Genomic DNA, 57,671 nt, shown 5'->3' on the forward strand with positions numbered 1-57,671 from the left:
TATCATCGCCAGATAGCCGTGGATGTGCCACTTGCTGCCCGGCTTCTCGAGCGCCTGATACGCCCGCACCGGACTTTTCTGGCTCGCACGGCCGATGGCAAATTCCATCGTCATGATCGGCAGACCGAGGATGAGCAGGAACAGCACATAGCACACGACGAACGCGCCGCCGCCGTACTGACCGACCATCCACGGGAACTTCCATACGTTGCCCACGCCGATGGCACAGCCTGCGGAAAGCAGGATGAAGCCGAGGCGCGAGCCGAGTCTTTCTCTTGGCATTGTTTATTTTTCCCCTTTTTTTCTGTGCCGCGTATTGAGCAAACTGCAATATCGGCACGACTTACATACTATAATCAAGCGTCATGATTGTTCTTCGACGCGTGATTTCTCTAATTTTCGGATTTCTTTCCGTTTTTTACGCAGCTCGCGGAAGAAATTCCGCAGAATGTCCGCGCATTCCTGCTCCAGCACGCCGCTCACCAGCGCAGGCTGATGATTGTACGGCAGTGCGAACAGGTTTATCAGCGAGCCGCACGAGCCGGCCTTCGGGTCGGGTGCACCGTAGTACACGGTTTTCATGCGCGAGTTGATGAGCGCACCTGCGCACATCGGGCACGGCTCGAGCGTAACGTACAGGTCGCAGCGGTGCAGCCGCCAACCGCCCAGCTTTTTACACGCCTTCTCGATGGCCTCGATTTCTGCATGGTGCAGTGCGTTTTTCTTTGTTTCCCGTCGGTTGCGTCCGCGTCCGACAATTTTGCCGTCGCAGACAACCACCGCGCCGACCGGCACTTCGCCTTCGTCCGCCGCCTTTTGCGCCAGCTTGAGCGCGGCCTTCATATATTTTTCCTGTTCGGTCATAAATTCCTCAGATTTTCCCGAGCAGACGCGCTTTCGCCTGCTCAAATTCTTCCCGCGTAACAAAGCCGCGGTCGCACAGTCCGGCGAGGATATCAAGCTGCTCGACCGGCGTCGGTGTGCGGTCGCTCAGCGCCACCTCGTCAAATTCCTTTTCCGGAATGAGCGCGCCAAACGCCGCAAGGCTGTCCGGCGAAAACCGCAGGTCCACGCGCCGGTTTTCCCACTGCACCCGAAGCTGCACATAGCGTTCATCGTGCTGCACCTGCTCGGTGCGGACCGGTTCGGACTGCACCGCCGCCTCGATGGCGCGTCCATGCGGATTGAACGAAAACGGATGTTCCCAGCCTGCCCAGTATGCCGCCGAGCGGTCAACGGTCACGCCGCCGCCGGATACGCGCGTTTCCGTGCGCATGCCGCCGCACAGACGGTAAAACCGGATTGCCTGCACCGGCAGTTCGCCGCTGTACAGGTTGTCCTTGCCCGTGTAAAGGTTTCTGTCGCGCCGGAAAAAGCACAGCGTATCGCCTTCGCGCCAGACCTCCAGCTTGCCCTTTGACAGCAGTTCACCGCCGTCCGCCACCCTCACCAGAAAGGACTTTTCGGGCGGGTTCTTCGGCTCTCCGGCACTGCGGCAGTCCAGTCCCCATTCCTGCAGCACCGCAAGGTTTTCCGCACGGTACGACACGGAAAGCGCCGCCTTTGTGCCGCGCACATCGGTCAGCGTCAGCGCGATCGGACGCACCTTATACACGCGGAGCAGACCCTGTATTTCGTCCGGCTCGCTTGACACCGGCTCAGCGCCGAGTGCATAGCTGTGCTTGTCCAGCGTGAGCGGCAGCTGTTCGCTGCCCTCGTCGGTCGGCATCAGCGTCCACGCCTCCGGCTCGGAAAATAAGTAATAGCGTCCCGCCGGTACGAACGGTGCGTCCTCTCGAATGGTTGCAACTACGTTTTTACTCATCAAGATTCACCTGCCCCACAATAAAGCCAATCTTAAGGCAACACCGCACAATTAAAGCGGCGGTGCTTTGCGGAAATTTTGTGTCCTGACTTTGTTGCAGTTTCACGGTAATACATCAAGTATTACCGCAAAACTGTGCCTCGTCAGTACGCAAAATTTACTCGCAAATCACTCTTGTTCAATTATGCGGTATTGCCTTAAAAATTTCAATTTACCTGCAAATTGCATACAATCGGACGCTTTTGCGTCCGTAAAAAGTCGGGACATGCGCCTGACTTTTTACACCTATAAAGCGTCAGTGCGCTTTCATTTGTCTTTGCCGCGACAGATTCATCGTGCCGTCCTGCATTTTCGACAGGTTTTCCAGACAGTTGCCGGTACCGTACGCCACGCACGAAACCGCTTCGTCCGCAACGCGCGTCGGAATGCCGGTCTTGGAGGCGATCAGCTTGTCAAAGCCCCAGATCAGCGAACCGCCGCCTGTCATGGTGATGCCGTTGGCGGAAATGTCGCCGGTCAGCTCGGGAGGTGTGCGCTCGAGCACCCAGTGCACCGCCTCGACAATCGCTGAGGAGACCTCCTCGAGTGCATCGAGAATCTCACTCGAGCTTACGGTAAACGTGCGCGGCAGACCGGTCATCAGACAGCGTCCCCTGACCTCCATGATCGCTTCCTCGCTGCGCGGATACACACAGCCGACCGTGCGCTTGATCTCCTCTGCCGTGCGGTCGCCGATCAGCGCATTGTGCTTACGGCGGACGTACTTGACAATGGCCTCGTCGAATTTATCGCCCGCGACCTTGATGGACGTGGATTCGACGATGCCGCCGAGCGAAATAACCGCCACATCGGTCGTGCCGCCGCCAATATCGACCACCAGATTGCCGTTGGCCCTGTTGATGTTGATGCCCGCGCCGATGGCCGCCGCGACCGGCTCCTCGACCAGAAAAACGCGCTTTGCGCCCGCCTGCGTGCCCGCATCAATGACGGCACGCTCCTCCACCTCGGTGATGATGGACGGCACGCAAATGACCACATTCGGCTTGAACAGGTGGATGCCCTGCACCTTTGCGATGAATTCCTTGATCATGCGCTCGGTCATCTCGTAATCCGAAATAACGCCCTCGCGCAGCGGACGGATGGCGACAATGTTGCCCGGTGTACGGCCAAGCATGCTCTGCGCTTCCTCGCCCACGGCAAGGATTTTGCCGGAAACCTTGTCCACCGCCACAACGGACGGCTCGTTAAGTACAACGCCCTTGCCCTTTACATAGACCAGCACGGTTGCTGTGCCGAGGTCGATGCCGATATCGCTCGAAAAAAGCGACATCTTTTTCGCGATTCTTTGCAGAAAAGAAGCCATATTTCATTCCTTTCTCCGCGCTCTGTTCGCGTGGATTGACAGTATTACCATTATACAGATTTTGTGCGCCATTTGCAAGACTCCGGGGCAAATACCGAAAATTCGACAGAGAAAACGGCATCACTCCGGCAGCGTGTCCTTATACTGCTGGAATCTTACATCGTTTTCCACCTGTTCTTTATAGGCTGCATACGCCTCCGCCAGCGTGTCATATTTCGTTCCTGTGATATAATCCTTAAAGGTGCTGTAACTGTAGATATGGTCCGCAATCGCAACATATTTTTGGCCGTTGTTGCTCCGGGCCGCGGTGGTCGTTTCAGAGATGTAATAGCCGCCGTTCGCCGAGCTGACAATGACCGGTATCTGCTTGCCCGCACCGACGGCCTTTGTAGCGACATCGACCGATGTCCAGAACAAATAGCGGTCGCTCTTGTTCGTGGAACTGCCGAGAAACGCCCATGTGCCATTTTTCAGCAGGCTGTCGCTTCTCATCTCCTTCTCCACCAAGGGCACCATAGTGGAATTGGGGCACTTCGAGTCGATCTCAAAATTCGAATTATTCTTCAGTGTCTTCAAAATACCGGTCCGATCGAGTATGCCGTGCAGATTCTCGTTCCAGTCGATCGTGCTGCCCGCTGTGCTCTTGCCTTTCCAGTCAAACACGATCACAGCCGCTGCTCTGTCGTAGTACACCTCGCATTCCCCGCCCGCGGTAGGGATTCCTTTCCAGTTCGCGGTATCTCCTTGCGCCTTAGAATGGGTAACGCCTGCAATTGTAATGGGATCTCTCGACTGCCAGTCATCCTGCTTTTGCTTCAGCCTGACCGTCTTGCTCATGTTTTCGCTGTCCTGCTCCGTAACCGCAGTCAGCACATCAATATACGCCGCCCGCACCTCGATGAGGTCGGATGCCTCCAGACTTCTCTCGATATACTGTATCAGCGCCGGTATCATAAATGCCGCAAGGATCGCCAGAATGACCAGCACAACGATCAATTCCACCAGCGTAAATCCCTTGCGGGTATTTTTCTCTTTCTTCTGCATTTTATCAGCACCTTTTACCGAGTATCGGCAACTCCGGAAAAATATGAACTTTTCGCTAAAAGCTCCGGAAAGCTATATACCGTCTATGTTTTTTCGTTTTGTCCATTGCTTTTCAAAATGAACGTTTCATCTATTTTGAACGTTTCATTCCGTTCATTATAACATGCCTTTGCCGTATTCTTCAAGCGCTATGCCAATCTGCTGATTAGAAAAAATGAATCTTTTCCGGCCCTGGCAGTATGGGCACGAATCATCTCCCACTTTTCGTTCTGCAATCGAATACCTGTATTCTCCGTTACATTATCAGTGCTTCGCTGTGAAGGCGCCCCAAGACATCTTCATAGTTTCCTCCAATAGCTTCATAGCACTCTCACATTGTCAAACTTTAGTCCTCCTGTCAATTTTATTCCACTAATTCATGAACCTCTGCTAATCAATTATATACATACCTTAAAATTGTTTTTATAACTTCATCAATCACAATCGGCTTTGACAAATGTGCGTTCATTCCTGCATCCAGTGATGCCTGAACATCTTCTGTAAATGAATTAGCTGTCATTGCTATAATAGGAATGTTTTTTCCATCCGGTCTGTCATTCATTGCCCTGATTGCTTTTGTCGCTTCATAACCATTCATTTCAGGCATCATGACATCCATCAGGATTACATCAAATGTGCCTTTCGGATGATTTCTGAAAATCTCAACAGCATTCTTTCCATCCACAGCTCTTTCTACATTCATCCCGAGCTCTTCCAACTGCACGGCAGCAATCTCTGCATTCAGTTCATTATCCTCTGCAAGAAGGACATTCACACCTGTAAGATTTACCTTTTCAGAACAACCTGTGTCTGACTTATTACATTCCTGATCTGTAATTTCCAACGGAATATCCACAGTAAATGTGGTTCCCTCATGCTTTTTACTCTGCACGGAAATGGTTCCACCCATCATATCCACATACTTCTTTACGATAGCCATCCCCAGTCCAACTCCGTGGTACTGCGTTCTCACATCGGAATCTTCCTGTGCAAATTCCTCAAAAACTTCTTTTGTAAATTCCTCACTCATGCCAATACCAGTATCCGAAATTCGGTAACGCATATTTATATATCCATCCCCGCCCTTTTCCTGACACCGGGCTTCAAATGTAATCGTCCCTCCATCCGGAGTGTATTTTACGGCATTGCTCAGAATATTGACCAGCACATCGCGCAGGCGTGCAGGATCCGCAAGTACATTCGGAATCTTTGCATCTTCACGCTGAATCTTAAAGTTGATATCCCTGTTCGTAAGAAAGCCTTTTGTAATATCCAATACAGAATCTGTAATGTTTTTCAAATCCGCCGGTACCGGATTGTATTTCATTTTTCCACTTTCGATGCGGGTCAGATCTAATACATCATTGATCAGCGACAGTAAATGCTCTGAGCTTTTGTCAATCTTTTTCAGACAATTTTTCACTTCGTCTGACGGATTGTTTTTCATCGCAATACCGGTAAATCCGATGATGGCATTCATCGGCGTCCTCATATCATGGGACATATGTGACAGAAATGCTGTTTTTGCCTTGTTTGCAGCCTGCGCATGCTCTGCCAGTTCCGCCATTTCCTCAGCTTTCTTCTGGGCCGCCTTCTGAGCTTTTTTTCTTGCATTGAGATGCACCATTGTCACAGCCATAGTAGTCAGCAGCCATCCAAAAATAAGAAGAACCGAAACAGTCACAACAGGATGCAGACGGATCCAGTCAACAAATGTCAGCTCTGTTGCTTTGTGTGTAGTATACTGTGCTGCAAGATCTTCAATAAGATATTGTGGCATGGCATACATTGCTTTCGTCAGAATACCGGCCAGCGCATGGTTCTCAGTTGATGAAATTACCATGCGGTAGGTGAATGTAGGCTGTTCCAGCAGAGTATATGTCATGGTGCCCGTAGTGTCACTATTCACAAACGCCTGTGCCATGTAATAGTAGACGAAGGCAGCATCTGCTTTACCCTTACGGACAGCTTCCATCATTTCCTGTCGGGTACTGCACATCAGCTTTTCTGCACCGGGTGCCATTGCATCTTCAATTGACTTTGATGCTGTCTGGTCAACAGTAGCAACAACATTAATTTTTCCATCAAAGTCACGCCGTGTCACCCTTGCCAACTGCATCGTAATGAAAGGTGCAGTAATCCCCCATTTTTTCGTTTCAGCATAGTTATCTGTTTCCAGGCGTGCATCGATGCTCATATCTGTGGTTTCCGTATTTTTCTGATAAGCAATATACTCATCTCTGGTGGCAGGTGTAAGAAACTCATAGGAAATCCCGGCATAGTCTGCAATTTTCCGGAAGTAATCCGGGATAATACCCTTCATCTCACCATTTTCATTATAAGAATATGGATAACGGGTCGGATCACACAGAACATGAAGCGGGTTGTCCTTGGAATACTGTGAAATAATACTTTTTTCTTTCTCCGTATATTCCAGATTCTTAGTTTCGATGCTTTCATAATTTTTATTATAAAGTGTCGTTTTCCAGTCACCCTCAACTGCATTCATCTGATCGATTGCATAATTGATCTCATTCAGCAATTCTGTATTACCTTTTTTAACAATGACATAGAAATCGCTGCTGCCAAATTTATCCACGATTCGCTCATGGTTTGTTTTTCTCAGAGAACTGGTAACAATCGCATCAACTTTTTCGCTCTGAAGGGCTTCCTTCATTTCTGCGGTCGTATCAAAATAAGATGGAACATATGTAAATCCTTTGTTGTCTGCAAAATCCGCAAACTCTTCATTCCGGGTATTTCCGTTCAAAAGCGCCACACGCATACCGTTGTAAGTGCTGTAATTGCCGTCCACAATCGTGCTGTTGTCACTGAGGACGGTCAGCATCCCATAATTGGTTCCGATGGGACGTGAAAAATCAAACTTTTCTTCTCTTTCCGGTGTTTTGCGGGCAGATGTTACCATGTCGATCTCGCCATCTTCAAGCATCTGCTGCATATCATCCCAGCTCTGATCGTATCCGACATATTCGTAATCTACATCCCAATAACGGGCCATCAGGCGAAGAAAATCATAGCCATAACCGCTGCGGTTGCCCTTTTCGTCCATCTCGTGATAGCCGTCCATGGCAAAGAAACCGACTTTGACGGTTTCATGCTGCGAACTGTCCTCGGCTGCATATGCAGTCTGGGGAGAAAATATCATACACACGCATACAAAAGCCAGTAATACTGCCACATATTTCTTTGCTCTCGAAATCATATTAAATCTCCTGTCATCTTCTGTTGATAAGCCATTCCTCAAAAAAAACACTGTCAGACAGACAGTGCACCTCATTTTATGCAACTGGCTGGCATTTTAAAGGCCCTGCGGCTTTGCATCCCATATCTGTTTTTCAAATCCAATATTTGATGTATTCTTTTCTGCCATAGTCTTAACCTCACATGATGTTATTCTTAAAATTTACTGTCCCAAAAACGTACTAAACGACGATAAGTATTATGTATTGGTCATATCTCGTTCTATATCCATAAATTTCTTCGCATCTGCAAGCAGATCTCTATTAGAGAGGAAATCTTATAAACCTCTTATAAACCTCTTATTAGTCATTATACACAAAACAAGCATTCAAAGCAATGATTCCGAAGGAGATTTATAGCATATTATGGTAATTGCTCTATATATTTTTAAAGATATTGTCTCCGAGAGAAATCCTGCCAGCAAAGTAACAGCCGCAATCTTACATAATATATTTTCTCTATACATTTCTTCTCATCGAAAAATTTGCTCCACGCCCTTACTACATCAATTATTTACAAATAAATAAGAGGCTGCATTTTCTCTTATTATAAGAAAATGCAGCCTCTTAAATTCAATATTTTTATTAGTCGTTTTTACACACTAAATTGGTGAGTCGTCCATTTTATCGTTCATTCGGTGAAAAATTTTTCCGGAGTTCGGAGTAGTATCGGCTAACCTAAGACGGGCTTTCAGCGCGCTGTACCGTCTGCCCTTCTGGTTGTTATTTACCATATACGCTACCACATCCTGACTGCCGACGATAACCAGCAGGCGCTTCGCGCGTGTGATCGCGGTGTAGAGAATGTTGCGCGTGAGCAGCTTGCGCGGCAGACCGTCCGACAGAGCGAGCACCACCGCGTCAAACTCGCTGCCCTGCGATTTATGTACGGTAACGGCATACGCCAGCTCCAGCTCGTTCAGCATATCGAAGGTGTAGGTCGCAATGCGGTCGTCAAAGCGAATCACCATGCACTCCTGCTGCGGAAAAATGCGGATGATCTCGCCGACGTCGCCGTTGAACACGCCGGTTCCCTGCTCGTCGTCGCCTTGCTTTTCCCACACGATGTCGTAGTTGTTTCGCACCTGCATCACGCGGTCGCCCTCGCGGAAAATGGTGTCTCCGAAGCGCTTTTCCAGCTTGCTTTCACTTGGTGGATTGAGTGCCTCCTGCAGACGGCGGTTGAGCGGAATGGTTCCGCTGCCGTGCCGCTTGGCAGGCGAAAGCACCTGTATCTGTGCAGGAGTGAAGCCGTAATGCTTGGGCAGTCTCTGAGCGCAAAGCTGTGCCACCGTTTCGATAACAGACGCCGGATCCGCCCGTTTCATGATGAAAAAGTCGCCGTCCGCGCCGGATGGCCTTGGCATTTCACCTGCGTTGACCGCGTGCGCGTTCATGACAATATCCGACTGCTGTGCCTGACGGAAAATCTCGGTCAGCTGAATGGTCGGCACCCGATGCGAGGTGATCAGGTCGCGCAGGAAGTTGCCCGGGCCTACCGGCGGCAGCTGGTCCGCATCACCGACGAGCACGAGCCGCGCACCGTGCGGCAGCGCATTGATGAGCGCCTGCATGAGCGTGATGTCCACCATGGACACCTCGTCCAGAATGACCGCGTCGCACTCGAGCGGATTGGTCACACTGCGGGCAAACACCGTGCGTCCGCCGCCCGCAAAGCCTGCCTCGAGCAGCCGGTGAATGGTTTTCGCCTCCATGCCGGTCAGGTCGGAAAGACGTTTTGCCGCGCGGCCGGTCGGCGCGGCGAGCAGCGTGTCCAGTCCCAGTGCCTCAAACACCTGCAGGATGCCGCGCACCGTGGTCGTTTTGCCAGTGCCCGGGCCGCCGGTCAGGATAACCAGACCATTGCGTGCAGCCGTTGAAATCGCAAGCTGCTGTTTCTCGGAAAAAGTGAACTCACTGCTTTCCAAAAGCGCGGAAAGCAGCTCATCCACGTCAAAATCGTACTCATAATTGCGCTCTGCCATGTAGCCGAGCATTTCGGCGAGATAGGCCTCCGCGTCGTGCATATCGCGCAGATAGACCGCGTCGCGGCCCGCGATGTGCTCACGCACCAGCCGCCCCTTCTCCTCCAGACGGGCAATGCCGTGTAGCGCCCGATCCTCGTCCACGACCACGTCATCGTCGCTCAGCAGCATGCATACCGCGTACAGCAATTTTTCGACCGGAATGAACGTGTGGCCGTTGTTCAGGTTGAAGGTCAGCGTATACAGAATGCCCGCGTCCACGCGCTCATCGCTCAGCAGCGACAGCCCAAGCTCCATCGCCAGACCGTCCGCCAGCTTGAAATCCACATCATAGTATGGGTCACACAGCAGATACGGGTTCTCGCACAGCGCGTCGATGGCGCTGTCGTGCAGGCGCTTGTACAGCAGCGGCGTGAGCGCGACCGGCAGACCGTGTTCGCTCAGGAAGTCCATCAGCAGACGCATTTCGCTCTGTTCGGTGAACTGACGGCCGATCTCCTTCGCCTTGCGGTCGGTAATGCCGCGCAGCTCCGACAGACGCTCCGGCTCGTGCATAAGAATGTCAAACGTGTCCTCACCGAACTTTTCCGCAATTTTTGCCGCCAGCCGCGGACCGATTCCGCGAATCAGGCCCGAACCAAGGTACTCCGCGATGCCGCGCACCGAGGTCGGCAGCCGGCGCTCAAACGCCTCGGTCGCAAACTGCTCGCCGTAGGTCGGGTGCGTCACCCAGCAGCCGGTCAGAATGACCTCCTCACCCAGTCCAATGTTGGGAAACGTGCCGGTCGCCGTGACCTCGGCTCCGTTTTCCGCAGCAAGGCGCAGCACGGCATAGCCGTTTTCGTCGTTGTAGTAAACGATCTGCTGCACCGTGCCGCGCACGATCAAATATTCTCTTTCGTCCAACGTCCCACCGTCCCAACTTGTCATTCCAGATAGGTTATGTCCTGCCGTGCCGCCATATACTTGGCGATGTTCTGTCCCTGTCCGCTGCCGATTTCGACAAATGTGATCAGCAGACCGGGAAAATACTGCCGCCGCACGCGCAGTGCCGCGCGGATCAGATGTTCACTGACGGCATCGCAGCCGTCGCCGTACAGCGTCAGCTCCGCCGAGCCGTGCAGCCGCAGCAGCCGCGCAGAGACGATCTCGTACACCGTGTGCAGCACGGTGTAAAATCCCACCGCGGCAAATACCGCCAGAACCGATTGCAGAAAAACAGACATGAGCGTTCCCTCCTGCTATCAGCCTATGCACGGAGGGAATACTTTGTTAGTATATAGTATAGCACAATTGTTCGGATAAGTAAACCGAGCAGAAAATCCGGGAATAATTGAAAATTGAGAATGGAGAATGAACGTGATGATAGAACGATAACCAAATTTCATTTTCCATTCTCAATTCTCCATTTCTGAAAAAGAGACGCTTTCGCGTCTCTTTTTCAGGTTTCGTGTTCTTTGCACCACTCATTCAGCGTTTCCCGATCGGTGCCCTGCATGGAACAGGCGGTTCCGCAATCCCGTTCATTGGGCGGCAGCGAGATACCCTCGCTCATCTTTTCCTGTTCCCTCGCGGACACTGCCGGTTTGCTGCGGCGCAGCCACTCGAACGCCTTCGCGGCGGCCCGGAGCTGATAGCGGTTTTCGTGATTTTCCGACATAATTGCATCCCTCCTTCGCATAGTATGCGCAGGAAAGAGGATTTTACGCACAAAAAAGCTCCCATGCCAAAGCATGGGAGCTTGTAAATTGCGTTATGCTATTGCTTAACTGAAATTAAGCGTTGATAGCGGTTACGACGCCGGAACCTACGGTGCGACCACCCTCACGGATAGCGAAACGCAGGCCTTCCTCGATAGCGATCGGGGTGATCAGCTCAACGTCCATCTCAACGTTGTCGCCCGGCATGCACATCTCAGTGCCTTCCGGCAGAGTGATAACGCCAGTTACGTCGGTGGTACGGAAGTAGAACTGCGGACGGTAGTTGTTGAAGAACGGAGTATGACGGCCGCCCTCTTCCTTCTTCAGAACGTATACCTGACCGTGGAACTTGGTGTGCGGGTGAATGGAGCCCGGCTTAGCCAGAACCTGGCCGCGCTCAACCTCGTTCTTCTGGATGCCGCGGAGCAGAGCACCGATGTTGTCGCCTGCTTCAGCGTAGTCGAGCAGCTTGCGGAACATCTCGATACCGGTTACAACGGTCTTGCGCGGAGCGTCCATCAGACCAACGATCTCAACTTCCTCGCCCATCTTCAGCTGGCCACGCTCTACACGACCGGTAGCAACGGTACCACGACCGGTGATGGAGAATACGTCCTCGACCGGCATGATGAACGGCTTGTCAGCAGCACGGTCCGGAGTCGGGATATAGGTGTCAACAGCTTCCATCAGGTCGCGGATGCACTTGTACTCCGGAGCGTTCGGATCGGTGGAGTCAGAGGTCAGAACGTTCAGAGCGGAGCCACGGATTACCGGAACGTCGTCGCCCGGGAAATCGTAAGAGGACAGCAGCTCACGGATCTCCATCTCAACCAGGTCGAGCAGCTCCTCGTCGTCTACCTGATCAGCCTTGTTCATGAAGACAACGATATACGGAACGCCTACCTGACGGGACAGCAGGATGTGCTCGCGGGTCTGCGGCATCGGGCCGTCAGCAGCGGATACAACCAGGATAGCACCGTCCATCTGAGCAGCGCCGGTGATCATGTTCTTAACGTAGTCGGCATGGCCCGGGCAGTCAACGTGAGCGTAGTGACGCTTAGCGGTGTGATACTCAACGTGTGCGGTGTTGATGGTAATGCCGCGCTCCTTCTCCTCCGGAGCCTTGTCGATTGCGTCGTATGCCTGATACTCAGCATCGCCCTCGAGAGCCAGAACCTTGGTGATTGCAGCGGTCAGAGTGGTCTTGCCGTGGTCAACGTGGCCGATGGTGCCAATGTTAACGTGCGGCAGAGAACGGTCAAATTTTTCCTTTGCCATTGTGGATATCCTCCTCGTAAAATGAATTAAAAGTCATGTTGCATTTATTTTACTGCATTTCGAGAAAAAATGCAATAGGCTGCAGCAGATTTTAGTCGTTGTTTTTGGTACGGTTGTCGATGATCTTCTCCTGAATGCTCTTCGGCACTTCAGTGTAGTGGCTCGGCTGCATGGTGTACTGGCCACGGCCCTGAGTGCGGGAACGCAGAGCAGTTGCGTAACCGAACATCTCGCTCAGCGGAACGCCGGCAGAGATAGCCTGTACGCCGCCGCGCGGCTCCATGCCCTGGATCTGACCACGACGGGAGTTCAGGTCGCCGATAACGTCGCCCATATACTCCTCCGGTACCATTACGTCAACCTGCATGATCGGCTCCATCAGAACCGGATCAGCCTTCTTCATAGCTTCCTTGAACGCCATAGAACCAGCGATCTTGAACGCCATCTCAGAGGAGTCGACTTCGTGGTAAGAGCCATCATACAGGGTTACCTTAACGTCAACAACCGGGTAGCCTGCGAGGATACCAGACTGCATAGCGCCCTGGATACCCTGATTAACAGGCTCGATATATTCCTTCGGGATAGCACCGCCAACGATCTTGTTGATGAACTCGTAGCCCTTGCCGGACTCGTTCGGCTCAACGATGATCTTAACATGGCCGTACTGGCCCTTACCACCGGACTGACGAGCGTACTTCTGATCAACATCAGCGGAGCGGCGGATGGTCTCCTTGTAAGCAACCTGAGGAGAACCTACGTTAGCCTCTACCTTGAACTCGCGCAGCAGACGGTCAACGATGATCTCCAGATGAAGCTCACCCATACCAGCGATAATGGTCTGGCCGGTCTCTTCATCGGTGTAGGTCTTGAAGGTCGGGTCCTCTTCTGCCAGCTTAGCCAGCGCGATGCCCATCTTCTCCTGACCAGCCTTGGTCTTCGGCTCGATCGCAACACGGATAACCGGGTCCGGGAACTCCATAGACTCGAGGATGATCGGGTGCTTCTCATCACACAGCGTATCGCCGGTGGTGGTGTTCTTAAAGCCGATGCCCGCAGCGATATCGCCGGAATATACGCAGTCGATATCCTGACGGTGGTTAGCGTGCATCTGCAGAATACGGCCCAGACGCTCGCGCTGATCCTTGGTAGCATTCAGTACGGAGGAACCAGCGGTGATGGTGCCGGAGTATACGCGGAAGAACGTCAGACGGCCAACGAACGGGTCGGTAGCGATCTTGAACGCCAGCGCGGAGAACGGCGCATCATCAGAAGACGGACGGGAATCCTCCTCGTCGGTCTGCGGGTTTACACCCTTGATGTCCGGGATGTCGGTCGGAGCCGGCATGTATTCGATAACAGCGTCCAGCAGCGGCTGTACGCCCTTGTTGCGGTATGCGGTGCCGCAGAGTACCGGAACGATCTCGTTGGCGATACAGCCCTTGCGGATTGCAGCCTTAACTTCCGGAATGGTCAGCTCTTCGCCCTCGAGGTACTTCATCATGAGGTCCTCGTCCAGCTCAGCAACGTGCTCCCACAGTTCGTCGTGGTACTGCTGAGCCTTCTCCATCATGTCAGCCGGAATATCCTCATCGCGGATATCCTTGCCGAGGTCGTCATAGTAAACCTCAGCGCGCATGGTGATCAGGTCGATGATACCCTTGAAGGTATCCTCAGAGCCGATCGGCAGCTGAACCGGAACAGCGTTGCACTTCAGACGGTCCTTCATCATGCCGACTACGTTGTAGAAGTCAGCACCCATGATGTCCATCTTGTTTACGAACGCCATACGCGGAACCTTGTACTTGTCAGCCTGATGCCAAACGGTCTCAGACTGCGGCTCTACGCCGCCCTTTGCACAGAATACGGTTACGGAACCGTCCAGTACACGCAGGGAGCGCTCTACCTCTACGGTAAAGTCAACGTGGCCCGGGGTGTCGATGATGTTGATACGATGCTCCGGGAACTGATGAGTAGAGCCGGACCAGTGGCAGGTGGTAGCAGCGGAGGTGATGGTGATACCACGCTCCTGCTCCTGCTCCATCCAGTCCATGGTAGCGGTACCGTCGTGGGTATCGCCGATCTTATGGTTTACACCGGTGTAATACAGAATACGCTCGGTGGTAGTGGTCTTACCGGCGTCGATGTGCGCCATGATGCCGATATTTCTGGTTCTTTCCAGGGAATATTCTCTAGGCATATTGCTCTCCTTTCAAAGCGTTATGCGGAAACCGACAGATTAATAGCGGTAGTGTGCGAACGCCTTGTTCGCCTCTGCCATCTTGTGGGTATCCTCGCGCTTCTTAACAGCACCGCCCAGATTGTTGCAAGCGTCCAGGATCTCGCCTGCCAGACGCTCACGCATGGTCTTTTCAGAACGAGCGCGGGAGTACTTGGTGATCCAACGCAGGCCCAGGGTCTGACGACGCTCCGGGCGAACTTCCATCGGCACCTGGTAGGTAGCGCCGCCTACACGGCGAGCCTTAACTTCCAGGGTCGGCATGATGTTTTCCATAGCCTCGGTGAAAACCTCCAGCGGTTCACGACCGGTCTTTTCACGAACGATATCGAAAGCACCATAAACAACCTTCTGCGAAACGCCCTTCTTGCCGTCGAGCATGATAGAGTTTACCAGCTTGGTGACGAGCTTGGAATTATAAAGCGGATCGGGCAGAACGTCTCTCTTGGGGACATTACCTCTTCTTGGCACTTTACTTCCCTCCTTCAAAAATATTTGATTTCATAGGTACTTCGGCGGATCTTTGACCGCCGTTGTTCATGCCTGTCCGAGGTAAAGGCCCGATTTATCCAATCGGAACTAAAATGCCTCAGACAAAGCATAGCTGCTTTGCTGAAAAATAACTTTCTCGCAAAACCTTGTGGGTTGGCTCCTTTGGCGGAGTAATTATCGCTTGTACACTTTGTAATGCACGCGCGTTTTGAGCAAGTATGGTCGTGTGAGACAAGGCGCAGCCACACGCCGCGTACAAAGGTACGCAAGTGCGGATGCAACGCAGTATCACGCGATCAGACGCCGCTCAAAAGATTACTTGCCTGCCTTCGGGCGCTTCGCGCCATACTTGGAACGAGCCTGACGACGGTTAGCAACACCCTGGGTATCCAGAGTACCACGGATGATGTGGTAACGAACACCAGGAAGGTCCTTTACACGACCGCCGCGAACCATAACTACAGAGTGCTCCTGCAGGTTGTGGCCTTCACCGGGGATGTAAGCGGAAACTTCCATCTGGTTGGTCAGCTTTACACGAGCTACCTTACGAAGAGCAGAGTTCGGCTTCTTCGGGGTCATGGTCTTAACCGTGGTGCAAACGCCGCGCTTCTGCGGAGCGGACTGATCGGTAGCCTTCTTCTTCTGAGAGTTGTAGCCTACCTGAAGAGCCGGTGCCGTAGACTTGGTAACGACTGCCTCACGACCCTTACGGACGAGTTGGTTAAAAGTTGGCATTTTATTTCCTCCTTCTTTCAAAGATATTTATGAAAAGCGCGTTTTGCGCAATTCAACAAAGAAAAATCAGTGCAGAACAACGACTACTGCCGCGCCGACATCAATGCCGACCGCATCGCCGAGCTCCGTCATTGTGGTGACCTCGGTAACTTCCATACCGTGTTCACTGCAAAGCTCATAAATCGGTCCGACGATTCGTTTTTCTGCGTCCAGCGCAACAAAGACCTGTGCGGCTGCGCCGTCCCGAATCGCTTTTTTCGACTGCTTTACACCGATCACCTTGTGCGCCGTGTGAAGTTCTGAAAGCATAATATTCCTCCTATACGGCATACTCCCATAGTATACGGGTTTGTCCCCTTGTTGTCAAGTGTTTTCTCGAAATTTTTTATTTTTTACGAGATTTTTCTTTTCCAGACAAATTTGACACCTGCCAAAAGGAGTTTCCGCAGGATACATTCAATGATTACGCTATACCGTAGGGTGCGACGACCTCGGCGCACCGTTTCTAACGATTGGTACACGTTATCCCGTAGGGGCGAGCAGTGCTCGCCCACGCATCCGTTTAACCATAGCGCAGGAGGCCAATGGCCTCCCCCTACGGGGTAACATTATGCAAACGGTTTACCAATAAATATGTGCCTGTCGTTATCGGTTTGCGGGCGAACAATGTTCGCCCCTACGGGGCAGATTGTACAGACCGGATAGATACGGTATCCATTCAGCATAAAATTGAAACGGAGAAACATCGTAAACCGTCACGGTAATTCTCCATTCTCAATTTTCCATTCGGCACAAGCAAAAACAGGAGAACACCTTACAGTGTTCCCCTGTTTTACTTAATCTATACAGCGTTTTCGGCTTTCTGCAAATCAGTCGAGATTTACAGTCTGCTCGTAGTGACCGGTGCAGTAATCGGACACACCCGAGCCGGCCGGAATCAGCTTGCCGATGATTACGTTCTCCTTCAGGCCCATCAGCGGATCGACCTTGCCCTTGATTGCGGCGTCGGTCAGCACGCGGGTGGTCTCCTGGAAGGATGCAGCGGACATCCAGGAATCGGTTGCGAGGGATGCCTTGGTGATACCCATGAGGGTCGGCTCCGCAACAGCCAGACGGAGACCTTCCTCGCCGGCGTCGATGCGTGCCTGCACCTTGTTGTTGTAATCCTCGAACTCGAGCCAGTCCATAACAGAACCCGGCAGAACCTCAGCGTCGCCTGCGTCCTCAACGCGAACCTTGCGCATCATCTGACGAACGATAACCTCAATATGCTTATCGTTGATATCTACGCCCTGCTGACGGTAAACCTTCTGAACTTCCTTGATCTCGTAGTCGTGAACGGCGCGAGGATCGAGGATACGCAGAATGTCATGCGGGTTGAGCGAGCCTTCGTTCAGCTGGAAGCCCTGCGGGATCTCCTGACCGTCGGTTACGCGGATACCGGAGGACGAAGCCAGCTGGTAGGAACGCATATCGCCGGTCTGCGGGTTGACGATGTTAACGGTCTTGACGGTGGTGCGCTTAGACTCCTCGATGGAGACCACGCCGCCGATCTCGGCAAGCGTTGCAGCCTTCTTCGGCTTGCGGGCCTCGAACAGCTCCTCAACTCGCGGAAGACCCTGCGTAATATCCGAACCTGCGACACCGCCGGTATGGAAGGTACGCATGGTAAGCTGGGTACCCGGCTCGCCGATGGACTGTGCTGCGATGATACCGACAGCCTCGCCCTTGCCGACCGGCGTGCCCATTGCCAGGTTGATGCCGTAGCAGTGCGCGCAGACACCCTTGCGGGCACGGCACTCGAGCACGGAGCGGATCTGAACGCGGGTGATGCCGGCGCCGACAACCGCATCGGCGTCAGCCTCGGTCATCATCTTGCTCTTGGGTACGATAACCTCACCGGTCTCCGGATTTACGATATCGTCAACCGGGAAGCGGCCGAGCAGACGCTCGCGCAGCGGCTCGATGATCTGGTTGCCTTCCTTGATATCCTCTACCCAGATACCCTTGGTTGCGCCGCAGTCGTCCTCACGGATGATAACGTCCTGAGAAACGTCTACCAGACGGCGGGTCAGGTAACCCGAGTCAGCGGTACGCAGTGCGGTATCGGCCATGCCCTTTCGAGCACCGCGGGCAGCGATGAAGTATTCGAGTACGGTCAGGCCTTCACGGAAGTTGGACTTGATCGGGATTTCGATGGTCTTACCGGAGGCAGATGCCATCAGGCCTCGCATACCGGCCAGCTGACGGATCTGGTTGATAGAACCACGGGCACCGGAATCCGCCATCATGTGAATCGGGTTGTAGCGCTGCTCCTTCATGTTGGCCTGCAGCTTTGCGGTAACCTTCTTGGTGGTTTCTTCCCACTCGGCTACGGTCAGACGGTAGCGCTCCTGATCGGTGATAAAGCCGCGCTTGTACTTGCGGTCGATCTTGGCAACCTTCTTCTCGGACTCGCGGATCATCTCGTCCTTGCCGTCCGGCACGAGCATGTCGGCTACGGCTACGGTCAGTGCACCCTTGGTGGAGTACTTGTAGCCCATCGCCTTGATGGAGTCGAGCACCTCAGCGGTGATATGGAAGCCGTGTACGCGGATACACTTGTCAATGATCTTGCCAAGCTCCTTCTTGCCGCAGGTGAACATGATCTCAAGATCAAACTTCTTGGACGGATCCGAGCGGTCAACAAAGCCGAGGTCCTGCGGGATGCGCTCGTTGAAGATCAGGCGGCCCGGGGTCGCGTCTACGATAGCGGACTCGGTCTTGCCGTTTACTTCCTTGGACAGACGAACCTTGATCGGCGCGTGAATGCCAACGATACCCTCGTTGTACGCCATCAGCGCCTCGTCCACATTGCGGAATACCTTGCCGGCGCCCGGCTCGGTATCGCGGTCGATGGTCAGGTAGTAGGAGCCGAGGACCATATCCTGAGACGGAATGGTAACCGGCTTGCCGTCCTGCGGCTTGAGCAGGTTGTTCGCGGACAGCATCAGCAGACGGGCCTCAGCCTGTGCCTCTGCGGACAGCGGAACGTGAACTGCCATCTGGTCGCCGTCAAAGTCGGCGTTGAATGCGGTACATACCAGCGGATGCAGGCGGATCGCACGGCCTTCTACGAGGACCGGCTCGAACGCCTGAATACCCAGACGGTGCAGGGTCGGTGCACGGTTCAGCATAACCGGATGACCCTTGATGATGCCCTCGAGCACGTCCCATACCTCGGGCTTTGCGCGCTCTACCATCTTCTTGGCGGACTTGATGTTCTGTGCGGTGCCGTCCTCAACCAGCTTCTTCATAACGAACGGCTTGAACAGCTCGAGTGCCATTTCCTTCGGCAGACCGCACTGATAGATCTTCAGATCCGGGCCTACGACGATAACCGAACGGCCGGAGTAGTCAACTCGCTTGCCAAGCAGGTTCTGACGGAAACGGCCCTGCTTGCCCTTCAGCATGTCGGACAGGGACTTGAGTGCACGGTTGTTCGGGCCGGTAACCGGACGGCCGCGGCGGCCGTTATCGATCAGGGCGTCAACAGCCTCCTGCAGCATGCGCTTCTCGTTGCGCACGATGATGTCCGGCGCACCCAGCTCGAGCAGACGTTTGAGACGGTTGTTGCGGTTGATGACGCGGCGGTACAGGTCGTTCAGGTCGCTCGTTGCGAAGCGGCCGCCGTCCAGCTGTACCATCGGGCGGATTTCCGGCGGGATGACCGGAACAACGTCCATGATCATCCACTCCGGGCGGTTGTGCGACAGACGGAAGGATTCAACAACCTCCAGTCGCTTGATGATGCGCAGGCGCTTCTGGCCGGAAGCCTCACGCAGCTCTGCGGTCAGCTCCTTGGAGAGCTGGTCGAGATCCAGCTCCGCGAGCAGCTCCTTGATGGACTCCGCGCCCATGCCGGCACGGAAGTCCTCGTCGTACTTTTCACGCATGTCGCGGTACTCAGCCTCGGTCAGGATCTGCTTCTTCATCAGCGGCGTGTCGCCCGGATCAATTACGATATAGTTTGCAAAGTACAGGACCTTCTCCAGTACACGCGGGCTGATGTCAAGGATCAGGCCCATGCGGGACGGGATGCCCTTGAAGTACCAGATGTGCGATACCGGCGCTGCCAGCTCAATGTGGCCCATGCGCTCGCGGCGGACCTTGGCCTTGGTGACCTCAACGCCGCACTTGTCGCAGATCTTGCCCTTGAAGCGGACCTTCTTGTACTTGCCGCAGTGGCACTCCCAGTCCTTGGTCGGTCCAAAGATACGCTCGCAGAACAGGCCATCGCGTTCCGGCTTGAGCGTACGGTAGTTAATGGTTTCGGGCTTCTTTACCTCGCCGTAAGACCACTGGCGGATCAGCTCGGGCGAAGCCAGACCGATCTTAATGGCGTTAAACGTATGATATCCCATATATTTTAAGATGCTCCTTCCCTATTCACAGATGATTTCACTTACGCTCAGCCTTATTCGCCCAGACCGTCGTCGAAATCACCTTCGGCATCGTCACCGCCATCCTCGGCGGGGTTATCCAGCGCAAAGAGATCGGTGTCGCCTTCCTCGGCATCGTTGATGCCGAAGCCTGCTGCGGTGAACTCGTCATCCGCGCCGGAGACAGCCTGCTCCATCGGACGGGTGTACTCAGCGGTCTCCTCGTCGTCGTCCTCAGACAGCTCGATCACTTCCATGTTCTCGTCCAGAACCTGAATATCCAGACACAGAGCCTGCAGCTCCTTGGTGAGTACCTTGAAGGATTCCGGAACGCCCGGCTGCGGTACGTTGTGACCCTTGACGATCGCCTCGTAGGTCTTGACACGGCCGGTGATATCGTCGGACTTGACGGTCAGGATCTCCTGCAGGGTATATGCGGCGCCGTATGCTTCCAGCGCCCAAACTTCCATCTCGCCGAAGCGCTGGCCGCCGAACTGCGCCTTGCCGCCCAGAGGCTGCTGGGTTACGAGCGAGTACGGGCCGGTCGAACGGGCATGGATCTTATCGTCTACCAGATGATGCAGCTTGAGGTAGTACATATAACCAACGGTTACGCGGTTATCGAACTTCTCACCGGTACGGCCGTCGTATACGACGCTCTTGCCGTCCTCGTTAACGCCTGCTGCAACCAGCGTCTCCTTGATATCCTCGAGCGTTGCGCCGTCAAATACCGGGGTCTCGACCTTCCAGCCGAGCTTCTTGGCAGCGAAGCCAAGGTGAACCTCGAGCACCTGACCGATGTTCATTCGAGACGGTACGCCCAACGGGTTCAGTACGATGTCGAGCGGACGGCCATCCTCCAGGAACGGCATATCCTCCTGCGGCAGAATGCGGGAAACGACACCCTTGTTGCCATGACGGCCTGCCATCTTATCGCCGACAGAGATCTTACGCTTCTGCGCGATATAAACGCGGACGACCATGTTGACACCGGGAGACAGCTCGTCGCCGTTCTCGCGGGTAAATACCTTAACGTCTACAACGATACCGGATTCGCCGTGCGGCGCACGCAGAGAGGTATCACGAACCTCGCGGGCCTTCTCGCCGAAGATCGCGCGGAGCAGGCGCTCCTCTGCGGTCAGCTCGGTCTCGCCCTTCGGGGTAACCTTGCCGACCAGAATGTCACCGGCACGAACCTCAGCGCCAACGCGGATGATGCCGCGCTCGTCGAGGTTGCGGAGTGCGTCCTCGCCGACGTTCGGGATATCACGGGTGATCTCCTCGGGTCCGAGCTTGGTATCACGGGATTCGGACTCGTACTCCTCGATATGGATGGAGGTGTAAACGTCGTCGCGTACCAGACGCTCGTTCAGCAGTACGGCGTCCTCGTAGTTGTAGCCTTCCCAGGTCATGAAGCCGATGAGGGCATTCTTGCCCAGTGCAACCTCGCCCTGATCGGTAGACGGGCCGTCGGACAGAACGTCGCCTGCCTTGACGCGCTCGCCCAGATCAACGATCGGACGCATGTTGATACAGGTGGACTGGTTGGAACGCATGAACTTGGTCAGCGGATAGGTCTTGTCGGTGCCGTTGTCGTAGTGTACGCAAACCTCGCGGGCGGTTACGCGGGTAACAACGCCGTCACCCTCTGCCAGCGGAATCGTACCGGAGTCAACAGCTGCCTTGTACTCCATGCCGGTTGCAACGATCGGAGCCTCGGTGCGGAGCAGCGGTACGGCCTGACGCTGCATGTTCGCGCCCATCAGTGCGCGGTTTGCGTCGTCGTGGTCGAGGAACGGGATGAATGCGGTAGCAACCGAGATCATCATGCGCGGAGAAACGTCCATCAGGTCAACGTCCTTGCGGTCTACCTCGACGAACTCATCGCGCATACGGCAGGTTACACGGTCGTTTACGAGGTTGTTGTTCTCGTCGAGCGGCTCGGTAGCCTGGCAGACGATGTACTCGTCCTCGACGTCCGCGGTCATGTAGCGAACCTCGTCGGTAACGTGGCAGCGGACCTCGCCGGTCTCCTCGTCCTTGATCTTTTCGATTACGCGGTACGGCGCCTCGATAAAGCCGAAGTCGTTGATGCGTGCGTAGGTTGCCAGATACGAGATCAGACCGATGTTCGGGCCTTCAGGGGTCTCGATCGGGCACAGACGGCCGTAGTGAGAATAGTGTACGTCTCGAACCTCGAAGGATGCACGGTCACGGGACAGACCGCCGGGACCGAGGGCGGACATACGGCGCTTGTGGGTCAGCTCTGCCAGCGGGTTGTTCTGGTCCATGAACTGCGACAGCGGAGAAGAACCGAAGAACTCCTTGATGGCGGCAGTTACCGGGCGGATGTTGATCAGGGACTGCGGCGTAACAACGTCGAGATCCTGAATGGTCATGCGCTCACGGATAACACGCTCCATGCGGGAGAAGCCGATGCGGAACTGGTTCTGCAGCAGCTCGCCTACGCAGCGCAGACGGCGGTTGCCCAGATGGTCGATATCGTCAACCGTGCCGATGCCGTGACCGAGGTTGAGCAGATAGCAGATGGAAGCGAGCATATCATCAACGATGATGGTCTTCGGAACCAGATCGAAGTGACGCTCCTTCACGGTCTTCTTCAGCTCGTCGCCCTGTACGCCGGAGTCGATGATCTCCTTGAGGACGGTGAAGCGAACCTTCTCCTTGAGACCCAGATCCTCTGCGGTTGCGCCGCCGAGGTACTCGGAGAAATCGTTTACGTCTACCATGCCGTTGCCGAACACCTTAACGGCAGTGCCCTCGGCAGACTCGATCACAACGCTGTTTACGCCGCGGGCAGCCATCATGGTTGCCTTCTCGCGGGAGAGAATCTCGCCGTCCTCAGCCAGAACCTCGCCGGTCATCGGGTCAGCGACTGCATTTACCAGCTTGTGGCCGGTGATGCGGCGTGCGATGTTCAGCTTCTTGTTGTACTTGTAGCGGCCGACTGCGGAAATGTCGTAGCGGCGCATATCGAAGAACATGGCGTCCATCAGAGAGGTAGCCGACTCCACAGAGGGCGGCTCGCCCGGACGCATCTTCTTGTAGATCTCGATGAGGGCTTCCTCGGCAGTGTGCGCCGGGTCCTTGTCGAGGGTTGCAACGATCAGCGGGTCCTCACCGAACAGCTCCTTGATCTCGGCATCGGTCTTAACGCCGATGGCACGGATGAAGCTGGTGATCGGAATCTTGCGGTTTTTATCAATGCGAACGTAGAAAACGTCGTTTGCATCAGTCTCGTACTCGAGCCATGCGCCGCGGTACGGGATTACGGTAGCGGAGAGCAGAACCTTGTCGGTCTTGTCAAGCTCCCTGCCGTAGTATACGCCCGGGGAACGAACGAGCTGAGATACGATCGCGCGTTCTGCACCGTTGATGATGAAGGTAGCAGCGTGGGTCATCTTCGGGAAATCACCCATGAAGATCTCCTGCTCCTTGATCTCGCCGGTCTCCTTGTTGCGCAGACGCATGCGGACCTTCAGCGGAGTTGCATACGTTGCATCTCGTGCCTTGCACTCCTCAATGCTGTACTTCGGCTCCTCGTCCATCGAAAAATCGAGGAAGGAAAGCTCCAGATTTCCGGTGTAGTCCGTGATGGACGCGGTATCGTCAAAAACCTCACGCAGGCCCTGATCCAGGAACCATTCGTAAGACTTCTTCTGCACCTCGATGAGATTCGGCATTTCGAGAATCTCTTCGATTCGTGCAAAGCTCTTTCGTGTGGTTTTGCCGTGCTGTACGTCTTTCACCTTCATGTGCTTTGATCACTCCGTTTCTTTCGGCTGTTGGTGTTGGTTGATACGCCCGGCGGCGTTGCGAAAACTTCATTCATTCGTCTTGCATTTTTCAGCAGACAGTGCTAACATAATGACAGGCATAGGAATAAGCCTGCAACTTTCAGCAGCAAACTATTATACCATGCTTTGAACAGATCCGTCAAGCATATGGCGAACAATAATTGCACAAAAAGGGAGAGGTTTTGTCCTCTCCCTTTGTTATTCTCCGCAAAAATCCCCTGTCAGACCACTGCATTGCAGCAGCATACCCGCTTACCCGTTTCTCGTCGTTATACGGCGGGCCGTGGGCAGCCTGCCCTACGGAAACGCTCCGAAGAAAAGCCGTCCGTTCGCCGAAACGGCAGGATGGGTCATCCTGCCCTACGGAAACACCCCGAAGAAAGTCGTCCGTTCACCGAAAAAAACAACCAAATAAACCGCAGCATACAAAAAAGGCACGCCTGACAGCGTGCCTTTTCACGTTCCGCGCGCAAAGCGCACGGAATACCATTCCCTGCCGCCTTTCGGCGAAGCCGGAACTGGCAGGGACAGGTCTGCCGCAGCAGACCGCATAAAATTCCCCATAAAAGTCAGGGCGTGTACCTGACTTTTATGCCACTGCCTCGGGACGCGTGTCCCGAGCCTCGTCCGCCGTGCGGACGAGAGGGGGATATCCGGAACAGTTTCCTCAGGAACTGTCCCGGTATCTAAGGGGGACAGCGTCCCCCTTAGAGGACTTTCGACAGAAAATCCTTCAGTCTCGGATGCTGCGGATTTGCGAAGAACTCCTTCGGCTCGTTCTGCTCTACGATATTGCCGCCGTCCATGAACAGCACGCGCGTTGCAACCTCGCGGGCAAAGCCCATCTCGTGAGTAACAACGACCATGGTCATGCCGTCGTCGGCCAGCTCCTTCATGATTTCGAGTACCTCACCGACCATTTCCGGGTCAAGCGCCGAGGTCGGCTCGTCGAACAGCATCACATCCGGATTCATTGCCAGCGCACGCGCGATGGCGATACGCTGCTGCTGACCGCCGGAAAGCTGTGCCGGATAGCTGTCCGCCTTGTCCGGCAGACCGACACGCGCAAGCAGCTCGAGCGCACGCTTGTCCGCCTCTTCATCGGTCATGACCTTGAGCTTGACCGGTGCCAGCTTGATATTCTCGCGCACGGTCAGGTGCGGAAACAGATTGAACTGCTGGAACACCATGCCCATACGGCGGCGCACCAGATTGATATCCGTGTCCTTGGCGGTAATGTTCTGTCCCTCGAAGATAATTTCGCCGCCGGTCGGCTCCTCGAGCAGGTTCAGGCAGCGCAGAAAGGTGGACTTGCCCGAGCCGGACGGGCCGATGACTACGACCTTCTCGCCCTTCTCGATATGCTCGTTGACACCCTTGAGTACCTCATGGTTGCCAAAGGATTTGTGCAGGTTTTTAACGTCGATCACTTTCGCGCAGCCTCCTCTCAAAAATGCCGAGCAGCTTGGTCAGGATGATAACGAGCACCAGATAGATGATCGCAAGGCTGACATACGGCACATAGGCCTGATAGGTATTGGACACAATATTCTGTGCCTGCTTGGTCACGTCGCGCAGCGCGATGACCGACACGAGCGAGGTATCCTTCAGCAGGGTGATCATCTCATTGCCGAGTGCCGGAAGAATGTTCTTGATCGCCTGCGGAATGACGATCAGACGCATGGTCTGTGCATAGTTCAGGCCGAGCGAACGGCCGGCCTCCATCTGACCCGGATTTACCGACATCAGACCGCCGCGCACGATCTCGGCAACATACGCGCCCGAGTTGATGCCCAGTGTAACGATGCCGCACACCAGACGTGCTGTATCATCCTTAGGCACCATGATAACAAAGCCCATGATCAGCAGCTGAACCATCATAGGCGTACCGCGGATGACGGTCAGATACAGCTTGCAGATTGCGTTGAGAATGCTCAGAATGATGTTGCTTTTGCCCATGCGGCGGGAATCATGCGCCGTGCGGACTATAGCGATCAGCAGACCGATGATAACACCGAGGATCAGTGCACCGATCGTGACCGCAAATGTGATTTTCAGACCGTTCAGGAACCATTTCCAGCGGTCCGCTGCGATAAAGGTCTGGTACAGCTGGAACAGCAGGTTCCGCAGACCCTCCGGCAGATTGACAACCGAATCCGGTACAATTTTCAGCCACTGGTCCATTGTAATACCGTTCACAGGTCATCCCCTCTTTCTTTTCATTTTACTGCAAAAGAGGGGCGGCGCTGAACCGTCCCTCTTCCTTTGTACGCGTTTGTTGATTTACTGTGCTGCGGAATCAGCGCTGATATACTTGTCAACGATGGACTGCAGGGTGCCGTCACCCTCGAGCTCCTTCAGAGCGCCGTTTACCTTGTCGAGCAGCTCGGTGTTGCCCTTCTTGATAGCGATCGCGTAATCCTCGTCAGCGTAAGCGGTGTCGAGGATCTTGAGGCCGCTGTTTGCAGCAACATAGTTCTTAGCCGGCTCCTGGTCGATAACAACGCAGTCGATCTGATCATTTACCAGTGCAGCAACTGCGAGCGGACCGTTGTTGAACTGCTTTACATGCTCCTGACCGTAGTCACCGGTGCAGTAGATGTCGCCGGTGGTGCCGGTCTGAACGCCGATGTTCTTGCCCTCCAGATCATCCGGAGAAGCGATATCGGAACCGTCCTTAACGATGATGACCTGAACGCCCTTTGCGTAGGAATCCGAGAAATCTACGTTCTCCTGACGATCCGGGGTAACGGTCATGCCAGCCAGCGCCACGTCGACGGTGTCGCTCTGCAGCGCCGGAATCAGGGAATCGAACTCCATATCGGTGACCTCGAGCTTCATGCCCAGCTTGTCAGCGATAGCAGCAGCAATGTCCACATCGATGCCCTGTACGTTACCGTCGTCGCCAACGAACTCGTACGGCGGGAAAGTAGCGTTAGTACCCATGCGCAGCGTGCCGCCGTCCGCAGAGGTAGATGTGGTGGAATCCTGTGCGTCGCTGCTGGAATCAGCGGTCTTGGAGCCGCCGCAGCCGGTCAGCAGCATAGAACCTGCCAGTACCATGCTCAGCATAGCAATGGAAAACTTCTTCATTTGTGTTAACTCCTTCCGATTTGACCCGTGCAAAACGGGCATCTTTTTCTAATATTGATTATTATACAGCGCGTTCTATAATAATGCAACCTAAATTTCAGCGAAATAAGTAGAAAAACACGTCTTTTTTCGTTGCTTTTGTGGCAGACCATCTATAATCCTCGTAAATCTTTCCCTTCTCCGCCGGACGTGGGTGCCCTACGGTAATAATTTATAACCTTATTGTAAATAAACCGGCTATCCGAAATACTTCCAGCACACCAATCTTTTGCGCTCTAAATTTATTACGAAGCGTTTTAGATATTCGCGGACAAGTCATTATAAAATCTATTACCTCCGCATATTCCCTACGCGTAATTCTCTTTTTCTGAGCTATTTTGCGAAGTGTTATTATCACTGTTTCCGGGATAACATGTCGCTCAACTACGCCACCACTCACACGTTTGTGTTCCACCGGCAGCATACTTTCGTAATCCATTATAGAACAATTTCTATCCTGCTTATGCCCCAGACAAATTTTTACTGACCGCGGCAATTCAATTTCAATATCTTCATCATATTCTAACGGTGCAAACGATTCCGGAACCGATTTAGACCATTTCATCTCTTTACGGTGCTTCGTAGTAGAACTCATGCTTCTCGCCACCTTTTTAAGATACAATAATTATACCATTAACAGCATATACAATCAATCATTCTCAATTCTCCATTATCAATTTTCCATTTTCCATCATAGTCTGCTGTGACAAGATTTGGAGGTGCCCTATGTCCCCTGTTATATATGTATCGCCTGCGTTTCGCACGGCCTGCGCCGAGCCGCGCGGCGCGCTTCTCCTGCTGCACTCCGATCCGGTTCGCTCCGCGCCGATTGTCGGCAGTGCGGCAAGCGGTGCGCGCCTGTTCATCCTGTGCGAGCAGAACGGCTGGTGTCATGTACGCACGCGCACAGCCTGCGGCTGGGTTCCGAAAACCGACATTGTGCTGTTTTACTGCCGTCCGGCTTTGTGAAGCTTTCGTCAAACCAGTTAATTTTTTGACAAACAAGGTGTGTTTTCATCAATTCTGCCCATTTTTACTACTGATTTTTCATTTTCACTTGCGTTGCTTAAAGCGATACAGTATAATGTAAAATGTTCGATGCGACAATCGCAAGGAGGTACGAAAAAGAGTGTATCAGATTTTGAAAAAGCAAACGCTGAACGCAAACACCAAGCTGATGGTGATCGAGGCACCGCACGTTGCCCGCAAGGCAGAGCCGGGTCAGTTCATCATCCTGCGTGTCAGCGCAGAGGGCGAGCGTATTCCGCTCACGATCGCAGATTTTGACCGCGAAAAGGGTTCTGTCACGATCATTTTCCAGGAGGTCGGTGCAACGACGATGGCGCTCGGCGCACTGAATGAGGGCGACTGCCTGCATGATTTTGTCGGTCCGCTCGGCAAGGCGAGCGAGCTTGAGGGTCTCAAGAAGGTCGCTGTTGTCGGCGGCGGTCTGGGCTGCGCGATCGCATATCCGCAGGCAAAGAAGCTGCACGAAATGGGCGCTGAGGTTGACCTGATCGCCGGTTTCCGCAACAAGGACATCATCATCCTCGAGGACGAGATGAAGAACGCCTGCACCAACCTGCACATCGTGACCGATGACGGCTCGAACGGCCGCAAGGCACTGGTTACGCAGGTACTCAAGGAACTGATTGACGCGGGCAACCAGTACGATGCCGTAATCGCCATCGGCCCGATGATTATGATGAAGTTTGTCTGCGAGACCACCCGTCCGTACGGCATCAAGACCATCGTTTCCATGAACACCATCATGGTTGACGGTACCGGCATGTGCGGCGGCTGCCGTCTTACCGTTGGCGGCGAGACCAAGTTCGCCTGCGTTGACGGCCCGGATTTCGACGGTCACCTCGTTGATTTTGACAGTGCAATGCGCCGCGGTGCCATGTACAAGGCACAGGAGCGCGCGGCAGTAGAGCGCCGCGAGGAGCATTGCAATCTGTTCAAGAAGGAGGTCAAGTAACATGCCGAATATGAATCCGAAGAAGTGCCCGATGCCCGAGCAGGCACCGGACGTCCGCAATAAGAACTTTGAAGAGGTAACGCTCGGCTATACCGCTGAAATGGCGATTGAGGAAGCGCAGCGCTGCCTGAACTGCAAGAACAAGCCCTGCATGACCGGCTGCCCGGTACAGGTTAAGATTCCGGAGTTCATCGCTCTGGTTGCCGAGGGCAAGTTCCTCGAGGCGGCTGCCAAGATCAAGGAGACCTCCGCTCTGCCCGCTGTCTGCGGCCGTGTATGCCCGCAGGAGAGCCAGTGCGAGTGCCACTGCGTACGCGGCATCAAGGGCGAGGCTGTAGCAATCGGCCGTCTGGAGCGTTTCGTTGCCGATTATGCGCGCGAAAACAGCACCGAGAAGGCGGTAAAGCCGGAGTCCAACGGTCACAAGGTTGCCATCGTCGGTGCAGGCCCGGCCGGCCTGACCTGTGCAGGCGATCTGGCTCGTATGGGTTACGAGGTTACCGTTTTCGAGGCTCTGCACACCGCCGGCGGCGTTCTGATGTACGGCATTCCGGAGTTCCGTCTGCCCAAGACCATCGTGCAGAAGGAAATCGACACGCTGAAGGACCTCGGTGTTGAGTTTGTTCTGAACTTCGTTGTAGGCCGTTCTGAGACCATCGACGAGCTGTTCGGTGACGGTTACGAGGCCATCTTTGTAGGCTCCGGTGCCGGCCTGCCGACCTTTATCGGTGTTCCGGGCGAGAACGCAAACGGCGTTTACTCCGCAAACGAGTACCTGACCCGCATCAATCTGATGAAGGCGTACAAGGAAAACGCCGACACCCCGATCTACCACGCAAAGAAGGTCGCAGTAGTCGGCGGCGGCAACGTTGCAATGGATGCTGCCCGCTGTGCAAAGCGCATGGGCGCGGAAGAGGTCTACATCGTATACCGCCGTTCCGAAAAGGAGCTTCCGGCTCGTCTCGAGGAGGTTCACCACGCGAAGGAAGAGGGCGTTGTGTTCAAGTTCCTGACCGCGCCGCTCGAGGTGCTGTCTGACGAGAACTTCAACGTCACCGGCCTCAAGTGCCAGAAGATGGAGCTGGGCGAGCCTGACGCATCCGGCCGCCGCCGCCCGATTCCGGTCGAGGGCAGCGAGTTCGTCATCGACCTCGACTGCGTTATCGCGGCGATCGGCACCAGCCCGAACCCGCTCATCCGCCACACCACGCCGGGTCTGGATACCAACCGCAAGGGCTGCATCGTGGCTGACGATGAGCACGGCATCACCTCCAAGGACGGCGTATTCGCCGGCGGCGATGCTGTTACCGGCGCAGCTACCGTTATCCTCGCCATGGGCGCCGGCAAGCGCGCCGCGGCTGCGATGGACGAGTACATTAAGAATAAGAACAAGTAATTTTTTGCTTGCTTATGTGAAAAAGAACCTGTCTTACGGCAGGTTCTTTCAGCTTGTCGAAAAAGTTAGATTTTTATTTTGTGCTTCGTGCGACAGCACGCATAAAATAGAATTTGCGCAGCAAATTCATAAAAACCGGGGGCGTGTACCTCGGTTTTTATACAAGGGAAGAAAAAATGTGTCCGGAGGACGCGGTTTTTCGACAGCCTCAAAGAACCTGTCTTACGACAGGTTCTTTTCTTATGCTCTAAAATAAATCGAGCATATTATCCAGATAGATTTCTTCTCTCACGCGCAGCTGATACGCCGGTTTTGTCATATAATGCAGCAAAAACTCGAGGATCAGCGCGCTGCCCAGTCCCCTGCCTTCAATCTTGAACTGTGAAAATCCCATCGGCAGATACGTCCGCAAAATAGCATCAACGCCGATGAACCCCGGATTTTCCATCGCCTTGGAGAACCGATAGCCGCTCTGTGCATCCGGTGCTTTACACCGGTGCTCGCAGTCCTCGCCGAGATTTTTGCGGCTGACAACCTCGTAGCATTGCTTACGGTCACTGCACCCGAACCAGCAGCACTCATTGCACAAAAATTCCACCTTATCTTTGTGCACCTGCGACAAGGCGTTCCATTCGTCAAACCGCTTATTCAATCGAAAATCCGGCACGACATACCGAAATTCTTCCCTGTCCAGCTCGCGCCGGAAATCGTCAAAATCGGTCAGTACCTTGGTTGTGGACGACACGAGGTACAGCGCCGGATACCGCGCCCGCAGGTAATCGGTCAGCAGCTCGGAATGCACGATTACGCCGTTTTCCACGCTGTTTACCTGCGAAAACAACTCGCATAGTGCATTGCATTTGCGGTCGGACAGGTGTTCCTCGCGCAGAAGCGAATTGCTGAATGTCAGCCGCGCGGAAATGCCGTATTCCTGCGCCAGAGCCAGCGCTTCGCGTGCGCCGCACTCACCGAAACCCGCTCGTCCGCCTCCCCAGAGGCAGTCCGCCGGTGCGCCGTAAATGGACCCAATCTCACACCAGTCATAAAACCAGTCACGATTTGCGCGGTATAACGGTAGGAATGCGCGGTAAAACTCGTAAAATTCAAACAATCCGGGCAGATGATAGTATGCTTTGGCTGACACGGCCGCTCGCCTCCTTTGCTCCGTATAGCATACCACAAAATGCCGAAATACGCAAAAGAACCTGTCGATTGACAGGTTCTTTTGAGGCTGTCGCGAAACTACCGTTTCGCCGACAAGCAGGAACGGACCGTGGGCCGTTCCAAAGTCGTCCGAAAGTTCCTATACAGAAACTTTCTCCCTCCAGAAGTTCAAAAGGGGCGCTATCCTTGCGCGGCTTCTCGGCCGCGCTGCGCTGATACATGCTCCCCCTTTTTGAGCATTTGCAGAGCAAATGCTATTTCATGCGCGCTACCGCGCGAAATGCTGAAAAAATGCTGACTATACGACTTTTTCGACAGACTGAAAAGAACCTGTCGATTGACAGGTTCTTTTCACTCAAACCCACGGAAATATCATGTGCACGCTGAACAAAGTTGCGGCTGCGCTCAGTGCGTTGGCGCACAGCGCGTAAGCGACCGGATGAGCCGTTTCCCGCCGGGTCTGCAGCCGTTTGCGGTAAATAACGGCCTCGACGATCCAAATCACAAGCTCAAGCGGCGCAAATACCAGATACCGGTAGAATGGCATGCCAATCCACATGCAGGCCGCCGTTACGACTGTGAGCAGCAGCTGCGTGCCGATGTTGACGACGAAGAACAGCTTTGCGTTGCGCCTGTCCCAGAAGCCGAACGGCAGCAGCAGGATTCCCTCTATTAGCAGCGTCGGCAGCAGCGAGGACGCGAACTGTTTGAGATATGTCAGCAGCGGATTTCCGGTTTTTACCGTATTATCCGCAAAGTCACAGGTGAATATCTGCTGCAGCTGTGTGCGCTTCATCACCTCAGAAAAGTTTACTTTCTGCTGAGAATCATCATAAATCGCAATCCGAAACGTGTCCGGCGTGCCGAAATAGCTGAACACAAACATGTCCTTGTCCGGATGCTTGTAAAACAGCGGTGCAGGCGTGCCGTCCAGCATGGCATAGTGCCAGCCGTCCATGCGGTCGCGCTCCAACGCATCCAGCGGCAGCGATGCACGGTCGATGTGGTTCCACTCTATATTGTCGATGCATTGCTCGGGTATCTCGCCCGGAATGAGCAGGTCAACGTAGTAATCGCCGTCCGGCGCATTCTGCACCTGAATGGTGATCTGCGGTTTCGGGCCCGAATCCGCACTTGCGGAGACCGGCAGCACGGCCAGCAGGAACGCGGCTATGCACAGGCAGGCTTTCCACTTTTGTTTCATGGCGGTCATCCTTTCTCGTATTTAGTTCTCCGTTCCACCGAGATACAGCGCATTCCCCTTCATTTCAACCTGTTCTCCGAGCAGTTCAAACAGCTTTGCCGGAACCCACGTCTTGCCATCAGCGAAATACGGCGCCGCGCCGAACGAAACCGGTGCTTCCGTGCCGTCGCCGTTCATCACCGAACGGATATAGGAATCCTCACCGATGTTTATATGCGTCATAACCTTGCCGTTGTTCATCTTCGCCTGACGGTTCTCTATGTCCCACGTCACGGTGTAGCCGAGGGCTTCGCCGACCTCACGGAGCGGCACCATAGCCACGCCGTTTTCCATGCGCCCTTTGTCGAGCGTCTTGTCCTTGCACACGATGTTAAACGCATTCATCTCATCGGCTTCTCCGGTGAAAGCATTCGGCACCCCGCCGAGATACAGCGCGTCCCCGCGCATCTCAATCTGCTCGCCGAGCAGGCCGAACAGCTCCGCCGGAACCCACGTTCTGCTCTGTGCGATATAGGGCGCGGCGCCGAGTGCTCCCGGGCGGCTCATGCCGTCCGCGTCCGGCAGAGCGGTTGCGCGGAAATACTCGTCCTGACCGATGGTCACAGTCGTCTGCACCGTGCCGTTGGTGAGGTGCACCGTGCGGTCCTTCGCATTCCATTTGACCGTAAAGCCGCACAGCTCGGCGGTCAGGCGCAGCGGAACCATGGCCACGCCGTTTGTTATGCGGCCTTCGCCAGCGGCTATGTCGCCCTCAATGACGATGGCGAACGTATCGTCCTCAGAAGGCAGCAGCACAACCTTGTCCGTGCCCGCCTGTGCCGGATAGGATTCCAGAATCGTATCATACCATGCGAAAAACCGGGTTCCCATGCGGATATCATCGAGTTTCGCCTTGTTTTTCGTGCCGAACGGCGTAACAGACGCATTCCGCGCAATGTTCAGCATCAGGCTGCCGTCGCTTGCCTGCACGGTCAGACTGCCGTCCGCATTTCTCTTCACCTGCTCGGCAGACAGCAGGCTTGCAGGCTCGTGTTCGTCGGTCAGATTGACCAGAACCGCCTTGGCATACACCTGCGGCGGCTCGGACAGCGCCATCATTTCCCCGCAGTAGAGGTACACCTTGTCACCCTTTTTGATATCCTGTGCGCCTGCCGGCAGACCGGTCTGCGTGTCCATGATGATCGTCTGCTCCGCAATGTGCACCACAACTGTGCCTGCGGTTTCAGTGCTGACGGTCAGCTCGCCGTCCTGCCTGTCGGTTACTGTGGCGCGCACGCCGTACAGGTCAAGCTCCGCGTGCTCGGCAGAGTCGGTCGCTGCCGCGTCCGTGTCGATCAGGTTCACCGCTCCTGCGGGAATCGCGCTCATGCCGAACAGCACCGCTGCAACCAATGCCGCCATTCGTTTTTTCTCCATCATAATAACTACCTCCTTTTTATACCCAGTTAGACGGTCCGGAAGCGGTTTTGTTCCCGGTTTTCTTTCGGTGAGTGCAACAAAAAACATCCGCTCTGTTTAGTCGTTTTCCCTAAAAGAAAACGCAGGCAAAAGACATGACCGTCAAAGTCACGCTTTTGCCTGCATACCTTATTTATTTCGTTCCAGAGAGGCTTCGTGCGCCGTCTCCATTTTGCTCAGCAGCTCCGCCGCCGGTCCTTCCGGATAGTCGGCTTTGCACGATTCCATTACCTGTGCAAACTCCTCCGAGCCGTCATGCCATGCGGCATCCGCCGAGGCAATCTGCCCGCAGATGAACTCTGCCGCCGGTGTGCTGTCGTCCGACGATACCGTCTGATCCCCCATCAGCACCAGATACGCCAGAACAGTATGCGGCGATTCCAGAAAACGGCTCCGCAGCTCCTCGCACGCGCCCTCACTCGGCCCGCCATCGGACGTGAGCGTAAACGCGATCAGCCTGTCGAGCGCGACCGTGTCCCTATGCGCCATCACATACGCAGCGTCATCGCTGTTTGTATCGGTGCTGACTGCCGTCCAGTCGGTCTTTGCCAGCTCGGACACAACCGCCTGCGCGCAGGAATCCGCCGTCTGCGACACCTTTTCCCCACCGGCACCGCTGCATCCTGAAAGAAGAACAGACGCCATACATACCAATACCGCTGCTTTTTTCATAAAGATCCCCACCTTTTATTGAATTGTTGAAGGCAGCACCGCTTGCATGGTGCGGTATTGCCTTACCTTTTATCAGTTGCCGTACTGCTTGAGCATACGCTCCTGCAGTTCCTTTGCTGCGTTGAAGCCCATCTTCTTCTGACGGTCATTCATCGCTGCAACCTCGATGATAACGGCAAGGTTACGACCGGGCTTTACCGGAATGGTCAGGCTCGGAACCGCGATATCGAGGATGGAGGTCGTCTGGCTGTCCATGCCGAGACGGTCGTACTGCTTGCCGTCTTCCCACGGCTCGAGGTTGATGACAAGCTCAACCTTTTCGGTCATTTTAATCGCGCCGACACCGAAGATACGGCGAACATCAACAATGCCAATACCGCGCAGCTCGATAAAGTGGCGGATAACCTCGGGCGCCGTACCGACGAGCGTCTTGTCGGATACGCGCTTGATTTCAACCGCGTCGTCCGCGATCAGACGGTGGCCGCGCTTTACCAGCTCGATCGCGGTCTCGGACTTGCCGACACCGGAGTCACCGAGCAGAAGCACGCCTTCGCCGTAGATTTCGATGAGTACGCCATGCAGCGTAACACGCGGTGCAAGATTGACCTTGAGGGAGGCGATGATCGCACTCATGATGGTAGAGGTAAACTCATTGGTACGGAGGATCGGCACACCGTGCTCCTGTGCAGCCGCAAGGCACTCCGGAAATACGTCAATGTTGCGCGAGAGCAGCAGCACAGGGATGCCGGTCTCGAACAGACGGTCGAAACGGCTGCGGCGCTCCTCGCTCGACAGACCCTCTACATAACTGGACTCAACCTTGCCCATGATCTGGATACGGTTCGGATCGAAATAATCAAAAAATCCTGCCAGCTGCAAACCGGGACGGTTTACGTCGTCCTTGGTGATCTCGGTCTTTTCAAAGCCTTCCGGACCGTAAACGACCTCAAAATTAAATTCATGGATCAGATCGCCCAAGCTGACACCGAATTCTTTTAACTGCATAAGTATAATGCTCCCTTCCGCTGTGGCAGGTATTCTATATCCTCTTTACTCTGCTGTTTTATTGCTGTATAATACATATTACTGTATAATACATAAAGTAGATATAGATGTATTATACCCTATTTTCCTGTTATTTTCAACGATTTCCGCACGGACCGCAGGAAAACTTGAAATTTTCTCTTTTTCTGAAAAAAATGCTTGCATTCATTCTATACATGTGGTAATATAATATCTGCTATGCAATGCCCGAAAGAAGGAGGTGCAGGAAAATGGCAAAGTGCGATATTTGCAATAAGGGTGTAACCTTTGGTATTCAGGTTTCCCACTCTCACCGTCGTTCCAATCGAACCTGGAAGCCGAACGTTCGTCGCGTAAAGGCTATGGTCGATGGTACTCCCCGCCATATCAACGTATGTACTCGGTGCCTCCGTTCCGGCAAGGTTACCCGCGCTATCTGATTTTAACGATTTGTGCGTTTACGTTGAAATGCCAAAGCGCTCTGTTCGCAGAGCGCTTTTCTTTTACCCTTATAGTATGTAGGTGATTTCCATGAAAAAGGCGCTTCGTCCTGCCTTTACCGCCACGATACCCGTACTGTGCGGCTATCTGTTCATCGGTTTCGCATTCGGCGTTATGCTGCGCGATATCGGCTTCGGATCGATCTGGTCCTTCTTCTGCAGCCTGACCATCTACGCAGGTTCGGGACAGTATCTGCTTGTGTCGCTTCTGGCAGCCAAGGCATCCCTTGTTACCGTTGCTGTGATGACACTGCTGCTTAACTGCCGACATATCTTCTACGGTCTGTCCTTTTTGGAGACTTTTCATGCGATGGGCCGCCGCAAGTGGTACATGATCTTCTCGCTGACCGATGAGACCTATTCCCTGCTGTGCTCGGTCAAGACGCCCGAGGGCATTGATGCAGGCGATATGCGCTTCTGGATCGCCATACTGGATCATAGCTACTGGATCCTCGGCTCGGTGCTCGGCACGATCATCGGCGGCATACTGCCGTTTGACACCACCGGCATTGATTTTGCCATGACCTCGCTGTTCACGGTGATCTTTGTGGAGCAATGGCAGAGCACCAAGTGCCACATTCCTGCACTGATGGGACTGGCTGCGGCAGCTGTGTCGCTCGCCATCCTCGGGCCGGACAATTTCATCCTGCCCGCCATGCTCGCAATCTGCGTCATGCTGGTCGCTATGCGCGGCCGTCTGGCAAAGGAGGTCGCCTGATATGACAACGACATACGCTATCGCCATGATTGCCGTGGCAGCCGTCTGCACATTTGCAACGCGCGTCGCGCCGTTCCTGCTGTTCAACGGCTCCAAGCCCATCCCGCCGATCATTCGATACCTCGGCTCTACCCTGCCGCCCGCAGTCATCGCGCTGCTGGTCGTGTACTGCCTCAAGAACGTCGGCTGGGTGACGGGTACGCATGGTATTCCCGAACTGCTATGCATTGCCATCACGGCGCTGCTGCACATCTGGAAGCATAATAACCTGCTGTCCATCGGCGTCGGCACGGTGCTTTACATGGTGCTGGTGCAAAATGTGTTCGTTTAATCCATACGCAGGGGCGGACCGGTGTGTCCGCCCTTTTCCGATAGCGGTTTACAGGGCTTTACAATTATTTTCGATAACTTTGCAAAAAGCTGTTGACAATTTGTTCTCTGCATGCTATTATATATAAGTCGCTGAGACAGACGGCTTGACAAAACGCTGGTGTAGCTCAGTTGGTAGAGCAGCTGATTTGTAATCAGCAGGTCGGGGGTTCAAGTCCGTCCACCAGCTCCAATCAAGCTGGTAACTGAATATGGAAGGTTTCCCGAGTGGCCAAAGGGAACAGACTGTAAATCTGTCGTCTATGACTTCGGTGGTTCGAATCCACCACCTTCCACCAAAACAGAAGGACATTCCAAAAGGAATGTCCTTTTTCTGTTTTGGCGGAAGGCAGGTGGCGGATTTGAAAGCCGGCTCTTAGAAACGTGCCGGTGGCACGTTTCAACCGGCGTGGCTTCCGTCGCAACGGAAGCGAATCCACCACCGGACGGGTCGGCGCGCGTGTGGCAGTGCGACCATGGGCGGCAATAGCCAATCACGACAGGCACGCGCCCAATTCGAAGGAAAGAGCGGTCATTCAATGATGAAATCTACCTGCACGGACCGTTTGTTACGATATATTGCCATTTGCGACGTTACCTCGTAGGGGCGCACACACCCACCGCAGTAGGCGTCCAGCGAGCAACCGCCGTAGGCGGCTCTTAGCGAGTCAGAGTGTGCGCCCCCCTACCAATCAACGACAACGTGCAATTTAGGCGAACACCGTTCGCCCTACGGGATATATGGTGCAAAACCATGTCTCTCAACAAACAAGCGCTCCGGTTTCATCACTTGACAAAACCGGAGCGTCCGTTTATTATACTGATATAAGAACGGCTCTCACGTGTCAGGTGCGGTCGTTCCCCGAACAAGTTTAGAGCTTGAGGAAAACGCCGCTGCCTTTTTAGGTAGCGGTTATTTCTTGAGGTTCAAAATACCGAAGACAACCGTCGCAAGCAGCATCAGAAACGTAAGTACCTCCATTGTTGTTATGCACGTCACCCCCTTATTCCGGGGGAATAACCTCGCCGTTCCATATCAGCAACTTCATTATAGCATACATGGTTTCATACTGTCAATAAACCGCTCTTCGGGGCGGCTTTTGTGTATTTACCCCGTATTTCAATCACATAAACCCCAAAACAGGCACACCTCACGGTGTGCCTGTTTTCCGTATATTACTCTCTATCCATCCTGCGACCCGCTGTCTCCTACCACAGAATCAGCAGGTCGGATATTGTACTTGCCGCGATGATGACGATCCAGCAGACAAGCGGTGCTGCCCACTCTGCCCTTCCCTCGCCCTGCGGCGCGAGCTTGGGGCACGCTCTCATCAGAAGCCTTGCCGCCGCGAAGCCGAGCGCGCCGCCGAGCGTATTCAGCAGCAGATCATCTGCCGAGGTGACGCCGCCCGCGACCAGCTGTATCAGTTCAATGCTGAGCGAGGTGCCGAAGCACCACCGGATGGTGCGTCCTGCCCGCTCGAACCACCGCCAGAACAGCGGCAGGAACAGCCCGAGCGGAAACAGCAGCGCGATATTTCCGGCAATGTTCACGAACGGACCCAGACCGGGCGCCTCCGGAGATTTTACCACGGAAATCATATCCGCGAACGGAACGAGCTCCAGCCTTGGCTGCGGCAGCCTGCCGAGGAATATCTGCGCCAGCGAGGGACCGGTGAACAGTCCCACGCCCGCAAGGTACACCAGCAGAAGCAGCGTGCCGATGATACCGCGCTTTCTCATCCGAGGGGCACTTCCGTTGTATAGGCAACATCACCGTCCTGTACAGACTCGACGCCGTTTTCCGCGTCCTTCTCGGCCTGCGAACGGTATTTCTCGATGATATCCTTCGGATAATCCTCTTCGGTGTAACCTGCGCTTGCGTTCCACTCATCGCCCTTTTCGTCCGTGTAGGTCACGGATACGTCGCTGCGGGTAAACTGCTGCATAACGCCGTACGCCATCGCATCGCTGCCGTACAGATTCATTGCGTCAATGTTGACCGCATTCTTGAGCAGCGCGTCGATGTCTGCTCTGTCGGTCACCTGCACGCCCTGCCAGATGTCTTTATCCGGCAGATAGATGCTCAGTGTAATCAGCTTTACGTTTTTCGCGCTGATGGCCTTGGGAACGATATTGGCGTACTTTTTGATGAGTGCAAGCGTCTTTACGTCCTTGTCGGTCACGCATACGGCACCCTCGCTGTAATAATCGTCGTTGTTCTGCTGCGAGAATTCCATGCGCAGCACCGGCATGGCGTCCCCGGTGTGGGTCAGCGTCTCTGCCTTGAGCGTGTCAATGATCTCCTGCGCCTTCTGCGAGTCGCTGAGTGTGCCGACGCCGTTGTAGCCGTCACCGTTGGTGTAGAAAACAATGTTGCGGTGATAACCCTCGTTGACCTCGCCGAGCGCAAACAGCGACCACGCCTTCTGCTTGTACTCTGCGGACTGGTAAATCTGCTTTTTGAGCGTGAACACTTCGTCTGTGGCCGGCAGCTCATACGAACGGCTCTTCACCTTGCCGTTCTTCAGCTTGAAGGTGACGGTAATGCACGCCTTCTGTGCATTTTCATCCGTGTTATTCAGACTTTCCACGCCGAGCGCCGCCAGCTGCCGCGATGCCGCGATGTTTTCCGGCTCACTGAGCAGTGCCGATTCACCGACGTAACCCATCGGCGCTGCCGCTGCAATGCTGCCCTCATCCGGCAGCCACTCATCATAACCGAACACATCCGCCTGCATGGTCAGCAGACCCGCACACAGCACTGCAAGGATGATAACCAGCTGCAGCGGCTTGCGGAAGATGGCGCGGAAGTCGAACGCATAAATAATCTCCACCACGCAGTGGAAGATGACCGTGCCGAGCACCAGACCGACCCAGAACCACAGCTCGGATTCGTAGACCAGCATTTTGAAAATCTCAGCGAACGCCGTACCCATAACCACGCAGATGATAATTTTGACGGGCAGCTTGATCGGGTTGAATGCCAGTGCCGTGCCCGCCCGCTCGCTCTTTCGGATGCGGAACAGGAACAGCGCCAGTGCGGTGATAACAATCGCCGCAAGCGCATAGCCGATCAGCAGACCGATGGCACTCGACTCCTGCAGTCCGGCGGCGTAATCCATCGTATAGACAGGCTCCACTGCCCAGCTATGCATTTTCGTGCCGTTTACGCCGAAATACTGAATCAGCGGTGCAAATTTGCTGCAGAACAGCAGCGAAATCATGGAGGCATCCGTCACATAGGTCTGGAAGAACATGCTCTTGAGGCCCTGCCACAGTGCGGTTACGAGTGTCGGTCCGAAGTACACCCACAGACTGAGCAGCAGCGTGATGACCGTGTTGCCGCACAGGATGGTCGTAACAGCCGCCATCGCGTACAGCAGGAAGAAGAAAATGACGTTGGACGCGATCACGCCGATGAGCGATGCGTTGACCACCTCACCGAAGCCCATCGCGCACGTGCAGACGATGCTCAGCGCATGCAGCACGAGGTACGGCACCAGCGCACACAGCGCACCGGTCGCGTAGTTTACCGCGAACAGGCGGCTGCGCGAAATCGGCAGGCTGTGATAGAAATCCACCTTGCGGCGATTGTGCAGGTACGCGAACATGCTCACACCGCAGGTGACCGCCAGAATGATGACGGCCAGCTTGACAAACATATTCTGTCCGCCGAGCATCTCACCGACGCTCTCCACATATCCCTGCCAGCTTGCCGCAGCATCTGCCGCACTCAGATTGACCAGATCCTGCTTATGTGCCGACAGGCTGTGCTGCGCCGTCATAATCACCGGCAGCAGCTGTGCCATAAAGAATCCCACCGTGGACAGCACGATGGCCCACAGGTTGCGTTTCATGCAATCCCGCACGAGACCCTTAGAACAGGAGTTTCTTGACATCATAGCCTGCCACCTCCGTTTCATTGATAAAGATTTCCTCCAGCGTCAGCGGGAGCATTTCGCAGAAGGTCGGGTTCAGCGCGTTCACCCTGGCGAGCAGCTCTTCCCGGCTGCCGCGTGCCGTAATGGTGTACAGCGAACCGCGCTGCTCCTTGTGCAGAATGTCAAAGCCTTCCCACGCGGAATCCGGCAGCGGATTCGGGAAAATGCACTGCATTTTGTACATGCCGAGCTTCATGTCGTCCAGATCGCGCGAGAACAGGATGCCGCCGCGATGCAGCAGACCGACGTGGTCGCAGATGTCCTCCAGCTCACGCAGGTTGTGCGAGGCGATGATGGGCGTCAGACCTCTGTCCGCTACATCCTCGGCAAACAGGCTCTTTACCGTCTGGCGAACGACCGGGTCGAGACCGTCGAACGTCTCATCGCAGAATAAGTAGTCCGTGCCGCTGCATACGCCGCAGATGACCGAAACCTGCTTTTTCATGCCCTTGGAGAACGTCCGCAGCTTGCGGTTTTCGTCCAGACCGAAGCCGTTCATCAGCTTGCGGTAGCGCGCTTCATCGAATTTGCTGTAAAAGCGCTTGTAGTAGTTTTTCATTTCCTTCGGTGTGCTGTTCGGGAAGAAAAACTGCTCATCCGAGATAAAGAAAAACCGCTCCTTCATCGCAATGTTCTCGAAAATATCCTTGCCGTCGATCTGCACCGTGCCCTCGTCCGGCTGCAGGATGCCTGCCAGCATGCGCAGGAACGTGGACTTGCCCGCGCCGTTCGAGCCGATCAGGCCGTAGACCGAGCCGTCCTTGACTTCCGCGCAGATGTGATCGACCGCCGTGATGTCCTCAAACCGCTTGGTCGCGTTGGTTGCCGTAATCATGTTCTGCTCTCTCCTTTCCTCTCTACCCAGCCGCGCATCTGCTCCTCGGTCGCCCCGAGCGAGCGCGCCTGACCGGCCAGTGCGGTAATCTGCTCACCCAGTTCGTTAAGCCTCTGGGAACGCAGCACCGCTGCATTGTCCGATATAAAATTTCCCCGTCCTTTTGCGGCGTAGATCACACCGCGGCGTTCCAGCTCTCCGTAAGCGCGCTGTATTGTGTTCGGGTTGATCGACAGTTCCATCGCAAGCTGCCGTACACTGGGCAGCTGGGTGTCCGCCGGCAGTGCCCCACGCAGAGCCAGTCCCTCAATGCCGTCCACCACCTGTTCATAGATGGGTCGGGCATCCCGATAGTCGATTTTAATCACCTGACGCGCCTCCTTTCCTTTTGTTGATTTGAGAGTGTATCAACTGTACTGTGTGTTTTAGTACAGTTAGAATATAACATGAACCAGACGGTATGTCAAGCATAATTTGTAGTTAGGCGTTAACGTGATAGATGGCCTTACCGCAGTGTGTGCCGAGGTCGTGCCCCAGGGCACCCTACAATTATATTCCTGCCATCCGAAAACTTTCCGAACTTTTTTGCATTCGTGCAAAAGAAAAAGGGCGCACAATGTGCGCCCTGCGGAGAACCATCCCTTCACGGTCATTCTCCATTTTCAATTCTCCATTATTTCCATTTCCACTCGCGGACTTCCGGCATATCCTCACCGTACTCGTTGATATACTGCTGATGCTGCACCAGCTTATCGCTCATCTTCTGGTAGAGGTACGCGCCGCGGTTGCCCAGCTGCGGCAGGCGCAGCAGAACGTCCTTGACGAGGTGGAAGCGGTCGATATCATTCTGCACGCGCATATCGAACGGCGTGGTGATGGTGCCCTCTTCCCTGTAGCCGCGAACGTGCAGGTTGCGGTTATGACGGCGGTAGGTCAGCTCATGGACGAGCGTCGGGTAGCCGTGGAAGGCAAAGATGATCGGCTTATCCTTGGTGAACAGCATGTCGTATTCTGCATCGGACAGGCCGTGCGGATGTTCCCGCTCGGGCTGCAGCTTCATCAGGTCAACCACGTTGACAACGCGAACCTTGAGTTCGGGCAGCTCTTCCCGCAGGATGGATACGGCAGCCAGCGTTTCGAGCGTCGGCGTCTCGCCGCAGCACGCCATAACAACGTCCGGCTCTGCGCCCTGATCGTTGGACGCCCACTCCCAGATGCCGATGCCCTGGGTGCAGTGCTGCACAGCCTGCTCCATGGTCAGCCACTGCGGACGCGGATGCTTGGAAGCCACGATGACGTTGACATAGTTGCGGCTCTTGATGCAGTGATCGAAGCAGCTGAGCAGGCAGTTTGCATCGGGCGGCAGGTACAGACGGACAACATCCGCCTTTTTGTTGGCGATGTGGTCAAGGAAGCCCGGGTCCTGATGGGTAAAGCCGTTGTGATCCTGCTGCCATACGTTGGAAGCCAGAATCAGGTTGAGCGACGCGATCGGCTGACGCCACGGCAGGCCGTTGCAGACCTTGAGCCACTTGGCGTGCTGTGCCGCCATCGAGTCGATAATGCGGATGAACGCCTCATAGCTTGCGAAAAAGCCGTGACGGCCGGTCAGCAGATAGCCCTCAAGCCAACCCTCGCACATGTGCTCGGACAGCATGCCGTCCATCACGCGGCCGCTTGCGGACAGGAATTCGTCGGTGTCCAGACGCTCGGCGTTCCACTCGCGGTCGGTGACCTCGAAGATGTGGCTCAGGCGGTTGGACATGGTCTCGTCCGGGCCGAATACGCGGAAGTTGCGGCTGTCCATGTTCAGCTTGATGACATCGCGGACATAAGCGCCAAGCTCGATCATATCCTGACCCTCAACACTGCCCGGAGCCGGAACATTCAATCCGTAATCACGGAAATCCGGCAGGCGCAGCTGATGCATGAGCAGACCGCCGTTGGCGTGCGGGTTTGCGCCGATGCGGTGCTCGCCGGTCGGCGCCAGCGCCTTGAGTTCGGGAATCAGCTTGCCGTTTTCGTCGAACAGTTCCTCCGGATGGTAGCTGCGCAGCCACTGCTCGAGCATGGGCAGGTGCTCCGGGCTGTCCATCATCAGCGGCACCTGATGCGCGCGGAAGCTGCCCTCGATCTGCTTGCCGTCCACGTTCTTCGGGCCGGTCCAGCCCTTCGGGGTGCGCAGCACGATCATCGGGTAGATCGGACGGGTCGTGTCGCCGGTCTCACGGGCGTGCTTGCGGATGGCGAGGATTTCCTCGGTTACGGTATCGAGCGTGTCCGCCAGTGCGCGGTGTACCTTCATCGGCTCATCGCCCTCGACGAAATACGGCTTCCAGCCGCAGCCCTCGAGCATTTTGCGCAGTTCCTCCTCCGGAATGCGCGAAAGCAGGGTCGGGTTGGAGATCTTGTAGCCGTTCAGGTGCAGGATCGGCAGAACAACACCGTCCGTCACCGGATTGAGGAACTTGTTGCCGTGCCACGAGGTTGCCAGCGGGCCGGTCTCCGCCTCGCCGTCACCGACAACTACGGTTGCGATCAGATCGGGGTTATCCAGCACCGCACCGAAGCCGTGCGCCAGAGAATAACCCAGTTCGCCGCCCTCGTGGATGGAGCCCGGGGTCTCCGGGGCAACGTGGCTGGCAATGCCGCCCGGGAACGAGAACTGCTTGAACAGGCGCTTCATGCCCTCGGTGTCCTCGCTGATGTTCGGGTAAACCTCGCTGTAGGTGCCCTCGAGATAGGTGTTCGCCACGAAGAAATTGCCGCCGTGACCCGGACCGGACAGCAGGATCATATCCAGATCATACTGCTTGATGATGCGGTTCAGGTGAACGTAAATCAGGTTCTGACCGGGCACCGTGCCCCAGTGACCGACGATCTTCTTCTTGATGTGCTCGGGCTTCAGCGGCTCCTTGAGCAGCGGGTTATCGAGCAGGTAAAGCTGACCGGCTGCAAGATAATTTGCCGCCCGCCAGTATGCGTCCATTTTGTTCAGCATTTCGTCGTTGATGTGTGCTGCCATAGCGTAATGCTTCCTTTCTGCGGTTGACTGTATGCGTGGTTTTATTATTCTATCCGTTTTAAGGCAAATAATGCGATAAAACATCCACCTGTTTTTTCATTCCTTATCACGCTGAGATAATAGCACATCGTTATTTATTTGTCAATATAATATCTTGCCATGAGAGCAGAGCATTACACAAGGCAGGAGTACTCGAAAATGGAGAGTGGAAAATGAATGTGATGATTTACGTTCACTTTCCATTCTCCATTTCTTCCGAAAAAAGAACAGCGTCCCGCTCTATCCAAGCGGAACGCTGTAATTTCATTGCATTTTTATCAAATCTGCGAAGTAAACACCTTATAGCCATCATCGGTGAGGGTGTCGATGAGGCGCTTGGCGTGGTCAACGCCGCCGACCTCACAGACGACATGGATAATCGCCTCGCCGATCTCGAGGTCCGTCTGTACGCGGTCATGCTGGAACAGGATGATATTGGCATTCTGCTGTGCAACGATGTGCGAGAAATGCTCGAGTGCGCCCGGTGCATCCGGCATGAGCACAGAGAACTTCAGCTGACGGCAGCGGGTGATCAGGCCCTTTTCCACAATCTTGTGAATAAAGGATACGTCGATATTGCCGCCGGACAGCACGCAGACGACCTTCTTGCCGCGTACATCCACCTTGTTGTTGAGCACAGCCGCGAGCGGAGCCGCACCGGAGGTCTCAACGACCTGCTTGCAGCGCTCGAGCAGCAGCAGAACAGCGGAAGCAATCTCGTCATCGGAAACCGTGACAACGCGGTCCACATACTTCTTGATATACTCAAAGGTCTTTTCGCCCGGGGTCTTTACGGCGATACCGTCAGCGATGGTGTGCACGGTATCGGACGGAGTGCGCTCGCCGGTGCGGAACGAATTTGCGATCGCCGGTGCGCCCTCAGCCTGTACGCCGATGATCTGGATGCGCGGGTTGATCTGCTTTGCGCAGGCAGCCACGCCGGAGATCAGTCCGCCGCCGCCGGCCGGAACGAAGATCATGTCAACGCCCGGCAGGTCGCGCAGGATTTCCAGCGCGATGGTGCCCTGACCCGCCATAACATCCTCATCGTCAAACGGGTGGATGAACTCTGCGCCGGTCTCCTCGCAGATCTCGCACGCCTTGGCATAGGCTTCATCGTAAATGTTGCCCGCCAGAACAACCTCGGCACCGTAGCCCTGGGTTGCGGAAACCTTGGCGATCGGCGCGGAACGCGGCATAACGATGGTGGACTTTACACCGGCAGCGGTTGCCGCAAAGGCAACGCCCTGTGCATGGTTGCCCGCAGAGGACGCAACAACAGCGTGCAGGTCGCCCTCAGCGAAGCGCTTCATAATCTTATTGTAAGCACCGCGCACCTTAAAAGAGCCGGTCTTCTGCTGATTTTCGTACTTCAGATAAACCTCTGCGCCGGTCATGGCGGAGAAGGTGCAGGACGTAGACAGCGGAATGTTGTGGATGACGTTTTTCAGTCGGTCCGCAGCTGCCTCGAAATCTTTTAATTCTAACATTGAGCATCTTCCTCGTTTTTGCAAGATAAGATAATAATAGCACGTTCTTTTTTTGATTGCAAGACACATATTATATATATGAGTCAGTAATTAGCAGTTAGGAATTAGTAATTACTAATTATTATTTGCCTTTATCTCATGAATTTGCTATACTAAAGAAAGATTATTGTGGGAGGAACTGCAATGGACGAGCAAACCCGTGGATTCCGCAGTGCGGTATTCGGCGGCTTTAACCGCGAGGACGTACTGCATTACATAGAAGAAACCGACACGAAATACTACACCGAGACCGCCGAGCTTCGCTCTCAGCTGACCGAGGCTCAGTCCGCGATGAACGAGCTGCGCACGCAGAACGAGGCGCTTACCGCGAAGAACGCCGAGCTGCTCGAGCGGCTGGGCGAAATGACGCTGGATACCGATAAGATCCGTGCACAGCTTGACCAGATTGAAAGCGGTTTTTCCCTGCAGGCGACCGAGATCGAGGCGCAGAACGCCCGTGCGGCGCAGCTTGCGGCGGAAAACGACCGGCTGACCTCGGAGAACGCCAAGCTGTCAGCCAAATGCGGTGAATACGATGCGACCAGAGAGAAGATCGCCGAGATGGAGCTTTCCGCGTACCGGCGCGCCAAGCAGATCGAGGAGGACGCCAAGGTGGAGCTGCAGAAGCTGCGCCGCAAGTCGATGGAGACCATCGAGCAGGTGCGCCGCCAGCTGGATGCCACCAAGGAGAACTACCGCACCGTGCTGGCACGCAACCAGCAGGAATCCGCCGAGATGGCCCGCAAAGCCGGTGAAGTGCTCGGCGAAATTGACAAGATCAGCGCGTCGCTCGGCAAAAAGGACGGCGAGGCGCCCCATCCCGAGCCGGACAAGGCAAAAAACGGACTGCGTGAGGTTCTGAACAATCTGCGCCCGAAAACGGAGGAATAAGCATGGCACACTACAATTTGAAAACCGAACAGCTCAAGGAAATGGCGCCGAAGCTGCGTGCGGGCGACACCGTAACGCTGACCGGCACGGTCTACACCGCGCGCGACGCCGCACACAAGAAGATCGTTGCCGCGATGGACGCAGGCGACAAGCTGCCGTTCGACCTCGACGGCGCGGCGATCTACTACGCCGGCCCGACCCCCGCAAAGCCGGGTCAGGTCATCGGCTCGGTCGGCCCGACCACCTCCGGCCGTATGGACCCGTTCGCACCGCGTCTGCTCGATGCAGGTCTTGCCTGCATGATCGGCAAGGGCGTGCGCAATCAGGGCGTGCAGGACGCAATGGCGCGCAACGGCGCGGTTTATATGGTAGCCATCGGCGGCGCAGGCGCGGCGAAGGCGGCATCCATTAAGAATGTCGAGGTCATCGCATATGACGAGCTGGGCTGTGAGTCGGTCAAGCGTCTCACCGTGGAGAATTTCTCCGCCATCGTGTCGCAGGATTCGGTCGGCGGCAACCTCTACACCGAGGGCGTTGCAAAGTATAAGAAGGATTGAGCCAAAAGGCGGACGGTTGTCCGCCTCAGCCTGTCGATAAAGTCAATCTATCGTTTTTACTTTTCGTGCGGCAGCACGCATAAAATAGAATTTGCGCAGCAAATTCATAAAAACCGGGGGCGTGTACCTCGGTTTTTATACAAGGGAAGAAAAAATGTGTCCGGAGGACGCGGTTTTTCTTCAGCATTCGATCGAAAGCGTGGTTTCGATCGAGAGGCTGCTCGAAAAACGATAGTTTTTCGACAGCCTCAAAGGCGGACGGTTGTCCGCCTTTTTCTTTTTGCATTTGATATGGTTTTGCCTTCTCCGTAGGGCAAGAGAAGCCACTCTGGAGTGCCCCGCCCTACGGTACAGGTCTAATCCTATATTATTTTGGTCTATACCGGACCAGAATATAGTCTTCCCCAAGGGTTTCAATGCACCCCCACGGAATAACGCAGTCATTTTTGGAGAACAGCCCGACAATGCCGCTTTGCGCGGGCACAACGAGTGCGGTAATCTGTCCGCAGACCGGATCGAACAGCAGATCGCTCACCTCGCCCATCCGTGCTCCGTCGCACAGATTGATCACCTCACGGCAGTGCAGCTCGGAAAATCGCATGGTATTCTGCATTTAATCCTCTCCTAACGCGCGGTGCAGGAAGCTTTCCGTGCTCTGCCCTGCCGGACGGTTGAACCGCCCCAGCTCAAACAGGCAGTCCGGGTTTCGTGTAACGGTATTGACGCGCTCCTCGCACCCGAGCGTACACCGGAAGCCCATGCTTTTGAGCAGCGTTTCGCTCTCCTTGGAGCACGCACCGAACGGATAGGTGTAGCAGGTCGGCGCGGGCAGTCCGGCGTCCGTGATGAGCGTCTGCGTCTGCTCGGTGTCCTCGCGGAGCAGCGTCTCGTAGCGCATTTCGTCCTCGCCTCTCCGGCGCAGACAGCCGCGGCGTTCGCCGTACTCGTGCAGGTTCCACGAGTGATTCTGCACCTCAAACACATCCTGCATTTCGCGCAGGCGGTCAAGCCGCAAATGCGACCAGTAGGCGTTTTCCTCTCCGTTGTCGGTGAAAAGCGCGGTCTGGCTGCCGATGATGGACACAACCGCCTTCATTCCGCGCTGTTTGAGCAGCGGATAGGCATAAATGTAGTTGTTGTAGTAGCCGTCATCGAAGGTGATCATCACCGGCTTCTCCGGCAGGTCTGCGCCGTCCTGTACATACGCCAGCAGATTGCTTACCGTTATGGCGGTATACCCCTTCGCCTGCAAGGCGTCCAAATCGGCCGCCAAAACCGCCGGCGAGATAACATATTTGCCCTGCCGTGCGCTGTCCTTGAGAATGCTGTGATACATTAGAATCGGTACGCGCACGCTGTCCTCCCCGAATACCGGCTGCACCGTGTCGGCACGCTCAAGCAGTCCAAGCGCAAAGCATAAAACCAAAACCGTGCATACCGCCTGAAACGCGGTGTGACGAAAACCCAATCGCAAAGAAATCCCCTCCTGTCATAATTTTATGCAGGGAAAAATATTTCATTACCGGCTTTACCGCAATTCACCTTGTCGCACCCTACGATATTCATTTAATCGACCGCAAAGCATTCCAATCATTCGATACGGTATATTTAATGTAATCCAAACCCGCAGAATCCCCGTAAACCGTATCGTTCATTCTCCATTCTCCATTTTCCATCCTCAATTTTCAACTTTCCTCTTGACATCCCCCTCCCATTGGTGTAAACTATCATAGCATGAATTCACACATCCCGTGATGAAAGCGGTCGGTGACGGTGCATTTGCTCTGTTGCCGCTGTCAGATGATCAGGGATGGAGGAAAAACCAAGGAGGAAAAACAAAATGGCAGTAATTTCTATGAAGCAGCTGCTGGAGGCCGGCGTACACTTCGGCCATCAGACCCGTCGTTGGAACCCGAAAATGGCTACCTACATCTTCACCGAGCGCAATGGTATCTACATCATTGACCTCCAGAAGACTGTAAAGAAGCTCGAGGAAGCATACTTCTTCGTACGCGATATGGCAGCTTCCGGCAAGTCCATCCTGTTTGTCGGCACCAAGAAGCAGGCACAGGACGCAATCAAGGAAGAGGCTGAGCGCTGCGGTCAGTTCTACGTTAACGCACGTTGGCTGGGCGGCATGCTGACCAACTTCAAGACCATGCGTACCCGTATCGCTCGTCTGAACCAGCTGCAGAAGATGCAGGCTGACGGCACCTTCGATCTGCTCCCGAAGAAGGAAGTTATCAAGCTCCAGCTCGAGATCGCTAAGCTCGAGAAGTACCTCGGCGGCGTTAAGGAAATGAAGGAGCTTCCGGGCGCTCTGTTCGTAGTTGACTCCCGCAAGGAGAAGAACGCGATCGCAGAAGCACGCAAGCTGGGCATTCCGATCGTTGCAATCGTTGATACCAACTGCGATCCGGACGAGATCGACTACGTTATCCCGGGCAACGACGACGCTATCCGCGCTATCAAGCTGATCTCCCAGACCATGGCTAACGCTGTTCTGGAAGGCAAGCAGGGCGAGCAGCTCGAGGTTGAGGCTAAGGCTGACGCAAAGGCTGAGTAATTCATAACTCAATATAACATTCAGTGAGTTGTTCGTAGGGCGCGACGACCCGGCGCGCCGGTGTTCGTTGTGCCCTACGTTTTTTTTCATCGTAAAATCATAAATTGGAGGAATAATAAAATGGCTTTTACCGCTGCTGACGTAAAGAAGCTCCGCGAAATGACCAGCGTAGGCATGATGGACTGCAAGAAGGCACTGACCGAGGCCGACGGCGACTTCGACAAGGCTATCGAGCTGCTCCGTGAGAAGGGCCTGGCTAAGGCTGCTAAGAAGGCAGACCGCATCGCTGCTGAGGGTCTGGTCAAGGCTACCGTATGTGATGAGTGCGGCGTAGGCGCAATCATCGAGGTAAACTCCGAGACCGACTTCGTTGCTAAGAACGCTGACTTCCAGCAGTTCGTTTCCGACGTTGCTAACGTTGTTATCAAGGACGCTCCGGCTGACGTTGAGGCTCTCAAGGCTTGCAAGATGGGCGAAGGCACCGTTCAGGACGCTCTGCAGGAGAAGGTTCTGACCATCGGCGAGAACCTGCAGATCCGTCGTTTCGAGCGTTTCGACGACTCCACCGTTAACGTTGCTTACAACCACATGGGCGGCGTAATCGGCGTTCTGGTTGGTCTGGAAGTTTCCGAGGGTCTGAAGGACAACGCTACTGTTAAGGAGCTGGGCAAGGACATCGGCATGCAGGCTGCTGCTATGAACCCGTCCTTCCTGGACAAGTCCGACGTTGACGAGGCTACTCTGGCTAAGGAGAAGGAGATCCTCCTGATCCAGGCTCTCGAGGAGAACAAGACCGCTGCTAAGCCGAAGCCGGAGCAGATCATCCACAAGATGGTAGACGGCCGTATCGGCAAGTACTACGAGGAGAACTGCCTCCTGCAGCAGGCTTTCGTTAAGGAGAACAAGGTTTCCGTTGAGGCTCACATTAAGGCTGTTGCCAAGGAGCTGGGCGGCGAGATCAAGCTCGTAAAGTGCGTTCGTTTCGAGAAGGGCGAGGGCATCGAGAAGAAGGTTGACGACTTCGCAGCAGAAGTTGCTTCCATGGCTAAGTAATCTCGTTACCAAAACGATAGATCAAGGACTTCCGGTTTTACCGGAGGTCCTTTTTATTTGCAGAAAGCAATTTAGAAAATCTCTTTTCGTCAGTCAGGGTCAGGTCAGTCAGAATCATTCTCCATTCTCAATTTTGTTTCTGCTCTGCTGTTCTCTGCTATGCTATGCTCTGCTCTACTCTTCTGTTCTGTCCTCTGCTCTTCTCTGCTCTGTGTACTTTCTGGACGAGAAATGCCGTTTTCCGGACGAGAAATACCGATTTCTTGGCGAGAAAAAACGATGGGCATGGGAATAAGCCCTGTTGATTCCCAACAAGGCTGTATTTTGCTCTGTTCGATGGAGCAGCTTCATCGGCTCAGGTCGTCGCCGATTGGTTCTCACGCCCGCTGATGCGCTGCTGCATTCGCCTTGACTGGCATAGCTTCTACCCTCATCTATACGCCGGATTATATAAAAAATTGACCATGAGTGGTCAACTCGGAGAAAATATTTTTCGGTCTGTACAATCTGTCCCGTAGGGGCGAACATTGTTCGCCCACGCCCCGTATGATTTTGCGCTGTCTGGGCGCACAGTGTGCGCCCCTACGGGATAACGTCGCAAACGGCAATATATCGTTCCAAATAACCTGTGCAGGTTGATTTCGCTATCGAACAATCTGTTCTTCCCTTCTGATCGGGCGCGTGCCTGCCGTGATTGGCTGGTGCAGTCCCCTAACCGCACTGCCACACGCCTGCCGACCCGTTCTGGTGGATTCGCTTTGCTGCGGCAAAGCCACGCCGGTTGAAACAGCCCACCGGGCTGTTTCTAAGAGCCGACGCTCCGTTTAAGGCGTGTGTCTAACTTGAGCGTCTGGTGCAGTCCCACAACCATACTGCTACACGCCTGCCGACCCGTTCGGTGGTGGATTCGCTTTGCTGCGGCAAAGCCACGGTGGTTGAAACGTGCCACCGGCACGTTTCTAAGAGCCGACGCTCCGTTTAGGGCGCGTGTCTAACTTACGCATCTGGTGCAGTCCCCTAACCGCACTGCTACACGCCTGCCGACCCGTCCGGTGGTGGATTCGCTTTGCTGCGGCAAAGCCACGCCGGTTGAAACGTGCCACCGGCACGTTTCTAAGAGCCGGCTTTCGAATCCACAACCACCTTCCGCCAAAACAGAAAAAGGACATTCCTTTTGGAATGTCCTTCTGTTTTGGTGGAAGGTGGTGGATTCGAACCACCGAAGTCATAGACGACAGATTTACAGTCTGTTCCCTTTGGCCACTCGGGAAACCTTCCATATTCAGTTACCAGCTTGATTGGAGCTGGTGGACGGACTTGAACCCCCGACCTGCTGATTACAAATCAGCTGCTCTACCAACTGAGCTACACCAGCGTTTCATCAAGTCGTCTTGTCTCAGCGACTTATTTAGTATACCTCACACCGGTGTATTTGTCAATAGGTTTGTCCGAAATTATTGCATTTTATTTTTCCGATCGATCGAATCCGACACCTGCTGCAGAACGGTCAGCAGTGCGCTCGACAAATCCGGATAACGCCGTGCAATCTCGCTCGGGGCGAGCGGCATCCGCCGGATATTCTCCTGCGTCAGACCGCAGCCTTCCTCGCCGTTGGCCGCCAGACGGATTTTCAGCTCATGCTCCTTCATGCGGGCATCGCACAGGTACTCGAAGCGATCCTGCGGCGCGCGGAACACCGCATCCACCCCGGCCGGGTCGGCCATGTAGAGATAGCGGTACACCTTGTAGATTGCAACCGCGAAATACGACTCGATCTCGTGCGAAAGCTGCTTGCTCTCAAGTGATTCGGCAACCTGCAGCAGCAGGGCTGCCGCCTGCACAATCCGGCTGTGCTCCGTCTCGGTGTCCGTGCCCTCCATGCGCTCGGCAGGCACAGCAGAGCCGTCACGCGCCATCGAACGGCCGAGCAGGTAGTCACAGGACACACCGTAATAATCCGCCGCACGCACGACAAAAGACAGACCGGGTTCACGCAGTCCGTTCTCATAGTGGCTGAGAAGCGCCTGCGAAACGCCGAGGTCGCCCGCTGCCGCTCTTTGACTTATTTTCTTTTCCCGTCGCAGAAGCGCAAGCGTGCGCGAAAAATCACTCATTCCAACATTCTCCGTCTGCGTTGTGCCGCAGAAGGCACAACTATAAAATATATATTTATATTATACTCGCTGTATTACCGTTTGTAAAGTACAGAAAACAGTCATATTCGACGCATTTCGACAGGCTCGCTTTGTATTTTCGGCACTTTTCCCTGCATTTTGTTGTCCTGTTTCCGATTGGTAACTACATATTGGGGATTGTGTAATCCGACGGTTGTTAGAAAAATTCGTCAGGCTTCGCCGGGCGGTTGCGCTTGACGCAGGAGCGGGTGCATTTTATAATAAAATAGAGTAGTATCGCAGATTTCACCTGTTATCCTGCCCCGATTGAGCGGTGCACCCGAACTGCGTAAGCGGGTTCGCCCCTAACGGGCGGGAGTTTTTTCAGCACCGGCTGACCGGGGCACGCGAACTGCGTCAGCGTGTTCGCCCCTGACGGGCGGAAGTTTTTCGCTGAACCTCAGCGGGGAGTTGCGCTCTGCGGAGCGCGGGAGACTGCGGCCCCCGCCGCGGGGGGCAAAAAGGAAGGGACACCTACGGTTTCCCTTCCTCTTTGAACTCCTACCTTTCCCTTGTTTGTTAGCCCGGCGAAAATCAGAGAGCGGCGACCGCTTCGAAAATGGGGTACGGCAGTCGGGTTACCGTTGCGTTCGTTTCGCAACCTGTTCGCAGTTCACAGACAGCGTACTGCTACACAGGCGGTTTAGTCAACGCAGGCGCAACATACCCGTGTTGCGCAACTCTTTAACACGTTATACCGCACGGCACCTACGAATTAGGCGTTTGGTACAATTTATCTTCGTAGGCCCTGTCTATCATAACGCGCTCACGAATTGCGCGACACGGGTATGTCGCGCCTGCGTAGAGTAGCTGGTCTGTGTAGCAGAACGGTATCTGACACTGCGAACAGGTTGCTCATGAGGACGGACTCCGAAGGTAGTTCGTCCGCAGCAGAGAAAAAATCCTCTGCCGTTCCCCTGCTTCGCAGCGGTCACATGTCGGCAATCTGCGCCGTGCCCTCTAAGGAAATGGGTGATTCTCAAGAGGGTAGAAACCTTGGTGTCTACCCTCTTGTGCGCCTGCCGCGTAGGCAAGAACCGTTCGCCTCGAAGGCGAAAAACCATCGTTTATCAAAAGATTATAGAATATATAAAGGAGTCCTAACCTTGACCATCGAAGAAATCCTCAAGCTGCGGCAGGAAGCCGGCGGCTTAAACAAACTGATGCACATGCACGTTGTGACGCTCGACAAGGACGGCGGCGCAACCGTAGAGCTTGACCTGACCCCCGAGCTGCTCAATCCGCTCGGCATGGCGCACGGCGGCACGATCTTCACGCTGTGCGACATTGCGGCAGGCTCTGCGGCAGCGTCTCAGGGCACGGTGGCCGTCACGCTCGACAGCACCATCCACTACTACCGTCCGGGCCGCTGCGGCAAAAAGCTGACCGCTGTGGCGTACGAGCGCAAGCGCGGCCGCAAGGTGTCAGTCTACATGGTCGAGGTGCACGACGACGAGGGCAAGCACATTGCCGACGCGACCTTCACCATGTTCTACACCGGCGCTACGCTGGATGACATGAAATATTGAGCGGGGTAAGCAAAGCCATCGTGCAGCCGCTGCTGGACTGGTATGACGCCGGTCACCGCGACCTGCCGTGGCGGTCTGAGCCTACTCCCTACCGCGTCTGGGTGAGCGAGATCATGCTGCAGCAGACGCGCGTGGAGGCCGTGCGCGGCTATTTTTCCCGTTGGATGAACGCGCTGCCCGATATTCCCGCTCTCGCGGCGGCGGACGAGGCCGTTTACACCAAGCTCTGGGAGGGGCTCGGCTACTACAGCCGCGTGCGCAACCTGCACCGTGCAGCGGTCCTGCTGTGCGAGCAATACGGCGGCGAACTGCCCGCCGACTACGATAAACTGCTCTCTCTGCCCGGTGTCGGTGAATATACGGCAGGCGCGGTGGCGTCTATCGCGTTCGGGCTGCCTGTTCCGGCGGTGGACGGCAATGTTCTGCGTGTGGCGGCGCGGCTCGATAACGATTTCACGCCGATCACGGACGCAAAGTTCAAAAAGCAGACGCGCGAGCGGTTCGCCGCGCTCATGCCATCCGACCGTTCCGGCGATCTCAACCAGTCGCTGATGGAACTCGGTGCAACGGTCTGTCTGCCGAACGGCGCACCGCGCTGTGACGACTGCCCGATTCAGCATCTCTGCGAGGGCTTTCACCGCGGAAACGCGGCTGTGCTGCCGCTCCGAGCCGCAAAAAAGGCGCGGAGAGTGGAAAACCGCACCGTGCTCCTTGTGCGCTGCGGCGAACTGGTCGGTCTGCGGCAGCGACCGAAAAAGGGTCTGCTCGCCGGTCTGTGGGAGCTGCCCTCGCTGGACGGCCATCTCTCGCCGGACGAGCTGCGCGCGGCGCTCACCGAAATGGGCTGGAGCGTGCGAAAGCTGCTCTCTCTGCGGCCTGCCAAGCATATTTTCACCCATGTGGAGTGGCACATGAACGGCGTGTATGTCGAACTGGACGCACCTGCACCCGCTCTCACCTTTGTCACACCCGCCGAACTGCGCGACGCTTACGCGCTGCCGAGCGCGTTCCGCAGCTTTGTTTCCGTACTGGAGGACTGATCCATGCAACTGCAAACCATCGTTCACACCATTCCGCCGCTGTACGACAGCGAGTCGCGCGTGCTACTGCTCGGCTCGATTCCAAGCCCGAAATCCCGCGAGGTCGGGTTCTTTTACGGCCACCCGCAGAACCGATTCTGGCGCGTGCTGGCGGCTGTGCTTGGCGAGGAGGTGCCGGTCTCCATCGAGGACAAGCGCGCGATGTGCCTGCGGCATCATGTGGCGCTGTGGGACACCATCGCCAAATGCGATATTGCGGGCGCGTCCGACACGTCTATCCGCAACGCCGAGCCGAACGACATAGGCCGCCTGCTCCGCGAGAGCAAAATTACGCGTATTTTTGCCACCGGCGGCAAGTCGGCGCAGCTGTACCGCAGGCTGATCGAGCCGAAAACCGGCGTTCCCATCACGCAGCTGCCCTCCACCAGTCCCGCGAACGCCGCATGGTCGCTCGAACGGCTGATCGAGGCGTACCGCGTTATTCTCTGATTCGAGGTGTATTTTTTACGAGTAAAGAGTTATTTCCCAATGCCGCACTCAAAAAGCTGATTTTTCCGCTCGTTATCGAGCAGGTGCTCGCCATCACGGTCGGTCTGGCCGACACGATGATGGTCTCCTCGGTCGGTGAAGCGGCGGTTTCCGGCGTATCGCTGGTCGATATGCTCAACGTACTCAT

General features: G+C 54.9%; 50 protein-coding genes and 4 tRNA genes (2 of these 54 only partly in view). 16 read left to right on the forward strand and 38 right to left on the reverse strand.

What is annotated here, in order from left to right; all coding sequences use genetic code 11:
- From PG722_RS00290 to PG722_RS00385, 20 genes are all read right to left on the reverse strand, one after another.
- Nucleotides 1-282, reverse strand: partial view of a sodium-dependent transporter gene (locus tag PG722_RS00290; RefSeq protein WP_270579313.1) — the 5' end (the start) only. The gene continues 1,086 nt to the left of window position 1, outside the view; only the first 282 of its 1,368 coding nucleotides appear in the window; the start codon lies at nucleotides 280-282; the stop codon falls past the left edge of the window.
- Nucleotides 283-363: 81 nt separating this feature from the next.
- Nucleotides 364-864, reverse strand: a complete 501-nt coding sequence (tadA, locus tag PG722_RS00295) for a tRNA adenosine(34) deaminase TadA (RefSeq protein WP_116705133.1) — start codon at nucleotides 862-864, stop codon at nucleotides 364-366.
- A gap of 7 nt (nucleotides 865-871) precedes the next feature.
- Nucleotides 872-1,825, reverse strand: a complete 954-nt coding sequence (locus PG722_RS00300; protein ID WP_270579314.1) for an SHOCT domain-containing protein — start codon at nucleotides 1,823-1,825, stop codon at nucleotides 872-874.
- A 295-nt stretch (nucleotides 1,826-2,120) separates the two neighbouring features.
- Entirely contained in the window at nucleotides 2,121-3,155 is a 1,035-nt protein-coding gene (locus PG722_RS00305; RefSeq protein WP_270576203.1) for a rod shape-determining protein, read from the reverse strand.
- A gap of 153 nt (nucleotides 3,156-3,308) precedes the next feature.
- Entirely contained in the window at nucleotides 3,309-4,232 is a 924-nt protein-coding gene (locus PG722_RS00310; protein WP_270579316.1) for a type II secretion system protein, read from the reverse strand.
- A 433-nt stretch (nucleotides 4,233-4,665) separates the two neighbouring features.
- Entirely contained in the window at nucleotides 4,666-7,494 is a 2,829-nt protein-coding gene (locus PG722_RS00315) for a transporter substrate-binding domain-containing protein (protein ID WP_270579317.1), read from the reverse strand.
- A gap of 639 nt (nucleotides 7,495-8,133) precedes the next feature.
- Nucleotides 8,134-10,422 (reverse strand): SF1B family DNA helicase RecD2, encoded by a 2,289-nt coding sequence (recD2, locus tag PG722_RS00320; RefSeq protein WP_270579318.1) that lies wholly within the window; start codon nucleotides 10,420-10,422, stop codon nucleotides 8,134-8,136.
- 20 nt (nucleotides 10,423-10,442) lie between these two features.
- Complete coding sequence (locus PG722_RS00325) at nucleotides 10,443-10,742, reverse strand: hypothetical protein (protein WP_116705137.1); 300 nt, start codon at nucleotides 10,740-10,742, stop codon at nucleotides 10,443-10,445.
- Nucleotides 10,743-10,957: 215 nt separating this feature from the next.
- On the reverse strand, nucleotides 10,958-11,176 hold the full coding sequence (locus PG722_RS00330; RefSeq protein ID WP_270579319.1) for a hypothetical protein: 219 nt from the start codon (nucleotides 11,174-11,176) through the stop codon (nucleotides 10,958-10,960).
- A gap of 115 nt (nucleotides 11,177-11,291) precedes the next feature.
- Nucleotides 11,292-12,494 carry an elongation factor Tu gene (tuf, locus tag PG722_RS00335; protein WP_270579320.1) on the reverse strand — a complete coding sequence of 401 codons (1,203 nt, stop codon included), beginning with the start codon at nucleotides 12,492-12,494 and terminating at the stop codon, nucleotides 11,292-11,294.
- 91 nt (nucleotides 12,495-12,585) lie between these two features.
- Entirely contained in the window at nucleotides 12,586-14,691 is a 2,106-nt protein-coding gene (gene fusA / locus PG722_RS00340) for an elongation factor G (protein ID WP_270579321.1), read from the reverse strand.
- 39 nt (nucleotides 14,692-14,730) lie between these two features.
- On the reverse strand, nucleotides 14,731-15,201 hold the full coding sequence (gene rpsG / locus PG722_RS00345; RefSeq protein ID WP_181967828.1) for a 30S ribosomal protein S7: 471 nt from the start codon (nucleotides 15,199-15,201) through the stop codon (nucleotides 14,731-14,733).
- Nucleotides 15,202-15,537: 336 nt separating this feature from the next.
- The gene (gene rpsL / locus PG722_RS00350; protein ID WP_110436538.1) at nucleotides 15,538-15,957 is read right to left on the reverse strand and encodes a 30S ribosomal protein S12; all 420 of its coding nucleotides are present in this window, start codon (nucleotides 15,955-15,957) and stop codon (nucleotides 15,538-15,540) included.
- 66 nt (nucleotides 15,958-16,023) lie between these two features.
- On the reverse strand, nucleotides 16,024-16,266 hold the full coding sequence (locus PG722_RS00355; protein ID WP_118285314.1) for a ribosomal L7Ae/L30e/S12e/Gadd45 family protein: 243 nt from the start codon (nucleotides 16,264-16,266) through the stop codon (nucleotides 16,024-16,026).
- Between the two features lie 560 nt (nucleotides 16,267-16,826).
- Entirely contained in the window at nucleotides 16,827-20,360 is a 3,534-nt protein-coding gene (rpoC, locus tag PG722_RS00360) for a DNA-directed RNA polymerase subunit beta' (RefSeq protein ID WP_270579322.1), read from the reverse strand.
- 53 nt (nucleotides 20,361-20,413) lie between these two features.
- Nucleotides 20,414-24,154 carry a DNA-directed RNA polymerase subunit beta gene (gene rpoB, locus PG722_RS00365; RefSeq protein WP_270579323.1) on the reverse strand — a complete coding sequence of 1,247 codons (3,741 nt, stop codon included), beginning with the start codon at nucleotides 24,152-24,154 and terminating at the stop codon, nucleotides 20,414-20,416.
- 749 nt (nucleotides 24,155-24,903) lie between these two features.
- Complete coding sequence (locus PG722_RS00370; RefSeq protein ID WP_110436534.1) at nucleotides 24,904-25,626, reverse strand: amino acid ABC transporter ATP-binding protein; 723 nt, start codon at nucleotides 25,624-25,626, stop codon at nucleotides 24,904-24,906.
- Complete coding sequence (locus PG722_RS00375) at nucleotides 25,613-26,395, reverse strand: amino acid ABC transporter permease (RefSeq protein WP_442861183.1); 783 nt, start codon at nucleotides 26,393-26,395, stop codon at nucleotides 25,613-25,615. The genes PG722_RS00370 and PG722_RS00375 overlap by 14 nt, the downstream gene beginning before the upstream one ends.
- An 84-nt stretch (nucleotides 26,396-26,479) precedes the next feature.
- Nucleotides 26,480-27,289 carry a basic amino acid ABC transporter substrate-binding protein gene (locus PG722_RS00380; protein ID WP_118480494.1) on the reverse strand — a complete coding sequence of 270 codons (810 nt, stop codon included), beginning with the start codon at nucleotides 27,287-27,289 and terminating at the stop codon, nucleotides 26,480-26,482.
- Nucleotides 27,290-27,500: 211 nt separating this feature from the next.
- The gene (locus PG722_RS00385) at nucleotides 27,501-27,923 is read right to left on the reverse strand and encodes a hypothetical protein (RefSeq protein WP_117751851.1); all 423 of its coding nucleotides are present in this window, start codon (nucleotides 27,921-27,923) and stop codon (nucleotides 27,501-27,503) included.
- A 131-nt stretch (nucleotides 27,924-28,054) separates the two neighbouring features.
- Here PG722_RS00385 and PG722_RS00390 point away from each other — a divergent pair, with 131 nt between their 5' ends.
- From PG722_RS00390 to gltA, 3 genes are all read left to right on the forward strand, one after another.
- Nucleotides 28,055-28,297 carry an SH3 domain-containing protein gene (locus PG722_RS00390; protein WP_270579324.1) on the forward strand — a complete coding sequence of 81 codons (243 nt, stop codon included), beginning with the start codon at nucleotides 28,055-28,057 and terminating at the stop codon, nucleotides 28,295-28,297.
- Between the two features lie 160 nt (nucleotides 28,298-28,457).
- The gene (locus PG722_RS00395) at nucleotides 28,458-29,309 is read left to right on the forward strand and encodes a sulfide/dihydroorotate dehydrogenase-like FAD/NAD-binding protein (RefSeq protein WP_110436531.1); all 852 of its coding nucleotides are present in this window, start codon (nucleotides 28,458-28,460) and stop codon (nucleotides 29,307-29,309) included.
- Between the two features lies 1 nt (nucleotide 29,310).
- Entirely contained in the window at nucleotides 29,311-30,705 is a 1,395-nt protein-coding gene (gene gltA, locus PG722_RS00400; RefSeq protein ID WP_270579325.1) for an NADPH-dependent glutamate synthase, read from the forward strand.
- Between the two features lie 247 nt (nucleotides 30,706-30,952).
- On the opposite strand, the gene PG722_RS00405 is transcribed toward gltA, so the two are convergent.
- The 5 genes from PG722_RS00405 to hprK form a co-directional block, all read right to left on the reverse strand.
- Nucleotides 30,953-31,849 (reverse strand): hypothetical protein, encoded by an 897-nt coding sequence (locus PG722_RS00405; RefSeq protein WP_270579326.1) that lies wholly within the window; start codon nucleotides 31,847-31,849, stop codon nucleotides 30,953-30,955.
- A 375-nt stretch (nucleotides 31,850-32,224) separates the two neighbouring features.
- Nucleotides 32,225-33,073 carry a hypothetical protein gene (locus PG722_RS00410; RefSeq protein ID WP_270579327.1) on the reverse strand — a complete coding sequence of 283 codons (849 nt, stop codon included), beginning with the start codon at nucleotides 33,071-33,073 and terminating at the stop codon, nucleotides 32,225-32,227.
- Between the two features lie 21 nt (nucleotides 33,074-33,094).
- On the reverse strand, nucleotides 33,095-34,492 hold the full coding sequence (locus PG722_RS00415) for a copper amine oxidase N-terminal domain-containing protein (protein ID WP_270579329.1): 1,398 nt from the start codon (nucleotides 34,490-34,492) through the stop codon (nucleotides 33,095-33,097).
- A 168-nt stretch (nucleotides 34,493-34,660) separates the two neighbouring features.
- Entirely contained in the window at nucleotides 34,661-35,176 is a 516-nt protein-coding gene (locus PG722_RS00420; RefSeq protein ID WP_270579330.1) for a hypothetical protein, read from the reverse strand.
- A 99-nt stretch (nucleotides 35,177-35,275) separates the two neighbouring features.
- Entirely contained in the window at nucleotides 35,276-36,208 is a 933-nt protein-coding gene (gene hprK / locus PG722_RS00425; RefSeq protein WP_117492289.1) for an HPr(Ser) kinase/phosphatase, read from the reverse strand.
- A 269-nt stretch (nucleotides 36,209-36,477) separates the two neighbouring features.
- Here hprK and rpmB point away from each other — a divergent pair, with 269 nt between their 5' ends.
- The 5 genes from rpmB (at nucleotide 36,478) to PG722_RS00450 (ending at nucleotide 38,112) form a co-directional block, all read left to right on the forward strand.
- The gene (rpmB, locus tag PG722_RS00430) at nucleotides 36,478-36,666 is read left to right on the forward strand and encodes a 50S ribosomal protein L28 (protein ID WP_110436524.1); all 189 of its coding nucleotides are present in this window, start codon (nucleotides 36,478-36,480) and stop codon (nucleotides 36,664-36,666) included.
- Nucleotides 36,667-36,757: 91 nt separating this feature from the next.
- On the forward strand, nucleotides 36,758-37,444 hold the full coding sequence (locus PG722_RS00435) for an AzlC family ABC transporter permease (protein WP_118360465.1): 687 nt from the start codon (nucleotides 36,758-36,760) through the stop codon (nucleotides 37,442-37,444).
- Between the two features lies 1 nt (nucleotide 37,445).
- Nucleotides 37,446-37,775 (forward strand): branched-chain amino acid transporter permease, encoded by a 330-nt coding sequence (locus PG722_RS00440; protein ID WP_117492285.1) that lies wholly within the window; start codon nucleotides 37,446-37,448, stop codon nucleotides 37,773-37,775.
- 155 nt (nucleotides 37,776-37,930) lie between these two features.
- Nucleotides 37,931-38,006, forward strand: a tRNA-Thr gene (locus PG722_RS00445).
- Between the two features lie 21 nt (nucleotides 38,007-38,027).
- Nucleotides 38,028-38,112, forward strand: a tRNA-Tyr gene (locus tag PG722_RS00450).
- A 910-nt stretch (nucleotides 38,113-39,022) separates the two neighbouring features.
- Here PG722_RS00450 and PG722_RS00455 read toward each other — a convergent pair.
- From PG722_RS00455 to ilvA, 6 genes are all read right to left on the reverse strand, one after another.
- Nucleotides 39,023-39,556 carry a VanZ family protein gene (locus tag PG722_RS00455; RefSeq protein WP_270579331.1) on the reverse strand — a complete coding sequence of 178 codons (534 nt, stop codon included), beginning with the start codon at nucleotides 39,554-39,556 and terminating at the stop codon, nucleotides 39,023-39,025.
- Complete coding sequence (locus PG722_RS00460) at nucleotides 39,553-41,718, reverse strand: DUF6449 domain-containing protein (RefSeq protein WP_270579332.1); 2,166 nt, start codon at nucleotides 41,716-41,718, stop codon at nucleotides 39,553-39,555. The genes PG722_RS00455 and PG722_RS00460 overlap by 4 nt, the downstream gene beginning before the upstream one ends.
- The gene (locus PG722_RS00465) at nucleotides 41,693-42,592 is read right to left on the reverse strand and encodes an ABC transporter ATP-binding protein (RefSeq protein ID WP_117751839.1); all 900 of its coding nucleotides are present in this window, start codon (nucleotides 42,590-42,592) and stop codon (nucleotides 41,693-41,695) included. The genes PG722_RS00460 and PG722_RS00465 overlap by 26 nt, the downstream gene beginning before the upstream one ends.
- Nucleotides 42,589-42,960 carry a GntR family transcriptional regulator gene (locus PG722_RS00470; protein ID WP_118729325.1) on the reverse strand — a complete coding sequence of 124 codons (372 nt, stop codon included), beginning with the start codon at nucleotides 42,958-42,960 and terminating at the stop codon, nucleotides 42,589-42,591. The genes PG722_RS00465 and PG722_RS00470 overlap by 4 nt, the downstream gene beginning before the upstream one ends.
- 305 nt (nucleotides 42,961-43,265) lie before the next feature.
- Nucleotides 43,266-45,617, reverse strand: a complete 2,352-nt coding sequence (locus PG722_RS00475) for a phosphoketolase family protein (RefSeq protein WP_270579333.1) — start codon at nucleotides 45,615-45,617, stop codon at nucleotides 43,266-43,268.
- 317 nt (nucleotides 45,618-45,934) lie between these two features.
- A complete protein-coding gene (gene ilvA, locus PG722_RS00480) occupies nucleotides 45,935-47,146 on the reverse strand; it encodes a threonine ammonia-lyase (protein WP_117751836.1) in 1,212 nt (403 codons plus the stop codon).
- A gap of 183 nt (nucleotides 47,147-47,329) precedes the next feature.
- Here ilvA and PG722_RS00485 point away from each other — a divergent pair, with 183 nt between their 5' ends.
- Nucleotides 47,330-48,076, forward strand: a complete 747-nt coding sequence (locus PG722_RS00485; protein ID WP_270579334.1) for a hypothetical protein — start codon at nucleotides 47,330-47,332, stop codon at nucleotides 48,074-48,076.
- Between the two features lie 2 nt (nucleotides 48,077-48,078).
- Nucleotides 48,079-48,633 carry a FumA C-terminus/TtdB family hydratase beta subunit gene (locus tag PG722_RS00490; RefSeq protein ID WP_270579335.1) on the forward strand — a complete coding sequence of 185 codons (555 nt, stop codon included), beginning with the start codon at nucleotides 48,079-48,081 and terminating at the stop codon, nucleotides 48,631-48,633.
- A 25-nt stretch (nucleotides 48,634-48,658) separates the two neighbouring features.
- On the opposite strand, the gene PG722_RS00495 is transcribed toward PG722_RS00490, so the two are convergent.
- The 3 genes from PG722_RS00495 to PG722_RS00505 form a co-directional block, all read right to left on the reverse strand.
- Nucleotides 48,659-48,919 carry a hypothetical protein gene (locus PG722_RS00495; protein ID WP_270579336.1) on the reverse strand — a complete coding sequence of 87 codons (261 nt, stop codon included), beginning with the start codon at nucleotides 48,917-48,919 and terminating at the stop codon, nucleotides 48,659-48,661.
- An 81-nt stretch (nucleotides 48,920-49,000) separates the two neighbouring features.
- Nucleotides 49,001-49,246 carry a YlmC/YmxH family sporulation protein gene (locus tag PG722_RS00500; RefSeq protein ID WP_110436514.1) on the reverse strand — a complete coding sequence of 82 codons (246 nt, stop codon included), beginning with the start codon at nucleotides 49,244-49,246 and terminating at the stop codon, nucleotides 49,001-49,003.
- Nucleotides 49,247-50,107: a polysaccharide deacetylase family protein gene (locus PG722_RS00505; RefSeq protein WP_270579337.1), complete on the reverse strand. Its 861-nt coding sequence runs from the start codon at nucleotides 50,105-50,107 to the stop codon at nucleotides 49,247-49,249.
- Nucleotides 50,108-50,473: 366 nt separating this feature from the next.
- Here PG722_RS00505 and rpsB point away from each other — a divergent pair, with 366 nt between their 5' ends.
- A complete protein-coding gene (rpsB, locus tag PG722_RS00510; RefSeq protein WP_110436512.1) occupies nucleotides 50,474-51,199 on the forward strand; it encodes a 30S ribosomal protein S2 in 726 nt (241 codons plus the stop codon).
- A 120-nt stretch (nucleotides 51,200-51,319) separates the two neighbouring features.
- Nucleotides 51,320-52,252 carry a translation elongation factor Ts gene (gene tsf / locus PG722_RS00515; protein WP_118760437.1) on the forward strand — a complete coding sequence of 311 codons (933 nt, stop codon included), beginning with the start codon at nucleotides 51,320-51,322 and terminating at the stop codon, nucleotides 52,250-52,252.
- Nucleotides 52,253-52,356: 104 nt separating this feature from the next.
- On the opposite strand, the gene PG722_RS00520 is transcribed toward tsf, so the two are convergent.
- From PG722_RS00520 to PG722_RS00535, 4 genes are all read right to left on the reverse strand, one after another.
- The gene (locus PG722_RS00520) at nucleotides 52,357-52,539 is read right to left on the reverse strand and encodes a hypothetical protein (protein ID WP_270579339.1); all 183 of its coding nucleotides are present in this window, start codon (nucleotides 52,537-52,539) and stop codon (nucleotides 52,357-52,359) included.
- Nucleotides 52,540-53,445: 906 nt separating this feature from the next.
- Nucleotides 53,446-53,530 (reverse strand) — tRNA-Tyr (locus PG722_RS00525).
- A gap of 21 nt (nucleotides 53,531-53,551) precedes the next feature.
- Nucleotides 53,552-53,627: transfer RNA gene (locus PG722_RS00530), tRNA-Thr, on the reverse strand.
- Nucleotides 53,628-53,706: 79 nt separating this feature from the next.
- Nucleotides 53,707-54,366, reverse strand: a complete 660-nt coding sequence (locus PG722_RS00535) for a helix-turn-helix domain-containing protein (RefSeq protein ID WP_118285335.1) — start codon at nucleotides 54,364-54,366, stop codon at nucleotides 53,707-53,709.
- Nucleotides 54,367-55,532: 1,166 nt separating this feature from the next.
- Here PG722_RS00535 and PG722_RS00540 point away from each other — a divergent pair.
- The 4 genes in view from PG722_RS00540 to PG722_RS00555 are tightly spaced (at most 3 nt apart) and all read left to right on the forward strand, a layout consistent with a single transcriptional unit that may run on beyond the window.
- A complete protein-coding gene (locus PG722_RS00540) occupies nucleotides 55,533-55,955 on the forward strand; it encodes a PaaI family thioesterase (protein ID WP_110436509.1) in 423 nt (140 codons plus the stop codon).
- Nucleotides 55,952-56,995: an A/G-specific adenine glycosylase gene (locus PG722_RS00545; RefSeq protein ID WP_270579340.1), complete on the forward strand. Its 1,044-nt coding sequence runs from the start codon at nucleotides 55,952-55,954 to the stop codon at nucleotides 56,993-56,995. Before PG722_RS00540 ends, PG722_RS00545 begins: the two co-directional genes overlap by 4 nt.
- Nucleotides 56,996-56,998: 3 nt before the next feature.
- Nucleotides 56,999-57,484 carry a DNA-deoxyinosine glycosylase gene (locus PG722_RS00550; RefSeq protein WP_119214967.1) on the forward strand — a complete coding sequence of 162 codons (486 nt, stop codon included), beginning with the start codon at nucleotides 56,999-57,001 and terminating at the stop codon, nucleotides 57,482-57,484.
- A protein-coding gene (locus PG722_RS00555) for an MATE family efflux transporter (RefSeq protein ID WP_270579341.1) crosses the window boundary here: on the forward strand, nucleotides 57,439-57,671 show its 5' portion. 1,192 nt of this gene lie beyond the right edge of the window; the window shows 233 of its 1,425 coding nt (coding positions 1-233); the start codon lies at nucleotides 57,439-57,441; its stop codon lies off the right edge, out of view. Before PG722_RS00550 ends, PG722_RS00555 begins: the two co-directional genes overlap by 46 nt.

This window comes from Butyricicoccus sp. OF27-2pH9A (genome assembly GCF_027693185.1).
GTDB classification, from domain to species: domain Bacteria; phylum Bacillota; class Clostridia; order Oscillospirales; family Butyricicoccaceae; genus Agathobaculum; species Agathobaculum butyriciproducens.

Excerpts from the sequence above, each read along its gene's own strand:
- tadA (WP_116705133.1), bottom strand. The coding sequence starts at position 864 with ATGACCGAACAGGAAAAATATATGAAGGCCGCGCTCAAGCTGGCGCAA.
- PG722_RS00300 (WP_270579314.1), bottom strand. The coding sequence starts at position 1,825 with ATGAGTAAAAACGTAGTTGCAACCATTCGAGAGGACGCACCGTTCGTA.
- PG722_RS00305 (WP_270576203.1), bottom strand. The coding sequence starts at position 3,155 with ATGTCGCTTTTTTCGAGCGATATCGGCATCGACCTCGGCACAGCAACC.
- PG722_RS00310 (WP_270579316.1), bottom strand. The coding sequence starts at position 4,232 with ATGCAGAAGAAAGAGAAAAATACCCGCAAGGGATTTACGCTGGTGGAA.
- PG722_RS00315 (WP_270579317.1), bottom strand. The coding sequence starts at position 7,494 with ATGATTTCGAGAGCAAAGAAATATGTGGCAGTATTACTGGCTTTTGTA.
- PG722_RS00325 (WP_116705137.1), bottom strand. The coding sequence starts at position 10,742 with ATGTCTGTTTTTCTGCAATCGGTTCTGGCGGTATTTGCCGCGGTGGGA.
- PG722_RS00330 (WP_270579319.1), bottom strand. The coding sequence starts at position 11,176 with ATGTCGGAAAATCACGAAAACCGCTATCAGCTCCGGGCCGCCGCGAAG.
- tuf (WP_270579320.1), bottom strand. The coding sequence starts at position 12,494 with ATGGCAAAGGAAAAATTTGACCGTTCTCTGCCGCACGTTAACATTGGC.
- fusA (WP_270579321.1), bottom strand. The coding sequence starts at position 14,691 with ATGCCTAGAGAATATTCCCTGGAAAGAACCAGAAATATCGGCATCATG.
- rpsL (WP_110436538.1), bottom strand. The coding sequence starts at position 15,957 with ATGCCAACTTTTAACCAACTCGTCCGTAAGGGTCGTGAGGCAGTCGTT.
- PG722_RS00355 (WP_118285314.1), bottom strand. The coding sequence starts at position 16,266 with ATGCTTTCAGAACTTCACACGGCGCACAAGGTGATCGGTGTAAAGCAG.
- rpoC (WP_270579322.1), bottom strand. The coding sequence starts at position 20,360 with ATGGGATATCATACGTTTAACGCCATTAAGATCGGTCTGGCTTCGCCC.
- rpoB (WP_270579323.1), bottom strand. The coding sequence starts at position 24,154 with ATGAAGGTGAAAGACGTACAGCACGGCAAAACCACACGAAAGAGCTTT.
- PG722_RS00380 (WP_118480494.1), bottom strand. The coding sequence starts at position 27,289 with ATGAAGAAGTTTTCCATTGCTATGCTGAGCATGGTACTGGCAGGTTCT.
- PG722_RS00385 (WP_117751851.1), bottom strand. The coding sequence starts at position 27,923 with ATGAGTTCTACTACGAAGCACCGTAAAGAGATGAAATGGTCTAAATCG.
- PG722_RS00390 (WP_270579324.1), top strand. The coding sequence starts at position 28,055 with ATGTCCCCTGTTATATATGTATCGCCTGCGTTTCGCACGGCCTGCGCC.
- gltA (WP_270579325.1), top strand. The coding sequence starts at position 29,311 with ATGCCGAATATGAATCCGAAGAAGTGCCCGATGCCCGAGCAGGCACCG.
- PG722_RS00410 (WP_270579327.1), bottom strand. The coding sequence starts at position 33,073 with ATGAAACAAAAGTGGAAAGCCTGCCTGTGCATAGCCGCGTTCCTGCTG.
- PG722_RS00415 (WP_270579329.1), bottom strand. The coding sequence starts at position 34,492 with ATGATGGAGAAAAAACGAATGGCGGCATTGGTTGCAGCGGTGCTGTTC.
- PG722_RS00420 (WP_270579330.1), bottom strand. The coding sequence starts at position 35,176 with ATGGCGTCTGTTCTTCTTTCAGGATGCAGCGGTGCCGGTGGGGAAAAG.
- hprK (WP_117492289.1), bottom strand. The coding sequence starts at position 36,208 with ATGCAGTTAAAAGAATTCGGTGTCAGCTTGGGCGATCTGATCCATGAA.
- rpmB (WP_110436524.1), top strand. The coding sequence starts at position 36,478 with ATGGCAAAGTGCGATATTTGCAATAAGGGTGTAACCTTTGGTATTCAG.
- PG722_RS00435 (WP_118360465.1), top strand. The coding sequence starts at position 36,758 with ATGAAAAAGGCGCTTCGTCCTGCCTTTACCGCCACGATACCCGTACTG.
- PG722_RS00440 (WP_117492285.1), top strand. The coding sequence starts at position 37,446 with ATGACAACGACATACGCTATCGCCATGATTGCCGTGGCAGCCGTCTGC.
- PG722_RS00455 (WP_270579331.1), bottom strand. The coding sequence starts at position 39,556 with ATGAGAAAGCGCGGTATCATCGGCACGCTGCTTCTGCTGGTGTACCTT.
- PG722_RS00460 (WP_270579332.1), bottom strand. The coding sequence starts at position 41,718 with ATGATGTCAAGAAACTCCTGTTCTAAGGGTCTCGTGCGGGATTGCATG.
- PG722_RS00465 (WP_117751839.1), bottom strand. The coding sequence starts at position 42,592 with ATGATTACGGCAACCAACGCGACCAAGCGGTTTGAGGACATCACGGCG.
- PG722_RS00475 (WP_270579333.1), bottom strand. The coding sequence starts at position 45,617 with ATGGCAGCACACATCAACGACGAAATGCTGAACAAAATGGACGCATAC.
- ilvA (WP_117751836.1), bottom strand. The coding sequence starts at position 47,146 with ATGTTAGAATTAAAAGATTTCGAGGCAGCTGCGGACCGACTGAAAAAC.
- PG722_RS00485 (WP_270579334.1), top strand. The coding sequence starts at position 47,330 with ATGGACGAGCAAACCCGTGGATTCCGCAGTGCGGTATTCGGCGGCTTT.
- PG722_RS00490 (WP_270579335.1), top strand. The coding sequence starts at position 48,079 with ATGGCACACTACAATTTGAAAACCGAACAGCTCAAGGAAATGGCGCCG.
- PG722_RS00495 (WP_270579336.1), bottom strand. The coding sequence starts at position 48,919 with ATGCAAAAAGAAAAAGGCGGACAACCGTCCGCCTTTGAGGCTGTCGAA.
- PG722_RS00500 (WP_110436514.1), bottom strand. The coding sequence starts at position 49,246 with ATGCAGAATACCATGCGATTTTCCGAGCTGCACTGCCGTGAGGTGATC.
- rpsB (WP_110436512.1), top strand. The coding sequence starts at position 50,474 with ATGGCAGTAATTTCTATGAAGCAGCTGCTGGAGGCCGGCGTACACTTC.
- tsf (WP_118760437.1), top strand. The coding sequence starts at position 51,320 with ATGGCTTTTACCGCTGCTGACGTAAAGAAGCTCCGCGAAATGACCAGC.
- PG722_RS00520 (WP_270579339.1), bottom strand. The coding sequence starts at position 52,539 with ATGCCCATCGTTTTTTCTCGCCAAGAAATCGGTATTTCTCGTCCGGAA.
- PG722_RS00535 (WP_118285335.1), bottom strand. The coding sequence starts at position 54,366 with ATGAGTGATTTTTCGCGCACGCTTGCGCTTCTGCGACGGGAAAAGAAA.
- PG722_RS00550 (WP_119214967.1), top strand. The coding sequence starts at position 56,999 with ATGCAACTGCAAACCATCGTTCACACCATTCCGCCGCTGTACGACAGC.